The sequence below is a fragment of the Ruegeria sediminis genome, from assembly GCF_005938215.1.
Lineage (GTDB): Bacteria > Pseudomonadota > Alphaproteobacteria > Rhodobacterales > Rhodobacteraceae > Ruegeria > Ruegeria sediminis.
In genome coordinates, this window is the sequence record NZ_VCPD01000009.1 from 1 (window position 1) to 53,775 (window position 53,775).

A 53,775-nucleotide genomic window follows, 5' to 3' on the forward strand; every position below is an offset into this window, starting at 1 on the left:
CCAGCACCTGGCCGGCATGAAGGACAGCAAGGTCATCGTCGCCATCAACAAGGACGAAGAGGCGCCGATCTTCCAGGTCGCCGATTTCGGCCTCGTCGCAGACCTGTTCCAGGCCGTGCCGGAACTGACCGAGAAGCTGGGATGACAGCGGCGGGGTGAAGCCCCGCCCGACTGCAAGACCGCGAAGGCCCGCCCGAAACGGCGGGCCTTTCTCATGCAAGGTCCATCAAGACCCGGTGCAGGCGGTCGGCGATCACACGATGCGTCGCGGGGCCGATCAGGTGCTCGGCCAGTGGCTGCTGCAGCACCCCGAACAGCATGTCCTCCAGCTCGTCCGATTCGGCCGACGCGCGCACCGGAACCTCGACCAGCGCGTCGCAGAGGCCCGTCACCTGCGCGACCAGATCGGCGTCGAGCAGCAACGGCTCGGCCGCCAACTGCTCGCCGGCGTCCTCCTCGGGCCCGCTTTCGTAGCGCAGCCACAACAACACGACCGGAGGCGCGATCACCGCCAGAAATTCCCGCATCCGTTCCGCCCAGGCGCGACGCAGTTCCTGCCTGACGCTGTCGAACCGCGCCGCGTCCTGGTCGCGCAGCCGGGTCAGCAGGTGGCGCGAGAAATGGATCTCGGTGAAATCGACCTTGGGGAACAGTTTCTTCAGGGCTTCGCTGGGCTCAAGAACCCGGTCGTTGCGGCGCGGGTGCACGCGGTAGAACGGGTTCGACAGGGTCTGGGCGCCGGGCAACTGGATCACGCAGCAGTCGGCGCCGTTCGCCAGCTTCGCAAGCGCCGCATCCCGCGCCATCGCCTCGAGCCCGTAGGAGACGCTGCCCAGGTTTACGCATGTCCGGCCGCTCCGCTGCTCGAGGATGGCGGGAAACGGGGTTTCCACGAAACGGCCGAAGGTTTCAGTGCCGCCCAGACAGGCCAGGTAGGGCCGGTCGAAAGACCGCGCGGGACCACGGAACAGCAGCCGCGAGGCGCCGTATGTGCAAGTCGGGTCCGAAGGCGTATCGACGCCCAGTCGATCATAGCTCATGCCAGTCCCCGGGAAACGCTACCTGTCGAAACGCTAAACCCCGGACCGTTGCGAATTCCCTAATGCGCGCATTTGAAGCAAATCCGGGATGCCGCGGCCCCTTGCCGCCGCCCCCGCCCTGCCAGTAAGGTCGCGGCAACCCGCGAGAAAAGGCACCAGTGGAATGGAAATCAAATCGGTCGGAGTGATTGGCGCAGGCCAGATGGGCAACGGTATCGCCCATGTCCTGGCGCTGGCGGAATATGACGTGTTGCTGACCGATGTCAGCAAGGACGCATTGGACCAGGCCATCGAGACGATCGAGGCGAACATGGCCCGGCAAGCCTCGCGCGGCAAGATCACCGATGACGAGATGCAGGCGGCCCTGAAACGCATCCAGACCACGCTGAACCTGCCTGACATCGGCAAGACCGATCTGGTGATCGAGGCCGCGACCGAGCGCGAGACGATCAAGCAGGCGATCTTCGAAGACTTGCAGCCGCATCTTCAGCCGCACACGATTCTGACTTCGAACACTTCGTCGATCTCGATCACGCGCCTGGCCAGCCGCACGGACCGGCCCGAACGTTTCATGGGGTTCCACTTCATGAACCCGGTGCCGGTGATGCAACTGGTCGAATTGATCCGCGGCATCGCGACGGATGAGGCGACCTTCAAGGCCTGCAAGGCCGTCGTGGACCGGCTGAACAAGACCGCCGCCAGCGCCGAGGATTTCCCGGCCTTCATCGTGAACCGCATCCTGATGCCGATGATCAACGAGGCGGTCTATACGCTGTACGAGGGCGTGGGCAACGTCCAGTCCATCGACCAGTCGATGAAGCTGGGGGCCAATCACCCGATGGGGCCGCTGGAACTGGCGGACTTCATCGGCCTCGACACCTGCCTCGCGATCATGAACGTGCTGCATGACGGGCTGGCCGACACCAAGTACCGCCCCTGCCCGCTGCTGACGAAATATGTCGAGGCCGGTTGGCTGGGGCGCAAGACCGACCGCGGCTTCTACGACTATCGGGGCGAAGTGCCGGTCCCGACCCGCTAGGGCGAGGCGACGGATTTCCCGGCCGTCACGGCGGCGGATCAGGAGGTCTTGCCGCCGCCCAACGCCATGGTGCGCGCCCGCAGCCAGGTCATGAAGCCGCGCGGATCACGCTCGAGCAACTCCATGTCCGCGTCCGGAATGGGCTCTCCGATGACCGGCGCCTGCGGTTTGTTGCAGGAGCGGACGATTTCATGCAGCAGCAGCCCCTGCCGCAGGATGCCCGACACGCGGTTGGCGATCTGGTACCAGCGCGAGTTCGATCCCGGAAAGAAGATCGGCACCACCCGCGCGCCCGACCGCCGGATCATCTTGGCGGTGAAGACGTTCCATTCCCGTTCGAGCGCCGGTCCGAACCATGTGTCCGAGGACATCACCACGCCCGACGGGAACAGGGCGACGACGCCGCCCTCGGCCAGGTGCGCCATGGCCTTGCCGCGCATCTCGAGCATCTTGGTCTGGGCCTCGGGGTCGTGCGGGAACGGCACCGGGATCATGAACGAGGTCGCCGCCTCGTCCAGCCCGGTGAGAACCGAGCGCGTGAGGATCCTGTAGTCGCTGCGCACCCGGCCGATCAGTTCGGCCAGGATCATCCCGTCCACCATTCCGTGCGGGTGGTTGGCCACCACCACGACCGGGCCTTCCTTGGGGATGCGCGCGATCTGTTCCGGCGGCGTCAGCAGGTCGATTCCCATGACCTCCAGCGCGCCGCCCCAGAATTTCTGCCCGCGGTAATGTTCGTTCTTCTTCTCGAACTTGTTCACCATCCGCAGGATGGTCAGCTTGCCGGTGCACCATTCGATCGCGCGGATCGCGGTCGCGGTCCACGCGTCGTCGAAGGAGTTCGCATAGGTCAGGGTACGGCGATCATAGATCTCGCCCTGCTGCGCGGTCCCATCCACCACCGGGCCAGTCTTGCTATCGTGCGCGGTCTCCGCCACTTCTTGGTCTTCCCGTTCTTCGCGTCGCACAGGCGGCCCGCTCAGAACCCTTCTCCGAACTTCTCGTTCACCAGAGTCTCAAGCGCATCCGCCAACGCCTCAGCATCCGGGCCGTGCGTCTCGACGTCAATAGTGGTTCCGCGCGACGCTGCCAACATCAAAAGGCCCATGATGCTGTCGCCCGAGGCAGAAAGTCCGTCCTTCGACACCTCTGCCGTGGCGTCAAATCCCTCGACGACCTCGACCAGCTTGGCCGAAGCGCGGGCGTGCAGCCCTTTTTCGTTCACAATCTTCAGTCGGCGGTTGGCCATATTCAATAAATCCGGTTTCAATCGAGCGTTACGTTCTTGGTGTTGATGTACTTCCGCCCGGCTTCCATCGCGTGCCGGACGGCCTCCCCTACCGGAAGGTCGCGGCTCTTGGCCAGCTTGATCAGCATGGGCAGGTTTGCGCCGTACAGGATGCGGCGGTCCTGCGGAGTGCAGGCGCGCAGGCTCAGGTTCGAGGGGCTGCCGCCGTAGAGATCCGTCACCACCACGACGCCGTCGCCGGTATCCACCTGATCCGCCGCCACGCAGATCTCGCGCTGCTTGGCTTCGCGGTCGTGATCGGCCTCGATTGACACTGCCACCAGGCCGGGTTGCTGGCCGACGACATGCTGCATGGCGGCCAGATACTCCTTGGCCAGCCCCCCATGCGCTACGATCACGATCCCGATCAATCCGGCCTCACATTCGCCAAGCGGCGCTCAATTTCGCGGTGCCTTATTGACACCTGCTGACCCTCTTCCGCAAGGGCCTTTGCGACGGTTTCGGTCAGCGCGACCGAACGGTGCTGCCCGCCGGTGCAACCGAACGCCACCGAAAGATGCGCCTTGCCCTCGGCCCGGAACGCCGGCAGCAGCAGCCGCAGCAGGTCCACGACCCTGTCGACGAAGGGCGCAAAGTTCGGATCTGTCCGGATATAGTCCGCCACGTCGGGATTGCGACCGTCGGCGGCGCGCAATTCCGGTTTCCAGTAGGGATTGGCGAGGAACCGGCAATCGAAAACCATGTCGAGCCCGCGCGGCAGGCCGCGCTTGTAGGAAAAGGATTCGACCGACACCGCAAGGTGACGCCCGCCTTCGGGCGCGAACCAGCGCTCCACCTCCTCGCGCAGCTGATGCACGTTCAGCGTGGTCGTGTCGATCAGCGTGTCCGCGATCTCGCGGATGGGTTGCAGCAGTTCCATCTCCTGCCGGATGCCGGCCTGCGGGCTGGCGCCGGGCGCCATCGGATGGCGGCGGCGGGTTTCCGAGAAGCGGCGCAGCAACACCTCTTCGCTGCAGTCCAGGTACAGCGTCGTCAGGTCGATCCGCTCCATCCGGCCCAGCTTGACGATCAGTTCGAGAAACCCGATCGTCGAAAAATCCCGGTTCCGCGCATCGATCCCCAGCGCCATCGGACGCTGCGGATCGGAGCCTTCGAGCACGCGGGTCAACAGCCCCATCGGCAGGTTGTCGATCGCTTCGAAGCCCAGGTCCTCGAGTACGTGAATGGCCGTGGACCGTCCGGCGCCGGACGGGCCGGTGACCAGCACGATACGTCTCTGTGTGCTCATGTGCCGGGCCATTCGGGATCGACGCGCCCCATCTTGAGGATTTGAACCAAGGCTGCCGCGAAATGTGGCGTATCGACGGCGTGAAGCAAGGGAACAGATTGCCTCAGCACCTTTTTCCTGCGCGGCGCGGGAAGGCGCGCGGTTTCCGTTTCGTCAAGATCCAGCACCAAGGCCAGCGGAACCGGGCCCGCGGGTTGCGCGCGCAGCAGGCCGAGGCCGCGCGCTTCGATCAGGCCGGCAATGGCCTTTGGAGCGCGGGCCATGACCTGCTCGCCTTCCGTGCTGAGTTCGACGCGGTCATCGGCCACCAGCTCGGCGCCAAGCGCCATCATCTGCAGCGCCAGCGACGATTTCCCCGACCCCGACCGGCCCACGATCAACAACCCCTTGCCGGCCACCGCCACGCAGCTTGCATGAACGATGGCGGTGTCGAGATCCTCCGCTTCGGACAGCGCGCCTGCGCCCATGGCTCAGACCGGCAGACCGACGACGAAACGCGCACCCAGCGGATCCGACGTGATGTCCGCCTTGGTCGGGCGGATGTTTTCGGCCCAGATCACGCCGCCATGCGCTTCGACGATCTGCTTCGAGATCGCCAGCCCCAGCCCGGAATTGTTGCCGAAATGCTCGGGCGGGCGCTGCGAATAGAACCGTTTGAAGATCTTGGTCAGCGCCTGGTCCGGGATGCCGGGGCCGGTATCCTCGACCACGACCAGCACCCGGTTCGCGCGCCGCCGGGCCCAGACCCGGATGGCGTCGCCCTCGTCGCAGAAGGAAATCGCGTTGGTGATCAGGTTCACGAAAACCTGCGCCAGGCGCGCCTCGAGACCGTTGATGACGATCGGATCGGACGGCAGGTCGGTGATGTAGTCGATGCCTTTCGACCTTGCATCCTCGCCCAGGTACTGGCCCAGATTCCTGAGCAGCTTCATCAGGTCGAACGCCTGCTCGTCTTCCTTGACCAGTTCCGCGTCCAGCCGCGAGGCGTTCGAGATGTCGCTGACCAGGCGGTCGAGCCGGCGCACGTCGTGTTCGATCACGTCCAGCAGCTTGTCGCGCTGGTCGTCGCGCTTGACCATGCGCAGCGTACCGACGGCGGATTGCAGGCTGGCCAGCGGATTCTTGATCTCGTGCGCCACGTCCGCGGCGAACTGCTCGTTCGCGTCGATCCGGTTGTAAAGCGCCGAAACCATGCCCCGCAGCGCCTTGCTCAGGCGGCCGATCTCGTCCGGCCGCGCGCTGAGATCCGGGATCCGGATGCGGCCCGGGTTGAACTGCCGCGCGCCGCGGTCCTTGCCCATTTCGGCGGCCGCGGCCAGATCGGCCAGCGGGTTGGCGATGGTCGAGGCCAGAACCAGACTGAGGCCGACAGACACCAGCAGGGCCACGACGAACATCTGCAGCACCCGCTCCTGCTCGCGGCGCGAGAGCGCGTCGATTTCGCCGGCCGGTCCGGCAATCGCCACAACGCCGATGGGAACGTCGCCTTGCAGGATCGGGGTCGCCGCCACGATGACGGTTTCGCCCTCCACATCCGACAGCGCCTGAACCTGGGCTTCGCCCTTGACCGCGCCAGGAACCATGGACTTCATCTGGTCGGCCAGCGGCGGCGACAGGTTCTGCGACGGCCCGCTGAAGACCGAGGACACCCCGGTCCACACGACGTTCAGCCCGTCGCTGATGATTGTCCGGCCGTCATCGGGCCGTTTCAGCGACTTGATCGCGGGCACGTGCCCCGCCCCGCGTGTCCAGCCGACGAGGTTGCCGGCAAGATCGAAGACAAAGATCTCGACCCCGTCCCGCAGCGCCAGCCCGGCAAGTGTATCCTGAACGTCCAGGCCGTCTCCGGTGGTCAGGTTGGTGGGGGCGCCGTCGCGGATCTGCGCCTCGAACACGTTGCTGACCAGCTCCACCTCGCCGGCCAGGGCATGTGCGCGCTGCAGCACCTGCCCCTTGCGCGAGTCGTCGAGATAGAGAAGACCGGCGACAAGGATGACCAGCGCGATCAGGTTGAAGGTGATGATCTTCCGCGCCAGCGGCGAACTGCGGAGCAGAAAGATGCTGAGCCGCGCCCGCTTGGTGCGCAACTCGGGCGCTTCCGGGTCATGCGGCACCACCCAGTCATCACCCAGAACGACGTCACCGTCGCGTGGTCGGTTCACTGATCCGGTGTCGCGCAAGAGGACCCTTTCGCCCGCCCCCAGAGAAGGGCGATTACTCTTCGTTGTACCTATAGCCGATTCCGTAGAGAGTCTCGATAGCCGAGAATTCCGGATCGGCGCTGCGCATTTTCTTGCGGAGCCGCTTGATGTGGCTGTCGATGGTCCGGTCGTCCACGTAGACCTGGTCGTCATAGGCCACGTCCATCAGCTGATCGCGGCTCTTGACGAAGCCCGGGCGCTGCGCGAGGGCCTGCAGCAGCAGGAACTCGGTGACCGTCAGCGACACGTCGGCGCCTTTCCAGCTGACGGCGTGGCGCAGCGGATCCATGCGCAGATGGCCGCGCTCCATCACCTTGGCCTCGCCGCCGCCGGTGCTGGGCGCATCGGTCGCGATCGCCTCCTGCCGGCGCAGCAGCGCGCGGATCCGTTCGACCAGCAGGCGCTGCGAGAAGGGTTTCTTGACGTAGTCGTCGGCCCCCATGCGCAGGCCGAGAACCTCGTCGATCTCGTCATCCTTGGACGTCAGGAAGATCACCGGCATCTGCGTCTTCTGCCGCAGGCGCTGCAGCAGATCCATGCCGTCCATCCTGGGCATCTTGATGTCCAGAACCGCCATGTCGGGAAGCTTCTTGTTGAAGGCGTCCAATGCGGCCTGACCGTCGTTGTAGGTTTCGACCTCGAACCCCTCGGCCTCGAGTGTCATGGAAACCGACGTCAGGATGTTCCTGTCGTCATCCACCAATGCAATTTTTGACATCTGGACTGCCCCTATTCCTGCTCTGTACTGCGTTGTTATCCCAATTTTCAGCCATTCTTCCCCGGTTTACGACCGCGAATCAATCCATAACTGCGATTCGCGGCGAAAGTGGGACGCCGATTGAGGCAAAAAAACATTACCCGTGAATCCGTCCCTGCCCGGCAAACGGGCACGGTTTTCATGGTTGCGCTAAACTTTTCCTTGGTTGCGCTAACTGTGCCAAACCGTCCTGTTCACGCCCCGAAGGACCGTGATAAGACCCCGCTATCGGCTGGATTTTCGGCTGGACAATCGCCCCAAGAGCGCAAGCAGCTTACCGACGGTTGCAGCGCCGCCATAGGAGAAATATCGCATGACATCTGGACGGGTTAACCCGCAATTCCGCCTCGAAGATCAGGGCATCGAGGGTCTGGGCAATGTCTATTACAACTTCATGGAACCGGCGCTGATCGAAGAGGCGCTCAGGCGCGGCGAAGGCACGCTGGGCAAGGGCGGCGCATTCCTGGTGACGACCGGCAAATTCACCGGCCGGTCTCCCAAGGACAAGCACGTCGTCAGGACCGACAGCGTCGCCGACACGATCTGGTGGGAAAACAACGCGGCGATGAGCCCGGATGGGTTCGACGCCCTCTATGCCGACATGGTCGAGCATATGAAGGGCAAGGACTATTTCGTGCAGGATCTCGTCGGCGGGGCCGATCCGGCCTATTCGATCAACGTGCGCATGGTCACCGAAATGGCCTGGCACAACCTGTTCATCCGCCACCTGCTGCGCCGTCCCGAGCGCGAGGACCTGGACGAATTCGTGGCGGATTTCACTATCATCAACTGCCCCAGCTTCCAGGCGGATCCCAAAAAGCACGATTGCCGCAGCGAAACGGTGATCGCGCTGAACTTCGACCGCAAGCTGATCCTGATCGGCGGCACCGAATATGCGGGCGAGAACAAGAAATCGGTCTTTACCCTGCTGAACTACATGCTGCCGGAAAAGGGCGTAATGCCGATGCACTGCTCGGCCAACCACGCCACCGGCAACCCGGTGGACACCGCCGTCTTCTTCGGCCTCAGCGGCACCGGCAAGACCACCCTGTCCGCCGACCCGGCGCGGACGCTGATCGGCGATGACGAGCACGGCTGGTCGGATCGCGGCACCTTCAACTTCGAAGGCGGCTGCTATGCCAAGACGATCAACCTCAACCCCGAGGCCGAGCCCGAGATCTACGCGACCACCTCGAAATTCGCCACGGTGATCGAGAACATGGTGTTCGATCCCGACACCAAGGAACTGGATTTCGACGACGACAGCCTGACCGCCAACATGCGCTGCGCCTATCCGCTGAACTACATCTCGAACGCGTCCAAGTCGGCGCTTGGCGGGCATCCCAAGAACATCATCATGCTGACCTGCGACGCGTTCGGCGTGCTGCCTCCGATCGCGCGGCTGACGCCGGCGCAGGCGATGTATCACTTCCTGTCGGGATTCACCTCCAAGGTGGCCGGCACCGAGCGCGGCGTGACCGAGCCGCAGCCGACCTTCTCGACCTGCTTCGGCGCCCCCTTCATGCCGCGCCGCCCCGAGGTCTACGGCAACCTGCTGCGGGAAAAGATCGCCCAGCACGGGGCGACCTGCTGGCTGGTCAACACCGGCTGGACCGGCGGCGCCTATGGCGTCGGATCGCGGATGCCGATCAAGGCCACCCGCGCCCTGCTGACCGCGGCGCTGGACGGATCGCTGGCCGAGGCGGATTTCCGCAAGGATCCCAACTTCGGCTTCGAGGTGCCTGTGTCGGTGCCCGGCGTGGCCGAGGTCCTGCTGGACCCGCGCCGCACCTGGGACGACAAGGCCGCCTTCGACAAGCAGGCCGCCAAGCTGGTGCAGATGTTCGCCGCCAATTTCGAGCAGTACCTGCCGTTCATCGACGAGGACGTCAAAGCGGTCGCGATCGGCTGACCCGGAGAGGCCGAAAGGCCCCTTCCGCCGGCGCATGTCGGCATTGGGCCCACCGGGGAAGCCTGACCTGCCCTGGTCAAAATGTGTTTTATGTACGCACAAAAACCGTTGCCAGACGGGCGGTCCTCCGGTAATTCCACCGACCATCGAAACGAAAGAACCCGGCGCATCCGCGCCGGGTTGAAGCTGAATAAAAACCTTTGGACCGCAGATGCGCACTCACTCCCGCATCCACAACTCATATCGCCTGATCAGGAATCCAGTTTATGACTTGGCGAATGTCTGTCAATATGAGACTTGCAGGGCCGAGACGGTTTTCCGGGGCGAATTCGGAGACTCATGCCGGTGAGAGCGTGCGCAATGAAAAGGCAATGGTGACGGTATGATCGAAATTTCGAAACTCGCGGAACTGCGCAAGCTGATGCAAAGCATGGAACAGACCCTGGGCCTTGAGGAACTGACGCCGGTCGAGCGCGACATCTACTACGCGGCGGGCGAGTTGTCGGAAACGGGGAACGAGGTTCGCACCTACGGTCTGATCGAGCACACGCTGGTCAAGAGCGTCTCGCGGCCGACCTTCTTCCGCGCCCTGAAATCGCTGGTCGAAAAAGGCTACCTGTCGCAATGCGACAGCGCCAACCGGGGCAAGTACATCGTCAAGGGTCCCAATCACTAGGAACATGACGCCCCATTCAGGCTGATCCGTTGCGCGCCCTGGATTCAGATACGGTTCTGGCCTCTGCGGCCTATGTTCTGGCGTCCCTGCTGACGTTCGAAGTCCTCTCGCCGCTGCAGAACGTCTTTTTCCCCGAATATTCGAGCAAGGCCAGCCTGCTGTTCCTGCCGCATGGCGTCCGGGTCCTTGCGGCCTGGCTGCTGGGTTGGCGCGCCGTTCCCGCCCTGCTGCCCGGCGTGTTCATCGTCTTTGCCTACATGGGCGGCGCCGACGTCTTCCTGCCCAGCCGCCTGTGGGCCATATTCGTCGCCGTCATCTCGGCGCCGGCGGTGTTTCACGGGCTGAAGCTGCTGGGCTGGGACCTGTTCCCGCAACCGGGCCGCAAGCCGTGCTGGGCCTGCGTCATGGTCGCGGGCACATTGGCCTCGGTCCTGCTGTCGGTCCTGACCAACGCGGCCTTCGGCAGCCCGACCGAAGAATACGTCGCCTACCTGATCGGCGACATCTCGGGACTGTTCTTCCTGATGCTCGGGCTTCTGTTCGCGTTCCGCTACACTCGCGCCGCCGGCTGAGGCGTCATCCCGTCAGCGCCCGGCGCACCAGGTTCAGCCCGGCGATCAGCAGAACCAGCAGGGTCGCCTTGCGAAACGTCGCCTGGTCGATCCGGTCATGGAACTTGAGGCCGATCCACATGCCCGCGACGGCGGGCAGGATCAGCAGCGCCGAGAACGGCAGCGTTTCCGCCCGCAGGATGCCCGAGCCGAAATGCGCGAAGGTCAGCGCGACCGCCCCCAATCCGTAGATCACGCCCTGAATTCTCAGTTGGTCCCGTTTCGGCGTGTCCAGGGCGGTCAGATAGGCGACGGTCGGCGGCCCCCAGACGCCGGACATGCCGCCGATGAAGCCCGCGACCGCCCCCGCGCCCGCCTCGACGCGGAGCGATCCCTTCTGCACGGAAAACCTGACCCCGATCAGCTGGATCACGGCGAACACCATCACGGGCAGCCCGATCATCAGCAGGAAGGCCGAGGTCGGCACGCGCGTCACCAGCTGGGCGCTGGCCAGCAGGAACACCAGCCCCACCAGCAGGAAAACCCGGAACTGGCGGATCGACTCCGCGGCCGCCTGCGGCCCCTCGCGCAGGGCCTGCACCGCGTTCGAGACCAGCGTCGGCAGGATCAGCCCCGCCAGCGCCAGGTCGGGCGGCAATATGATGCTCAGCCCCGAAACGAGGACCATGGGCATGGCAAACCCCACCAGCCCCTTGACGCAACCGGCCAGAAGGGCGACCGCGCAGGCCAGAACCAGGTCCTGCGGAGAGAGAAGGCCGAACATCATCATGGCCTTTCATATCACCGGGAAAATTCTCTGCACTGCAAAAAGGTTGGGTAATTTTTGAACCTTTTCGGTGATCGTGGCGTATTTTTGTTGCGCTGCACGTGCAGCATGATATGACCGGACGACCCAAGAGAGGACGTGATTCATGGCCCATGACGGACAGGATGTGACGACGATGACAAACCCCGTGATTTTACCCGACCTGCTCAGACTCACCGGCGCGGCGATTGCCCCGGTGGAAACCGTGTTCACCCGTGCGCGCGACTCGGTCCGGGCCATGGTCACCGACGAGGGGCGGATCTCGGGCGCGTTGATCGAAGCCAACCAGACCGCCGCGCATGGCCTGTCCTGGCTCGCCACCTATCACCAGTCGCTGAAACAGATGCAGCGTTGGGCCGAGGCGCTGGAAGCCCAGGGCAAATTCGGCGAGATGGAGCAGTTGCTGCATCAGATCGCCTTCGGTGAATATCTGCACCAGATCGCCGGCGGCATCCCGATGAACCAGGGCGAGGTGGTGCGCCTGCAGGATCTTGGCCTGGGCTGGGACGCGCTGTCCGGCTTCCAGTGCGACGAGGTGCAGACCCTCATGAGCGCGGCCAACACGCAAGGAGCCCGCACCCGCCTGGTCGAACTGATGGAGGCGCAGTCCGGCGCCACCATGTTCGGCGCTTCGGGTCTGGACGAAGAGCTTGAGATGATCCGCGACCAGTTCCGCCGCTACGCGCAGGAAAAGGTCGAGCCCAACGCCCATGACTGGCACCTGAAGGACGAACTGATTCCGATCGAGATCATCGAGGAACTGGCCGAGATGGGCGTGTTCGGCCTGACCATCCCCGAGGAATTCGGCGGCTTCGGCCTGTCCAAGGCGTCGATGTGCGTGGTTTCCGAGGAGTTGTCGCGCGGCTATATCGGCGTCGGCTCGCTGGGCACCCGCTCGGAAATCGCGGCCGAACTCATCATCGCCGGCGGCACCGACGCGCAAAAGGCCCAATGGCTGCCCAAGATCGCCAGCGCCGAAATCCTGCCGACCGCCGTCTTCACCGAACCCAACACCGGCTCGGACCTGGGGTCCCTGCGCACCCGCGCCATCAAGGACGAGAACGGCGACTACAGGATCACCGGCAACAAGACCTGGATCACCCATGCGGCGCGCACCCATGTGATGACCCTGCTGGCGCGCACCGATCCCGAGACCACCGATCACCGCGGTCTCAGCATGTTCCTGGCGGAAAAGACGCCGGGCACCGACGCGGACCCCTTCCCGACGCCCGGCATGACCGGCGGCGAGATCGAGGTGCTGGGTTACCGCGGCATGAAGGAATACGAGCTTGGCTTCGATGGCTTCCGCGTCAAGGGCGAGAACCTGCTGGGCGGCGAGGAAGGCAAGGGCTTCAAGCAGCTCATGGAAACCTTCGAATCCGCCCGCATCCAGACCGCCGCCCGCGCCATCGGCGTGGCGCAATGCGCGCTGGACATCGCCATGCAATACGCGCAGGAGCGCAAGCAGTTCGGCAAGGCGCTGATCAACTTCCCGCGCGTGTCGGGCAAGCTGGCGATGATGGCGGTCGAGATCATGATCGCGCGTCAGCTCACCTATTTCTCGGCCTGGGAAAAGGACCACGGCCAGCGTTGCGACCTCGAGGCCGGGATGGCCAAGCTGCTGGGCGCGCGCGTCGCGTGGGCCGCGGCCGACAACGGGCTGCAGATCCACGGCGGCAACGGCTTTGCGCTGGAATACAAGATCAGCCGCGTGCTGTGCGACGCGCGCATCCTCAACATCTTCGAGGGCGCGGCCGAGATCCAGGCGCAGGTCATCGCCCGACGCCTGCTCGGGTGACGCCGCCCGGCGATTTCTTCATTCCCCAACTTCGCCCGGTGTCGCCACCGGGCTTTTTTCTTTCGACCGCGAACCGTCCGGGCGCGGCGCATGTTGCGTCCCCTGCCGCAAATTCGCTAGGACCGGACCGATGAAGGGAGATCGGAATGCTGCGCGCGACACTGCTCTTGCCACTGATGGCGCTGTTCCAATGCGACAGGGACGAAACCGTCGCCGCCTACGGCGCGGGCGGCGTCACCTGGGCGCTGCACCAGATCGACGGACAGCCCTTTCCCGCCACCGCCACCCTCAGCTTTCCGGAACAGGGCAGGATCGCCGGCCGGGCCCCCTGCAACGGCTTTTCGGGCACCCAAAGCGCCCCCTATCCGTGGTTCGAGGTCAAGGATCTTGCCGCCACCCGCGCCGCCTGTCCCGAGCTTGAGGCCGAGGGCACGTTTTTCGCCGCGCTGATGGCGATGACCCAGTCCGAGGTGTCCGGCGGCGTGCTGATCCTGCGCAACGACGCGGGCCACGAGATGGTGTTCAAAGCCGCCGAGTGAACAGGTCCAGAAACCGCGCCCGCGCCTCCGGCAGGGGGCGGTTGCCCAGCGCGGGCGCGACCCGGTGCTGCAGGAAATAGCCGGTGGTCTTCAGCCCCGCCGCGACTTCCTCGTCGGGGGCCGTACCCTCGCCGCGCAGGCAGGGCGGCAGCGGCAGCATCCGGCCGGCCCATTCCCCCGCCCCTTCGGCGGTGACCGCCCGGCCCGATTTCGGCGACACGTGGACCAACCCCTCGGTCGCCCCGGTCACCGCGCAGCGGGACAGGTCCAGGCCGAACCCCAGCTCTTCCAGCAAGGCCAGTTCCCAGCGCAGATAGGCAAGCGGCCAGATCTCGTCCTGTCCCAGCAGGTCCATCAGCTGTTCGGTCTGCCGGTAGATGCCGGGATGCGGTTCGCGTTCGGGCAGGGCAAAGGACAGGAGCGCCGCAACCGAGTTCAGCCCGGCCAGCGCCAGCCGCCCGGAAAAAGCCGCCGCCGCGCGCGACCGCAGGGGTTCGACCTGGAACGTCCCGATATGCTCCTCGAGCCGCGCCCGCCAGGTCACGTCCAGTTGCGCGCCGGGCTGCAGGATCGGCGCGATCTTGCGGCTGGTGCCGCCGCGCACCACGCCGGCGTGACGGCCGTGGCCTTCGGTGAAAACCTCGATGATCGCCGCGGTTTCGCCGTGGCGGCGCGTGCTCAGCAATATGCCGTGGTCCCGCCAGTCCAAATCATGCCCTCGTCAGGAATTGCAGGCCCAACAAGACCGCAACGCGGGCGCGCCCGCAAGGCCGCCGAGTTGACAATTGGCACCGGGGGTTATTTCTTAACATAAATGTTAAACAGGAGGACGCCATGCGCGGCATCACGATCACCTACACCTACGATGGCGACGAAGCGGAATGGACGGCGGCCACCGGGGCCTTCATCGACGCGATCGACAACGACCCGCAAGCCGCGGGCAAGTTCACCTACCAGGTCGCGGTCGCCGACGATGGCGTGACCCGGTTCCACTGGGGCCGCTGGGACGGTGCCGAGACTTTGGCCCATGTCCAGTCGCAGCCCTACTTCAAGGACTTCGCCGCCAAGGTGCGCGAGTTCGCGGGCGGTGCGCCCAATGCGACGGGGCACGACATCGCCGCCAAGACCGGTGGGTGGTGATCTGCCGACAGGAAGGACACGGGCGCGTCAGAGGGCGGTCACTTGCACCTGGCATTGATCGCGGCAATGCGTTCCTCAAGCTTTTTCTGATATTCACCGGTCAGCATTTCGAGCCGCTTCTTCTCGGTTCCCGTGGCAAGGCCGATCAGCGCGCCGGCGGGCGTTATGGCCGCCACATCCAGCGCCTGTTGCTTTTTCGCATGTTCGAGTTCCGAGTTGAGGGCGCGGATATCGCCTTCGGCCGTGGCGCAGTGGATCGGATAGCCGGACTGCTGGGACTGGGCGACCGCGGCAACCGGAGCCGCAAGCGTGACAATGCCGCAGACGGCAAGCGACGGCAGGTTTCCGGCAATCTTCTGATCTCTGGCGGTCATCGCCTCCTCCTCGGCAAGGGGTCCAGAAAGAAGGTTAAGGATCGAGCCGGTGACTTGGCAATGTTTCAGGCCCGAATTCCGCGCGCCGGGTGCCCTGTCCCAACGGCGGCCGGCCTAGTCCAGCCCCTCTTCCCCCAACAGGTGACGGCCCTGCCGGTCCTCGACCTCGATCACCCACAGATCGGGATCGAAGCTGCGCTGGCGGGCGACGGCGGCATCGACATCCGTCTCGGAGCCCGAGGAAAGCTCCACCCACTTCCGCTCGCCGGTCATCAAGTCAAAACTACGCTGGAACGCAACCGCCTGCCCGTCCAGCGTGTTGAGCTTGACCAGCACCGCGCCCGCCGTGTCGTCGCCATGGGCGACGACGAAGGCCGGGATTTCCTGAAACCGCAGCCGCGCCAGATAGGCCTGAACCCAGAATTCCGCCGTCAGCCGCGTCATGCGTTTCCGTCTTTGAAGTCCAGCCCCATCTCGGAATAGCGTTCCGCCTCTTCCAGCCAGTTCGGCCGCACCTTGACCTGCAGGAACAGATGGACCTTGCGGCCGAGGAATTCCTCAAGCTCGGCGCGGGCGGCCTGGCTGACGGCCTTGATGGTCTCGCCGCGCTTGCCCAGCACGATCCCCTTGTGCCCGTCGCGCACCACGTAGATCACCTGGTCGACGCGGGCCGAGCCGTCCTTGCGCTCGTCCCACTTCTCGGTCTCGACGGTCAGCTGATAGGGCAGTTCCTGATGCAGCCGCAGGGTCAGCTTTTCGCGGGTCATCTCGGCGGCGATCATCCGCATGGGCAGATCGGCGATCTGATCCTCGGGGTACAGCCACGGCCCCTCGGGCAGTTGTCCTGCCAGCCAGCGGCGCAGGTCCTCGACGCCATATCCGCGCTCGGCCGAGATCATGAAGGTTTCGGCAAAGCCGTAGCGGTCGTTCAGATCCTTGGCGAGGCCAAGCAGCGCCTCGGACTGCACCCGGTCGATCTTGTTGATGGCCAGCGCCACCTTGCGGCCCAGCCCGATCTCGGCCAGCCCATCGAGGATGCGTTCGACCCCTTCCGTGATGCCGCGATGCGCCTCGACCAGCAGCACGATGACGTCGGCATCCGACGCCCCGCCCCAGGCCGCCGCCACCATGGCGCGGTCCAGACGGCGGCGCGGCTTGAACAAGCCGGGCGTATCGACGAAAACCAGTTGCGCGTCGCCCTCCATCGCCACGCCGCGGATGCGGGCGCGGGTGGTCTGCACCTTGTGCGTCACGATCGAGACCTTGGCCCCGACCATGCGGTTCAGAAGGGTGGACTTGCCCGCGTTGGGCTCTCCGATCAGGGCGACGAATCCGGCGCGTGTGGTCATGGCATGTGGTCCTGTTTGCAGGCCAGCACCCCTACAGCAGATCGCCGCCCCGGACCAGAGGGATTTGGCGGCGGGCGGCGCCTCGGTTTCCGGCAAAACCTTCTTCTTTACCTAAATCCTTCTGTGACTTAGACTCGGAGGCCCGGAAATTCGGGCCGATCCCATGTTTGAGAACGACTTTCCACTTCTGAGCACGCCAAGCCTCAGCGCGCTGATCCTGCACAAGGCCGAGGCCGGTCCCGTCACGCTTGAAAGCTGCGAAGCGGCCCTTGCGGCGCTGTTCCGGCAGGCCAACGAAACCCCGGGCCTGCCGCCCGAAACGCTGCGCCGCAGGCTGGCCGCCCAGCTGTCGGATCTGGAAATCGCCCGTATTCTCGAACCCGACGCCGGCGGCGGATGGCGCCTGACCGAACGCGGGCTTGCGGCGCTGAGACAGCATCCCGACGGGCTCGACCGGTCCGATCTGGTCCAATACCCGGAATTCGCCGCGCATATCCGCGAAACGGCGCACCATTCCAGCGGCATGGACCCGCGGGAAAACAGCTTTGGCGAAGGCTTTCAGGCGCGGCGCGAGGGGCTGCCGCTGACCGCCAATCCCTATGCCTTCGACAGCGTCGATCACCAAAGCTGGGAAAACGGCTGGATGAAGGCGGCGGACGAAGAGCCGCAGGTGTGACGCGCCTTGCGCGGATCTCAGGACAACCGCGACAGCAGCGCCTGGGCGGCGGCCTGTTCGGCCTGGCGCTTCGATCCGGCGGTCGCCTGCGCCTCGGTCCCGTCCTGCAGCCGAACGGCGATGGTGAAGACCGGCGCATGGTCCGGACCGCTGCGTGAAACCTCGACATAGGTGGGGGGTTTCTGCTTGCGCGCCTGCGCCCATTCCTGCAGCGCGGTCTTGGCGTCGCGGGCGTCGTCCTCGACCGCATGAATCCGGTCGCCCCAAAGCCGCAGGATCATGTCCCGGGCCACTTCGAACCCGGCATCGCGGTAGACGGCGGCGATGACCGCCTCCATCGCGTCGCCCAGCAGCGCCTGCTTGCGCCGGCCGCCGGACAGCATCTCGGACCGCCCCAGCTTGAGGACCGCGCCCAGATCCACCTGCTGCGCCACGGCGGCGCAGGTCTCCTTGCGCACCAGCGCGTTGAAGCGCGGCGCCAGCTGCCCTTCGCTGGCGTCCTTGTCCGCTTCCAGCAGCGCGGTGGCCATCACCAGCCCCAGCACCCGGTCGCCCAGGAATTCGAGCCGCTGGTTGTCGGGGCGGGTCGGGGACGAGACCGAGCCATGCGTCAGCGCCCGCAGCAGCAGCTCGGGACGCGCGAATTCGTGACCAATGCGCTTCTGAAACGCCTTTATGTCCGCTGCAAGCTTCAATCGACCGCCTTGAAGAACCGGTCGCCGCGCCAGGTCCAGAAGAACAGCATCGACCGGCCCGCGGACGAGAACATGATCCGGTCCGCGCGGCCGATCAGGTTCTCGTAGGGAACGAAACCGACCCCGCCGGCGGCCTGCGGCAGGCGGCTGTCGCTGGAATTGTCGCGGTTGTCACCCATGAAGAAATAGTGCTTCTCCGGAACGACATAGATGCCGGTGTTGTCGGACGCCTGATCGCCGATGTTCAGGATCGCGTGCGACACGCCGTTGGGCAGCGTTTCGATATACTCGGATTTCTTGCAGATGCCGCCGGCCCCCACGGGTCCGTTCTCGCAGCGCGGGCGCAGGCGCTGCGGGCCCTGCGGTTCGGCGATCTCTTCGAATACCCCGTCCGCTTCCAGCTTCACCGGGGTTCCGTTGATGTTCAGCACGCCGTCCTTGATCTGGATCTTGTCGCCGGGCAGGCCGATCAGCCGCTTGATGTAGTCGCGACCGGTCGCCGGATGGCGAAAGACGACCACGTCGCCGCGCTCGGGCTCGCCACCCAGAATGCGGGTGTTGTCACGGCCCATCCAGCCGCAGATGTCCTCGGCATCGATGTCCAGGCCGATGCTGGCGATCTTCACGCTGGGGCACGAGGCGTAGGAATAGCCGTAGACCATCTTGTTGACGAACAGGAAATCCCCGATCAGCAGGGTCGGTTTCATCGACCCCGACGGGATCCAGAAGGGCTGGAAGAACAGCGTGCGGAAAACGCCCGCGATCAGCAGGGCGTAGACGATGGTCTTGATCGTCTCCCAAAAGGCGCTTCCGGATTTGGCTTTCTCGGCCATGCAGGTCTCCAGTCCTTGTCAGATTGGCCGCTACATGCGGGGCTGTTCCGGGCAAGTCAAGGCCGCGCGGGCGGTTCCGCGACGGGACGCGCCTCGATCACCACAAAGGCCTGCGCCCAGGGGTGATCGTCGGTCAGCGTGACGTGGATGATGGCTTCATGGCCCTCGGGCGTCATTTCCTTCAGCCGGTCCGCCGCCCAGCCGGTGACGTGCATGACCGGCTGGCCGGTGCGCAGGTTTGACACGGCCATGTCCTTCCAGGCGATGCCCATGCGCAGGCCCGTGCCCAGCGCCTTGGAGCAGGCTTCCTTTGCCGCCCAGCGCTTGGCATAGGTGCCCGCGGTGTCGGCGCGGCGTTCGGCCTTGCGCTGCTCGGTCTCGGTGAAGACCCGGTTGCGGAACCGGTCGCCAAAGCGGTCGAGCGTCCCTTGAATGCGGTCAATGTTGGCAAGGTCGGTCCCGATGCCCAGTATCATGCGGCCCCCGCTGGTTCCCGTGCGCACACTCAACGCCAAACCGCTCGATATGGCAAGCGAACGGCGGGCGCAAGCGGCGCGCAGGAGCGGGCCCGGCGCGGGCCGGGATCAGTTGGCGATCCCCGCGCTGGTGAGATAGCTGGCCATGCCTTCGATGTTCAGCGCGCGCCAGTCCTCGTATTGCAGCCAGTCCTTGTAGTCGTCGAGGGTCAGCTCGGCCTGGATCTCCTCCACCGACTTGCCGGCCTCGAGACCTTCCAGAACACCGGCGCGCAGGGCTTCGAAATAGCCCAGATGCTCGGCCAGGTCGTCATGGGTGCCGATCGGGCCGTGGCCGGGGGCGAAGACCTCGAAATCCAGCGCCATCGCGTTCTTGATCTGGCCGATCCAGTCATCCAGGTTGGCGCCGCCCATGTTGCGATAAGGCAGCCGCTTGGGCGCTGCCACATCGACGATGAACCCCACGTTCTCGGGGCGCACGACGACGGCCAGCATGTCCTCGCCGTGGCCCGGCCCCAGGTAGGTCAGTTCGATGGTCTTGCCGCCAAGCTCCAGCATATGGCTGTCCCCGACCCGCAGGTCCGGGGCGACGCCGTCGATGGCCTCGGGCGCGTTCTGATGGGCGATCACCTGGGCGCCCTCATGGGCGCTGCCGCCCGAGGCGTGATCCAGATGGCTGTGCGAATAGATCAGATGCGTCACCGGCTGATCGGTGATTTCGCCCAGATTTTCATTGAGCCAGGCCGACGCCTCGGCGTTGATCGGATCGACGCGAACGGTGCCCACCGGGGTGGCGACGATCAGCGATTGGTGGAAATTGTTCCGGAACAGGTAAACGTCCCCCTTGACCGGTATGATCTCGCGCTGCGCGTCCTGAGCGACCGCCGCAGTCCCGGCGGCAATGAGAAACAGCGAAACAAGCGTACGTAAAATCATCGAAAAATCCTCCATCTGCTGAATGGCGCCGAGCATGACACCCTCGTTGCCGCAACGGCAACGCGGCAGTTCTCACATCGTCGTGAGGATTACGCCCGCGCCTCGTCCATCAGGCGGCGCATCTCGCGGATGGCCGGAGTCAGGCCGCGGAAGATGGCCTCGCCGATCAGGAAGTGGCCGATGTTCAGTTCGCGCACTTCGGGAAAGGCCGCAACCGGCTGCACGGTGTCATAGGTCAGGCCGTGGCCCGCGTGAACCTCCAGACCCAGCGAATGGGCATAGGCGGACATCTCGCGCAGCGCCTCCAACTCGCGGTCGCGTTCCTCGACATGGCCTTCGGCATGCGCGTCGCAATAGGCGCCGGTGTGCAGTTCGATCACCTGCGCCCCGATCCGGTGCGCGGCCTCGATCTGCTTCATGTCCGCGGCGATGAAGATCGACACCCGGCACCCCGCTTCGCGAAGGGGCGCGATGAAATGGGCCAGCCGGTTTTCCTCGCGCGCCACTTCCAGTCCGCCCTCGGTGGTGCGCTCCTCACGCTTTTCCGGCACGATGCAGACGGCGTGCGGCTTGTGGCGCAGGGCGATCTTCTGCATCTCGTCGGTCGCCGCCATCTCGAAGTTGAGCGGCACGTTCAGGACCGCCATCAGACCCTCGATATCCGCGTCCGAGATATGCCGCCGGTCCTCGCGCAGATGCGCGGTGATGCCGTCGGCCCCGGCCTCCTCGGCCAGTTTCGCCGCGCGCAGCGGATCGGGATAGGCGCCGCCGCGGGCATTGCGCACGGTCGCCACGTGATCGATGTTCACGCCGAGACGCAGTTGGGTGTCAGACATCGCTCGAATCCTTCTTCAGCTTTCGCCGCGACCCTAATGGCTTTGCTGGCGGAGTTGCAGCCCTGCCTTCGGCCAACCGCTTGATTTCCTCGAATTTCGCCTTGATCTTGGCCCGCCGCCGCTGCTGGTAGGTACGCGTGACCGGCAGGCTCAGGTAATAGCAGACCACCCCGGCGATGACCCCCGGGATGACGCAACCGACCATGTAGGGAAAGAACACCTCGTCATAGAACAGGGACAGCCTGCTCCAATCGGCGTCGCGGTCGGTGAACAGCGCCACCACGTTGTCGCGAAGGTCGCGCAGGGCATTGGCGAATTTGCCCATCAGCCCCTGGGTCTGCCCTTCCTCGAAATGGGTTCCCAGCAGGTAATGGCCGGTCTGCAGGCTCACGACCCCGATCGGCACATAGGTCAGCGGATTGCCGAAGAACGTGCCGCTGAGGGCGGCCAGGATATTGCCGTTGATCAGCCGCGCCAGAACCGCCGCGACGAGGAAGTGCAACCCGTAGAACGGTGTGAACGAGGCAAAGACCCCGGCGCCGATGCCGCGGGCGATGCGTTCGGGCGAATCCGGCAGCCGGCGAACCCGGTGCTTGATGTAGTGAAAGGCGCGCGTCCAGCCGCCACGCGGATAGACGAATTCCGAAGCGATCTGGACAGGCGAGCGTCGGTCTCGGCGCTTGAATACCACTCCTGATCGTCCTTTCTCAGCCTGCCGCGGCTACAGTCTCGGCCTTTATCCGATAGCGTTCGACCGCCGCCACGTCGCTTTCCGCCTCCAATGACAACATTAGCGAGTGCAGCTGTTCGATGTCACGCAATTCGACATCGATGAGAAGGCGATAGAAGTCCGGCTTGCGATCCACGAATTCCAGATTCGAGATATTGGCCTTTTTCTCGCCGATCAATGTGCAAATACGCCCCAGCACCCCGGCGTCGTTGCCGATCGTCATGTCCAGCGTCGCCCCGTAGACGGCCTGGTGCCGCCCGGAATGCCAATGCAGGTCCACCCAGCGCTCGGGCTGGTTCTCGTAGTCGCTCAGCCTCTCGCAGTCGATGGCGTGAACGACCACGCCCTTGCCGCGATAGGTGATCCCGACGATCCGCTCGCCCGGCAGGGGCTGGCAGCAGGTTGCGCGCTCGAAGCTCTGGCCTGGTTCCAGGCCGATCACCGCGCGGCGCATCGGGACCGCCTCGCCGTCGTCCTTGGCCAGTTCCGGGTAGATCGCCTCGATCACGTCATGCGCCGTAAGCTCCGCGCTGCCCAGACGCGCCAGCAGCTCCTCGCGGTTCTTGAGCCGCAGGTTCCTGGCGGCGGTGTCCAGCGCCTTGTCGGTCGCCTTGCGGCCCACGTGCTCGAACGCGGCGCGGGCCAGTTCCTGGCCAAGCTTGATGAAACGCTCGCGGTCCACCTCGCGCAGGGCGCGGCGGATCGAGGTGCGCGCCTTGCCGGTCACCGCGATCTCGAGCCAGGTCACCTGCGGCGTCTGGCCATCCGCCGTGATGATGTCCACCGATTGCCCGTTCTTGAGCCGGGTCCACAGCGGCACCCGGATCCCGTCGACCTTGGCCCCCACGCAGGCATGGCCGATCCGGGTGTGGATGGCATAGGCGAAATCGATCGGCGTCGCGCCGCGCGGCAGCTTGACCACATCCCCCTTGGGCGTGAAGCAGAAGACCTGGTCCGAATACATCTCGAGCTTCACCGCCTCGAGGAAATCCTCGTGATCCTCCTCGTTGTCGAACTGCTCGGTCAGGCCGGCGATCCACTTGGCCGGATCGACCGCAAAGGGGTTGTGGCTGCGCACGCCGTCGCGATAGGACCAGTGCGCCGCGACGCCGGTCTCGGCCACGTCGTGCATCTGGCGGGTGCGGATCTGCACCTCGACGCGCTTGCCGTCGCGCCCCGACACCGTGGTGTGGATCGACCGGTAGCCGTTCGATTTCGGCTGGCTGATGTAATCCTTGAACCGGCCCGGCACCGCGCGCCACCGTTGATGGATGGCGCCCAGGGTGCGGTAACAGTCCTCTTCGGAATGGGTGATGATGCGGAACCCGTAGATGTCGGACAGGCGCGAAAAGCCCTGGTCCTTTTCCTGCATCTTGCGCCAGATCGAATAGGGCTTCTTGGCGCGGCCGAACACCTCGGCCTCGATCCCGGCCTTCTCAAGCTCGCGCCGCATGTCGCCGGTGATGCGGTGGATCACGTCGCCGGTCTCGCGCTGCAGCGTGATGAAGCGGCGGATGATCGACTGGCGGCCTTCGGGGTTGAGGACGCGGAACGCCAGGTCCTCAAGCTCCTCGCGCATCCACTGCATACCCATGCGGCCGGCGAGCGGCGCATAGATGTCCATGGTCTCGCGCGCCTTGGTCACCTGCTTTTCGGGGCGCATCGCCTTGATCGTGCGCATGTTGTGCAGACGGTCGGCCAGCTTGACCAGGATAACCCGCAGATCCTTGGACATGGCCATGAACAGCTTGCGGAAATTCTCGGCCTGCTTGGTCTCGCGGCTGGACAGCTGCAGGTTGGTCAGCTTGGTGACGCCATCGACCAGCATCGCCACCTCGTCGCCGAACATCTCGGCCACCTGGCCGTAATTCGCCTTGGTGTCCTCGATCGTGTCGTGCAGCAGCGCGGTGATGATGGTGGCGTCGTCCAGCCGCTGCTCGGTCAGGATGGCGGCGACGGCGACGGGATGGCTGAAATAGGGCTCGCCCGAATGCCGGAACTGCCCCTCATGCATCTTCTCCCCGAACTCGTAGGCCCGGGCGAGGCGATCGGCATTCGTTTTCGGATTGTAATTGCGGACCAGCGCAATCAGGTCTTCAGCAGAAATCATCCGGTCCGCACCTTCCCGTGTCGGGTCTACCCCTGGCCCTGAGCCTCCATGAGGGCGCGCAGGAGCTTCTCTTCGGACATGTCATCCTCGGCGGGCTTGTCCGATTCAGCGCCCATCAGCAGCGCCATCTGATCCTCTTCGGGCTCGTCGACCTCGATCTGGGTCTGGTTGGCCTCGATCAGACGCTCGCGCAGGTCGTCGGCGCTTTGGGTCTCGTCGGCGATCTCGCGCAGGGAGACGACCGGGTTCTTGTCGTTGTCGCGGTCCACGGTGATCGCAGCGCCAGCCGAAATCTCGCGTGCGCGGTGCGCCGCCAGCATCACCAGCTCGAAGCGGTTCGGAACCTTGTCTACGCAGTCTTCTACCGTCACGCGGGCCATGAGCCACTCTCCAATATGAAACAGTGTCAGGAAGAAGCCTATCTAAGCGCGATTCCCCGCCTTGACAAGCGCGAAATGCCCGCGTTTGCGGCAATCACAGGGGTTTGACGGCGGCCACCTCGCCGACGGGCAGCTCGGCCAGCATTTGACGCACCGTCCGGCCCAGCACCGGATGCCGCCAGTCCGGCGCGACATCGGCCATCGGCACCAGCACGAAGGCGCGGTCCTGCAGCCGCGGATGCGGCAGGATCAGCTGCTCCGGAGTGGCCCGGATCTGCTCTGCGGGCGGCAAGTTCCGCCAGCGGTCATGTTCCGCCCGGTCGGGCAGCACCAGGTCCTCCCAGCAGACCACGTCGAGGTCCAGTGTCCGCATCCCCCAGCGTTGAACCCGCGCGCGGCCGAACTGATGCTCGACACGGTGCAGAAGATCCAATAACGTGTGCGGCGTCAGGTCCGTTTCAACCAGAGCGGCAGCATTCACGTAATCCGGACCCGCGCCCGCAGGAAAGCAGGGCGTGGCAAAGAATCGGCTGACCTTGCGAATCACCACCCCCTCGTCCGCCAGCGCATCCAGCGATTGCCGTAGCGCAAGCTCGGGCCCGCCCTCCCCGAAATCCAGATTTGCCCCGAGGGCAAGCACCGCTTTCGACGGTTTTTCCGTCATTTTTCACTCCATATTCGACCCAGAGAATACTTGCGATAGGCGACAAATCCCCTAGATTAGGTGTACCCTTTCGTCGTTTTAAGCGCACTCACTCACGGTAAAGCGCGACGGACGGGTCATACCGGAAGGAACAATTTATGTTTTACAAGGACGAACGGCTAGCGCTGTTCATCGACGGCTCGAATCTATATGCCGCGGCAAAGGCTCTTGGCTTCGACATTGACTACAAGCTTCTGCGTCAGGAATTCATGCGCAGGGGCAAACTTCTTCGGGCCTTCTATTACACGGCGCTGCTTGAAAACGACGAATACTCGCCAATCCGCCCCCTGGTCGACTGGCTGCACTACAACGGCTTCACCATGGTGACGAAACCGGCCAAGGAATACACCGACAGCATGGGCCGGCGTAAGGTCAAGGGGAACATGGACATCGAACTCACCGTTGACGCCATGGAACTGGCGCCGCGCGTGGATCATATCGTCCTGTTCTCGGGCGACGGGGATTTCCGCCCGCTGGTTGCCAGCCTGCAACGCCAGGGCGTCCGCGTCTCGGTGGTTTCGACCATCCGCAGCCAACCGCCGATGATCTCGGACGATCTGCGCCGCCAGGCCGACAATTTCATCGAACTCGAGGAATTGCGCGACGTGATCGGACGGCCTCCACGCGAGGTTCCGGCCGAAAACCGCAACCTTGCCGCCGCCGGCGGCAACTAGGACGGATCGGCACAAGCCCCGGCCAAGACCGGGCATTTCCGCCAGAAAATCGAGCGGTCAGGATCATTACGTCCTGACCGCTCTTCTTTAACTATGACTTGTGCTGAAACGACCTCTGGGTAGCAGCCAATCGTGTCAAAGGAATGACATCACCGTGGTCACTGGACCAGGCCGGTGAAAACCCTTACCTGTCCCCGGTAAGGAGATGCCCAAGATGACCAAACCGCCACTGACCCTTTATCTGGCCGCCCCGCGCGGGTTCTGCGCAGGCGTGGACCGGGCCATCAAGATCGTCGAGATGGCGCTCGAGAAATGGGGCGCGCCGGTCTATGTGCGGCACGAGATCGTGCACAACAAGTTCGTCGTGGACGGGCTGCGCGACAAGGGCGCCGTGTTCGTCGAGGAACTGGAAGACTGTCCCGACGACCGGCCCGTGATCTTTTCGGCGCATGGCGTCCCGAAATCGGTGCCCGCCGAGGCAAGCCGCCGCGACATGATCTTCGTGGACGCCACCTGCCCGCTGGTCTCGAAGGTCCATATCGAGGCGCAGCGCCACGCCGAGGCCGGGCTGCAGATGATCATGATCGGGCACAAGGGGCACCCGGAAACCATCGGCACCATGGGCCAGTTGCCTGCGGGCGAGGTCCTGCTAGTGGAAACCGTGGCCGACGTGGCGACGGTCGAGGTGCGCGACCCCGAGCGGCTGGCCTTCGTCACCCAGACCACCCTGTCCGTCGACGACACCAAGGACATCGTTGCGGCGCTGCAGGCCCGGTTTCCCAGGATCATTGGCCCGCACAAGGAAGACATCTGCTACGCCACCACCAATCGGCAGGAGGCGGTCAAGACCGTGGCGCCGAAATCCGACGCGCTGCTGGTGGTGGGCGCGCCTAACTCGTCCAACTCCCGCCGCCTGGTCGAGGTCGCGTCCAAGGCCGGCTGCAAATACGCGCAACTGGTCCAGCGCGCCGACGGCATCGACTGGCGCGCGCTCGACGGCATCTCCAGCGTCGCCGTCACCGCCGGGGCCTCCGCCCCCGAAGTGCTGGTGAACGAGGTGATCGACGCCTTCCGCGACCACTATGACGTCACCGTCGAAGTGGTCGAGACGGCGACCGAGAACGTCGAATTCAAGGTGCCGCGCGTACTGCGAGAACCCGCCTGATGCCCGATCAGAAAACGATCGACGCCTATTCGACGCGCCTGGACGACTACCTCAGGATACCGCTCCCGGCCGAGCAGATCGAGTCGCGCCAGGCGTTCGCGGATGCTGTCGGGGCGGGCGGCTATGTCCTTGATCTGGGCGCCGGGCCGGGATCGGACAGCGCCTTCTTCATGCGCCGGGGCCTGCGGGTCAGGGCGCTGGATGCGACTGCCGAATTCGTGCGAAACGCGCGCGAAAACGGCGTGGATGCGCATCTGGGCAGCTTCGACGACGTCACCGAAACCGCCGAATACGACGGCGTCTACGCGAGCTTCTCCCTGCTGCATGCCCCGCGCGCGGATTTCCCGAGGCACCTGAAATCCATACACCAGGCGCTGAAGCCCGAAGGCGTGCTGTTCCTGGGCATGAAGCTGGGAACGGGCGAGCACCGGGACGAACTGGACCGCTACTACACCTACTACTCCCAACCCGAGATCGAGACCGCGCTGGCGAAAGCCGGCTTCAGGATCGACCGGGTCACGACAGGGATGGGCAAGGGGCTGGCCGGATCCTATGACGGCTTCATCCTCGTGATGGCCCATGCCTGAGCTTTTCGCCTATACCGACGGCGCCTGTTCGGGCAATCCCGGCCCCGGCGGCTGGGGCGTCCTGCTGCGCGCGATGGATGGCGAGCGGATCGTCAAGGAGCGCGAGCTGAGCGGCGGCGAGGCCGAGACCACCAACAACCGGATGGAACTGCTGGCCGCGATCAACGCGCTGGAAACGCTGGAACGCCCGTCGAAGATCACCGTCGTCACCGACAGCGCCTACGTCAAGAACGGCGTCACCGGCTGGATCTTCGGGTGGAAGAAGAACGGCTGGAAGACCTCGAACAAGAAACCCGTCAAGAACGTGGAACTCTGGCAGCGTCTGGACGAGGCGCAGCGCCGCCATGACGTGACCTGGAAATGGGTCAAGGGACACGCCGGACATCCCGAAAACGAAAAGGCCGACGAACTTGCCCGCGCGGGCATGGCCCCCTTCAAGCCGGGCAAGGGCACGCCGTGACCGTACTGGCGCTGCTCGACTATGCCTCGGTGCTGGTCTTCGCGCTGACCGGCGCGCTGGTGGCCAGCCGCGCGCAGCTCGATCCGGTGGGCTTTGCCTTCGTCGCCTGCCTCACCGCGGTCGGCGGCGGCACGGTGCGCGACCTGCTGCTGGACCGGCACCCGGTGTTCTGGGTCGGCCAGCCCGCCTACATCCTGATCGCCACCGCGGCGGCGCTGCTGGTGTTCTTCACCGCGCACCTGGTCGAAAGCCGGTACCGCTGGCTGGTCTGGCTCGACAGCTTCGCCCTGTCGATCGCCGTCGCCGCCGGAACCGGCGCGGCGCTGGCGCTGGACAAGCCCACCGTGATCGTGGTGCTGATGGGCATGGCCACCGGTTGTCTCGGCGGGCTGATGCGGGACGTGGTCTGCAACGAAGTGCCGCTGGTGCTGAAACAGGGCGAACTTTACGTCTCCTGCGCGCTCTTCGGGGCCGCGACCGCCGTCGCAACCACCGCCTTGGGCCTGCCGGGATTGCCGGCCCTGGGGCTATGCGCCCTGGTGTGCTGGTCGCTGCGGGCGGGGTCCCTGCTGTTCGGCTGGCGCCTGCCCGTCTACAAGAGCCGCCCGCCGCGGCAGTGACGCAACCGCCGCCGGCCTATCGCCGCCGGATGTAGGTCTGCCACAGCCACAGCACCAGCAGCGCCCCCAGCACCGCGCCGACGAAACCCGACAGCCAGCCCATCACGGTCAGCAGCGCCCGCAGGATCAGGCCGCCGACCAGCGCGCCCACGATGCCGACGAGCATGGTGGTCGGAATGTCCGCCTCGATCCGCATGAGGCGTGTCGCCAGGAACCCGGCTGCGGCACCGATGACGATCAGGGCGACCACGGACATGTCATTTCCTCCAATGGGTCGGCACGATGATGAGCGCGCCGATGGACGAGATCACCGCGTCCAGCCCGGGCGACCCGAACCCGATGCCGAACATGATCCGGACGAAGTAGAACAGGAACGCGCCACCGACGCAGATGATGATGGACTGCAGGTAGCCGTTATGGGTGAAGCCGGTCGTTTCCGACAGGTACCCCACGATCCCCGCGATGACGACGGTGCCCATCAGGACCATGAACATTCAGCCAACTCCAACTAGAGGCGCGTCCCTGCGGCGACGGGCCGGCCGCGCAGGAACGCATCCCTATCCTGCGCGCCTTTGCCCGCCCGTTGCAAGCGCAGCAGTTCCACCGCGCCCTCGCCGCAGGCGACTCGCAGCGCATCGTCCAGAACCTCGCCGGGCTCGCCCCGCCCCTCGGCCGGGCGCGACGCCAGCAGCTTGACCCGCTCGCCGCCGATCTCGGTCCAGGCGCCGGGAAAGGGCGACAGGCCGCGGATCTGACGGTCGATCTCGGCCGCCGGGCGCGTCCAGTCCACCCGCGCCTCGGCCTTGTCGATCTTGGCGGCATAGGTGACGCCGTCCTCGGGTTGCGGTTCGGGCGCCAGGTCCGGCAGCCGGCGCAGCGCCTCGACGATCAGATCCGCACCCATCGCGGACAGCCGGTCGTGCAGCTGGTCGGTCGTCTCTTCGGCCCCGATCGGCGTCGATTGCCGCAGCAATACGGGGCCGGTATCCAGACCCGCCTCCATCTGCATGATGCAGACGCCGGTTTCCGCGTCGCCCGCCATGATTGCCCGGTGAATCGGCGCCGCGCCGCGCCAGCGGGGCAGCAGGCTTGCGTGGATGTTCAGGCACCCGTGCCGCGGCGCATCCAGAATGGCCTGCGGCAGGATCAGCCCATAGGCGACCACCACCGTGACATCGGCGTCGAGCGCGGCAAAACGCGCCTGTTCCTCGGCGGATTTCAGGGACACAGGATGGCGGATTTCCAGCCCCAGTTCGGCGGCGCGGGCATGAACCGGCGTCGGGCGGTCCTTCTTGCCCCGGCCCGCCGGACGCGGCGGCTGGCAGTAGACGGCGGCGATCTCGTGCCCCGCCCCGGCCAGCGCATCCAGAACCGGAACCGAAAACTCGGGCGTTCCCATGAAGATGATGCGCATGTTGCCGTTACTCCGTGCGGCGGGGCGACCCCCGCCCTATCCCAGTTTCCGCGCCTTGCGCAGCAGCATGTCCCGCTTCACCTTCGAGAGGTTGTCGAAATACATGCGCCCGTTCAGATGGTCGATCTGGTGCTGCACGCTGGTCGCCTCGATGCCGACGAAATCGCGGCGGTCCATCATGCCGTGCTCGTTGAGAAACCGCACCGTCACCGCGCGGGGGCGTTTGACCTTGGCGGACACCCCCGGCAGGTTCGGGCTGGCCTCTTCGTGCTCGCGCAGCTCGATCGAGGCGTGCAGGATCTCGGGGTTGGCCAGCCGCAGCGCCTTGCCCCGTTCCGCCGAGCCATCGACCACTGCCAGGCGCAGCATCACCCCGATCTGCGGCGCGGCCAGGCCGACGCCGGGCATCGCCTCCATCGTGTCGATCATGTCCTGCCAGATCGCGCGGATCTCGTCGGTGACCTCCGCCACCTCCTCGGCCCGCATCCGCAGCCGCTTGTCCGGCCAGGACAGGCAGGGCCGCACCGTCATTTCAGCTTCTCCAGATAATCGGCCTCGGCGGTGCTTCGCGCCTCCGGCCCGAGGTGATCCAGCGTCACGACCCCGTTCAGGTGATCGAATTCGTGCTGGATGCAGCGCGCCTCGAACCCGTCGAAATCGGCCATGTGGATGTCGCCCTCGGCGGCGGTCCATTGCACCGTCACCGCCTTGGGACGCTCCACCGCGACGGTGATGCCGGGGATCGACAGGCAGCCTTCCTCCATCACCTCGGGGATGCGTTCGGCCGCCATGATGACGGGGTTGATCATCACCATCGGCGCGGACTCGCCCTCTTTCCAGCCGCAATCCATCACGAAGAACCGCTGCATCACGCCCACCTGCGGCGCGGCAAGCCCCCGGCCCTGCGCCGCATACATGGTGTCGAACATGTCCCGGATCAGATCCGCGGGCACCACGCCCTCGACCGGCGCGCATTTCTGCGACAGCCGCGGGTCGGGCCATCTGACGATCGGCCGCACCGTCACAGGCGCGCCCGCTCGCGTTTCAGCTTCTGCATCTTGCGGGTGATCATCTGGCGCTTGAGCGGCTTGAGATAGTCGATGAAGAGCTTGCCGTTCAGATGGTCGATCTCGTGCTGCACGCAGGTGGACCACAGCCCGTCGAAGGTCTCGCGCCGGGCGTTGCCGTCACGGTCCATCCAGGCCACCTCGACCACTTTCGGGCGGGTCACCTCGGCATAGTGCTCGGGGATGGACAGGCAGCCCTCCTCATAGACGTTGGTTTCGTCCGAGGCCGCGACCACCTCGGGGTTGAACATGACCAGCGGGCGCGGCGCCTCGCCCTCTTCCTTGACGCAGTCCAGCACGATCAGCCGGTCCAGCACCCCGACCTGCGGCGCGGCCAGGCCGATGCCGGGCGCGTCATACATCGTCTCCAGCATGTCATCGGCCAGCTTGCGCAGGTCGTCGGTGATGTCGGCCACCGGCGCGCAGACCTTTTTCAGGCGGGGATCGGGATGGATCAGAATTGTACGTTTCATGAGGCTGATTTAGGTCATTGCAGCGGCCACCGCAACGCCCCCCTTGCGCCCGCGCGAATAGCGGTTAGCTTTCAGCCGCAACAACGGAGCGACCATGACTTTCAACGACCTCATCGACCGCCGGGGAACCCACAGTTCGAAATGGGACAAGATGGAGGCGCTGTTCGGCGTGCCGGCCAAGGACGGGCTGGCCATGTGGACGGCGGATTCCGACTATCCCACCGCCCCCTGCGTGATCGAGGCGGTCAGGAAGGCGGCCGAACACGGCGTTTTCGGGTACTCCTGGGAATACCCGGAATACCGCCAGGCCGTTCAATGGTGGATGCGAAACCGCCACGGCTGGGAGATCGACCAGGATTGGGTGCTGACGGCGCAGGGGCTGGGCAACGCCATCGCGCTCTGCCTCGATGTCTGGAGCGAACCGGGCGACGGCGTGGTGATCTTTTCGCCGGTCTACCACGAGTTCGCGCACAAGGTGAACAAGGCCGGGCGCAAGGTGGTGGAATGCCCGCTGGTGCGCGACGGCGACAGCTACGCGGTCGATCTGGACGACGCGCAGTCCCGGCTCGACGGGTCGGAAAAGCTGCTGCTGTGGTGCTCGCCCCAGAACCCGTCGGGACGCGTCTGGACGCCTGACGAGCTGCGCGCCGTGGCCGCATTCGCCGAGCGCAACAACCTGATCCTCGTGTCGGACGAGATTCACCACGATCTGGTCTATCCCGGCAGCCGCTTCGTGCCGATGGACGCAGCCGCCCCCGAAGCGCGCGCATGGACCGTCACGCTGACCGCCCCGTCAAAGACCTTCAACATCGCCGGGCAGCGCACCGGCAACATGATCATTCCCGACCCCGCGTTGCGCGCGGCCATGCGGCACCGGCTGAACACGCTGGACTACGCGCCCAGCGCGCTGGGGGTCAGCATGATCACCGCCGCCTACACGCCCGAAGGGGCCGCCTGGGTCGACGAGCAGATCGCGCATCTGGACGGCAACCGGCGCCTCTTCGACCAGACCATCGACGCGATCCCCGGCCTGTGGTCGATGCCGCTGCAGGCGACCTATCTGGCCTGGGTGGATTTTTCGGGCACCGGCATGACGCGGGACGAGTTCATCCGGCGGTTGCGCGGCGACGCAAAAATCGCCACCTCGCCGGGCGCCGGTTTCGGCACCGGCGGCGAGTTGTTCGAACGCTTCAACCTGGCGACGCAGCGCAGCCGCGTCGAAGACGCCTGCGAACGGCTGAAACGCGCCTTCGGCGATCTGCAATGACCTTGTTGCGCCGGCCCGCGAAAGGGCCGCGCAATTTCAGTCGCGCTTGCCCAGCAGCGCGATCGGCGCATCCGGCGACCGGTAGAAATCCAGCGGCGCCTTGTCCGCGGCCATCGTGTTGCGCTTGAAATCATAGCGCATCTCGCCGGCCTCTTCCTCGGCGGCAACAATCAGGCATTGGTACAGGTGATTGGCGCCGTCATAGAGATCGACCAGCCCCCGCAACGGCGGCGTGCTTTCGGATTCGACCGTAAAGCCATCCTTCCACATGCGCAGAACGCGGTAATGCGTTCCGTCCGCTTCCACCCGCAGGCGGCTTGCTTTCTTCAGCGTGGCAATTCGCGCGGCGTTCAATTCGGCGCGCATTTCCTTTGAAACATATGTACTCATCAAACACATTCCCCCTAAAGTCTCTCCATGATTACAGAGGGTTTGTAAAAAACCAATGAAAGAATCCGGGCTTTGCGTTTTGCGCCTGGCCGTTGTTGCAGCGACATCCCATCGTCCTGTGCGCAGGCGCAGGGCCCTTGCGCACCGCAACCGGTAGGCAGGCGCGCCGGCCGGGCCTATGTCAGAGGCAAGCAACGATGGAGGAAATGGCATGGGCTTGCTCGTCGACGGCCAGTGGCACGACACCTGGTACGACACCGAATCCACCGGCGGCGCGTTCAAACGCTCGGCCGCCCAGTTCCGCAACTGGATCACGCCCGGCGGCGACGCGGGCCCGTCCGGCGACGCGGGCTTTGCCGCGGCCTCCGGCCGGTACCACCTCTATGTCAGCCAGGCCTGCCCCTGGGCGCACCGGACGCTGATCTTCCGCGAACTCAAGGGGCTGGGCGAACACATCTCGGTCTCGGTCGTGCATCCCGACATGATGGATCAAGGCTGGACCTTCGAGACGAACGGACATGGCGCCACCGGCGACACCCTTTACGGGTTCAGCCACGCCAGCCAGATCTACACCAAGGCCGATCCGCACTACTCGGGCCGCGTGACGGTGCCGATCCTTTGGGACAAGGAACGCGAGACGATCGTTTCGAACGAAAGCTCCGAGATCATCCGCATGTTCAACTCGGCCTTCGACGACATCACCGGCAACGCCGAGGATTTCTGGCCGGAACCGATGCGCGACGCCATCGAAGAGGTGAACGCCCGGATCTACTCGACGCTGAACAACGGCGTCTACAAATGCGGCTTCGCCACCTCGCAAGAGGCTTACGACGCGGCCGTCCTGCCGCTGTTCGAAACCCTGGACTGGCTGGAAGAGCGGCTGTCATCCCGGCGCTACCTGATGGGCGACCGCGTCACCGAGGCCGACTGGCGCCTGTTCACAACGCTGATCCGGTTCGACCCGGTCTACCACCTGCATTTCAAGTGCAACCGCAAGCGGCTGACCGACTATCCGAACCTCTGGGCCTACACGCGCGAGTTGTACCAGTGGCCCGGCGTGGCGCGGACGGTGAACATGGAGCACATCGTGCGCCACTATCACTACAGCCACGACAGCATCAATCCGCACCGCATCATCCCGATCAACCCACAGCTGGACTATTGGGAGCCGCACCGCCGCGATCAGCGCACCGCGGCGTAATGTTCGACCATCGCCGCCAGGTCCTCTGGCGGCGTCCCGCTCTGCACATAGGCGCAGGCGTTGGAGCTGTGGGCGAAGATGGATCCGTCCGAGAAGAAGGTCGTGTTGGTGACGAAGATCACCCGCGCGTCGGGGCGACGGTAGCTGGCGAAATCCGCGACCGCCAGCGCGCTGCCGGCCTCCAGCACCAGATCCAGCACGATGATGTCGAAATCGGTCCCGTAGAGCGCCAGGATCGCCGCCGCCTGCGTCGCGACCAGCGCGACCTCGGCGCCCTGCCGCTGCAGGTGCCGCTGCCAGACCCGGCCCAGGTCCGGGTTACTTTCGACGATCAGAACTTTCATGCGCGACAACCTTGGCACTTGATAAATGACTTGGTGCCGTCCCCGCCTTCAGTGTTCGACCGATTTGCTTAACAAACCGTTAACGCGGCTCGGGACCGGCGCGCATAAGCCGGATTTGCTTGTACCAAATGGAAGAATCAGCTTGAAGCGGTTGTACCAACCGGCACTTTTTTAGCAGAGACCGCAGATGGCCGACATGACCGACACCGATCAGGCCTGGATCGACCCCCGCGCCCGGCGCGATCACGGCGGCGGTCTGGATGGCGCGATGAGGCTATATGGCGGCGCGCGGTCGGACTGGATCGACCTGTCCACCGGCATCAACCCGCACCCCTATCCGGTCGCCGGTCTCACCGCTGCCGACTGGGCCGAATTGCCCGATCACGGCGCTTTTGAAACCCTCGTCGCGGCGGCCTGCCGGTTCTGGTCCGTCCCCGAGGGCGCCGCGATCCTGCCCGCACCCGGCGCTTCGGCGGTGATCGCCCGGATTCCGGCACTGGCCGCGCCCGGATCTGTCGAGATCACGCCACCCACCTACAACGAACACGCCGCCGCGTTTTCCGCCCAGGGCTGGCAGGTGCGCGACAGCGCCCCGGCGCAGGCCCGCGTTCTGGTTCACCCCAACAACCCCGATGGCAGGCTCTGGAGCGCATCGGACGCCTCAGCCCGCCTGACCGTGATCGACGAAAGCTTCTGCGACGTGACGCCCGAGGCATCGCTGATTCATCTGGCCGAACGCCAAGACACCATCATATTGAAAAGTTTCGGGAAATTCTGGGGCCTGGCCGGGCTTAGGCTGGGTTTCGCCATTGCCCGCCCCGACATCATCGCGCGGCTGAACGATCTGACCGGCCCTTGGGCTGTGTCGGGTCCCGCCCTGCGGATCGGGGCGCAGGCGCTGGGCGACGCCGCCTGGGCCGAAGCCGCCCGCACCAGACTCGCCGACGAGGCCCGGCGGCTGGACGCCCTGCTGACGTCCAAGGGCGCAAGGCTGGTCGGGGGCACCTCGCTGTTCCGGCTCTATGATGTGGACGACGCCGCCAAATGGCAGCAGCATCTGGCCCGGGCACATATCTGGAGCCGCATCTTTCCCTATTCCGCAACCTACCTGCGGCTCGGCCTGCCGCCCTCCCATGGCTGGGACCGGCTGGAGGCGGCGCTGTGACCACCGCTTTTCTGCTGGCCTGCGCCATGCTGCTCGACGCGGCCTTGGGTGAGCCCGAGTGGCTATGGTCGCGCGTCCGGCATCCCGCCATCCTGATCGGCAACCTGATCGGCGCGCTCGACAAGGGCCTGAACCACGGACCGAACCGGCGCGGCAAGGGCGTCGCCGTCGCTCTGTTTCTGGTGCTGGGCGGTCTGGCGATCGGATCGTTGCTGCAACTCCTTGGCCCCGTTGCGGAAATCGTTGTCTGCGCGATGCTGCTGGCGCAGAAATCGCTGGTGGCGCATGTCCGCGACGTGGCCAACGCCCTGCGCGTGTCGCTGCCCGATGCGCGCAGCATGGTGGCGCGGATCGTTTCGCGCGACACCTCCGGCATGAGCCCGTCGCAGGTCGCCCGCTCGGCCATCGAAAGCGCCGCCGAGAACCTGAGCGATGGTGTCATCGCCCCCGCCTTCTGGTTTCTCGTGGGCGGGCTGCCCGGATTGCTGGTCTACAAGTTCGTCAACACGGCGGACAGCATGATCGGATACCGCAACGAAACCTACGCCGATTTCGGCTGGGCGTCGGCGCGGTTGGACGATCTGCTGAACCTGGTCCCCGCCCGCCTGACCTTTACCATGATCGTCCTGCTGTCCGGCTGCCACCGCCAATGGCGCGCCATGATTGCCGATGCCCGGCGTCACATCTCGCCCAATGCCGGCTGGCCCGAGGCCGCGATGGCCCGCGCGCTGAACGTCGCGCTTGCCGGCCCGCGCAGCTATCACGGTCAGATCCGGGATCTGGCCTGGGTCAATGGCGATGCGCGGCGGGACATCGGCGCGTTCGAGGTCGAGCAGGCCGTAGACATGCTCTGGCGCGTCTGGGCCCTTGCCTTTGGCGCCATGGTGCTGTGGTCTGTACTTGCCTTCGTTTTCTGATCCCAAAATTCGGACGTCACCGTCATGCGTATCCTCCCCGGCCTGCTTTCCGCTCTGTTTCTAGCCTCGCCCGCCTATTCCCGATGCGGGGGCAGTTTCGATGGCTTCGTTCAGGATCTGAAATCCGAGGCCGCAGGGCGGGGACATGACACCGAGGCGGTCGATGCCTTTTTCCAAGGCGTTCGGCAGGACGCGCAAGTGCTCAAGGCGGACCGGGCGCAGGGCGTGTTCCAGAAACCCTTCATCGAGTTCTCGCGGCATCTGATCTCGCAGAACCGGATCGATCGCGGCCGCGCCATGGCCAGCAGACATGCTGCGGTCTTTGACCGGATCGAGGCCGAATACGGGGTGTCGCGGGGCGTATTGCTGGCCTTCTGGGCTTTCGAGACCGATTACGGCGGCTACCAGGGCGACTTCAACACCCGCAACGCTTTGGTGACGCTGGCGCACGACTGCCGCCGGCCCGAGTTGTTCCGGCCGCAGATCTTTGCCGCGATCGAGCTGTACGAGCGGGGCGGTTTCGATCCCCAACGCACGACAGGCGCATGGGCGGGCGAGATCGGCATGGTCCAGATGCTGCCGCGGGACATCCTTGAAAACGGCGTCGACGCGGATGGCGACGGGCAGGTGTCGCTCAGGACCTCGGCCCCCGATGCTCTGGTTTCCGGCGCCAAGATGCTGTCCGGGCTGGGGTGGCAGCCGGGCCAGCCCTGGTTGCAGGAGGTCAAAGTGCCCGGGCAAATGGACTGGTCGCTGTCGGGTCCGGGCCGCCACCGGCCGGTATCCGAATGGCAGACGATGGGCGTCAAGGCGCGCAGCGGAAACCTGCCCGGCGGGAACATGCCCGCGTCGCTGATCCTGCCGCAGGGGCACGAGGGGCCGGCCTTCCTGGCCTTTCCCAATTTCGACGTCTATTTCGAATGGAACCAGAGCTTTGTCTATGTCCTGACCGCCGCCTATTTCGCGACACGGCTGGAAGGCGCAGCCATCTATGACGCAGGGAATCCGCAACCCGGTTTGTCCGGCCCGCAGATGAAGCAATTGCAGTCGTTGTTGCAGGCGCGAGGCCATGATGTCGGCGAAATCGACGGCATTCTGGGCGCCGGCACCCGCGCCGCCGTGCAGGCGGAACAGGCGCGGCTTAGCTTGGCGGCGGATGCCTGGCCGACGGTGGAATTGTTGAACCGGTTGTGAATTCTACTGGGGCCGCACCGGATACCGTTCGCCCTTTTCGTTGATCAGGATCAGACGGCCGCCGCTGCGCACGAAGAGATCGCAGCGGGTGAACCCATTGCGAAACTCGGTGCAAACGCTGCCGTCCTCGGCGATATGGTAGGTGCCAAAGGCCGTTCCGCCCCCGTTGGCGGCGGAATAGGTATAGGAATAGCCGCCGCCCGCCGAATACCTGGACTGCCCGTCGTCGTAAAAGGTCAGCGTCTGCCCCGCCAAAGCGTCCAGTTCGGCCTTGTCGAGCGGAACGTCGCCCGGGCGCGTCTCCCATTCGGCGGCGGCCAGCGGCGCGGCAAAACAAGCGGCCGCGATAATCAGGGTCGGTTTCTTCATGGCCACAGCCTACCCCAGCTGGCGCCGCACGCGGTGTCACGTTGCGGTGACCGGTCAGGCGACCAGCGCCTCGGCCTTCTTGAGGTCCACCGACACGAGCTGGCTGACGCCCTGCTCCTGCATGGTCACGCCGAACAGCCGGTCCATCCGGGCCATCGTCACTGCGTGGTGGGTGATGATCAGGAACCGGGTGTCGGTCTGGCGGCACATCTCGTCCAGCAGGTCGCAGAACCGGGTCACGTTGGCATCGTCGAGCGGCGCGTCGACCTCGTCCAGAACGCAGATCGGCGCCGGGTTGGCCAGGAACACCGCAAAGATCAGCGCCATCGCCGTCAGCGTCTGTTCGCCACCCGACAGCAGGCTGAGGGTCGACAGCTTCTTGCCCGGCGGCTGGCACATGATTTCCAGCCCCGCATCCAGCGGATCGTCGCTTTCGACCATGACTAGGTTGGCCTCGCCGCCGCCGAACAGGTGCTTGAACAGCATGGCGAAGTTTGAGTTCACCTGTTCAAACGCGGTCAGCAGGCGTTCGCGTCCCTCGCGGTTGAGGCTGGCGATGCCGCTGCGCAGGGCCTTCACCGCCTCTTCTAGATCTGATTTCTCGGACTTGAGAGAGTCGTACTCTTCCTGAACCTCGCGCGAATCCTCCTCGGCGCGCAGGTTCACCGCCCCCATCGCGTCCCGCAGGCGCTTGTGGCGGTTGACCTCGGCCTCCAGCGCGTCCGCCGCAGGCATCCTGTCGGGGTCGACATCCAGCCGGTTCAACAACTGGTTCGGCGTTAGCTGCTCGTCCTCGGCGATCCGCTCGGCCGCGGCCAGAACACTTTCACGCGCCGCTTCGCAGCGGGCCTCGGCGGCTGCGCGCGCCTCGCGGGCTTCGGAGGCGAGACGCTCGGCCTCACGCTCTGCCAGGATCGCCTCGCGCTGACGGGTCTCGGCTTCGGCCAAGCGGTCGGCGGCCTCGGCGCGCCGGGTTTCGGCGGCTTCGATCTGCTCGTTCAACTCTTCCCGGGCCTCGGCGATCTCGCCGGGCACCGCCATCGCCTCGGCCAGTTCCTCTTCGGATGTCGCCTTGCGCTCGGCCAGTTCGGTGATCCGCTTTCCCGCCGTTTCCAGCCGGTGCCGCCAGCCGCTCAGATCCTTTTTCACCTCTTGGGTGCGGCGCGTCCGCGCCTCGCCCTCGCGCCGCAACTCGTCATGCGACGAGCGGTGGGTCAGCATGGTGATCCGGGCCGCCTCTACGGTCTGCTTGATGTCCTCGACCTGCGCCCGGGCGCTGTCGAGATCGCCCAACCCCGCCAGCGCGCCTTCGGCTTCGCGCAGCTGGATACGCGCGGACATCGCGTCTTCCTTGTGCCGGTCGACCGCCAGGGACAGCGTCTCGAGTTTGCCCTGCGCCAGGTTGCGCTCGGCCTCGGCACGGCTCAGCGCGCGGGCGGTTTCGGCGACACGCTGGTCGGCTGCGCGGCGGGCCTCGCGGGCGCGGCGGTCGGCCTCGGTCACCTCGGCCAGTTGCCGCGACAGCGCCTCATGCGCGGCGCGCGCGCCTTCGGCCTGCGCTTCGGTCCGGGCCAGTTCCTGCTTGAGCGACTCGAGCCGGTTCAACTGCTCCAGCCGCATCGCGGCGGCGCTTGGCGCATCCTCGGCCCAGGCGCGGAATCCGTCCCAGCGCCACAGATCGCCCGAGCGTGAAACCAGCCGCTGCCCGGGCTGAAGCTGGGCCTGCAGCTGCGCGCCCTGATCCGCGTCGACCAGACCGATCTGCGCAATGCGGCGGCCCAACCGGTCGGGGCCGGACACATGGAGCGCCAAGGGCTGCGCGCCCTCGGGCAGAGGCTGATCCTTATCATAGCCTGGCACATCGACCCATCCCGAAGGCCCATCGCCCTCGACGATGGGCGCACGCAGGTCGTCCGCCAGCGCCGCGCCCAGCGCCTTTTCAAAGCCGGGCTCGACCCGCAACAGGTCCAGCACCTGACCGCCTTCGGCAGTGTCGCGTTCGACCAGCTTGGCCAGCGCCTGCGTCTCGGCCCGGATCGCGCCAAGTTCGCCTTCGGCCTCCGAGCGCTTCGCCCGTGCCTCGGCCTCACGCGCCTGAGTATCGGTGCGCAACTCGTCGGCGGCGGCCAGCGCCTCTTCGGCGGCTTCGGCGGCTTCGCGGGCCTCTTCTTCAGACTCCTGTGCAGCCTCGAACGCTTCTCCGGCCCGGGTGAGCGCGGCGCGGGCTTCGTCCACGGCAGTGCGGGCCTTGACCTCTTCGGCTTCGGACCGCGCCAGCGTCTTGCGGCTGTCCTCGACCAGGCGTTGCGCCGACTGGTGCCGGGCGACAAGGCGCGCCACGTCCTCAGTTTCCTGCGAGAGGTGATCCTCGCGCTCCTGCAGAACCGCCGCCGCTTCGCGCGCGATCTCGGCCGCTTCGGCCAGACGGTCCCCATGACCTTCGGCGGCCTTGGCAAGCTCGCGCTCTTCCCATTCCAGCCGTTCGATCGTTTCGCCCGCATCGCGGTTCAGGCCGGTTTCGCGTTCTATGTCGCGGCCAAGCTGCTGAATGCGCGCGGTCAGGGTTTCGATCGTCTGCCGGGCGCGGGTTTCCTGATCGGTCAGCGCGTCGCGCTGAACCTGTTGGCGCTGCAGCACCGCCGCGGCGATGGCTTCTTCCTCGCGCAGGGGCGGCAGAACCTCGTCGGCCTTGATGCGGGCGGCTTCGGCCTGCCGCGCCGCCGACTCGGCCTTGGACGCCTCGGTGATGCGTTCGCGCAGCTTGTCCTCGGCCAATTGCCGGGCCATGTCGGCTTCTTTCCAGCGGCGGTAAAGCAGCATGCCCTCGGCCTGGCGCAGTTGTTCGCCGATTTCGCGGTAGCGCGCAGCCTGCCGGGCCTGACGCGCCAGTTGCGCCAGCTGGGCGCCCAGCTGTTCCAGCACGTCGTCAACGCGGGTCAGGTTGGTTTCGGTGCCCTTGAGTTTCAGTTCGGCCTCATGCCGCCGCTGATAGAGGCCCGAGATCCCCGCCGCCTCTTCCAGGATCCTCCGGCGCGACGTGGGTTTGGCGTTGATCAGTTCCGCGATCTGTCCCTGACGCACCAGCGCCGGGGAATGTGCGCCGGTGGAAGCGTCGGCAAACAGCATCTGCACGTCGCGCGCCCGCACGTCCTTGCTGTTGGCCTTGTAGGCGCTGCCCACGTCGCGGGTGATCCTGCGGATGATTTCCAGCTGGTCGCTGTCGTTGAAGCCCGAGGGCGCGAGGCGTTCGGAATTGTCGATGGTCAGCGCCACTTCGGCAAAGTTCCGGGCGGGCCGAGTGGCGGCGCCGGCAAAGATCACGTCCTCCATCCCGCCGCCGCGCATCGCCTTGGGGCGGTTTTCGCCCATGACCCAGCGCAACGCCTCGAGCAGGTTGGACTTGCCGCAGCCGTTCGGACCCACCACGCCCGTCAGCCCCTCCGCGATGATCAGATCGGTCGGGTCAACGAAGCTTTTGAAGCCGGTCAGTCTGAGCCTGTTGAAACGCAAGGGCCGTCATCCATGATTCCCGTGGTCTCCGAGTCTGCGCAACACAGGGGCCATGAGTCAACGGTGATGCGCAGGATATGGAGGATTTCGCGCGGTTATCCACAATATCTTGCATGACCCACAATATCTGCAAGCGTTTCAGCGGGGATGCCGTTCGAATACTGCAAGGCCCGATTGCCGTCCTTTTGCGTCCCCTCAGAAGGGTCGATGCGGTCCAGTCCGCCGGCCAATACGGCCCGCAAGGGAAGTAGCCGCGACATCGGCGGAATCGGATCAATCGTTTCTTGCCAAGGCTCAGCCCGTCCGCACGATTTCGCCCAAACGCCGAATGCCCTCGTTGATCGTGGGTTCGTCGGAACAGGAAAAGCTAAGCCGGATGGTGTTGGCGCCGGACCCGTCGGCAAAGAACGCCTGACCGGGCACGAATGCCACCTTTTCCGTGTCAAGCGACCGCGCCAGCAAGGCTGCCCCATCCATGCCGGCGGGCAAGGTTACCCAGATGAACATGCCGCCCTCGGGTTTTGTCCACTGAACACCGTTGGGCATGTGCCGGCTCAACGCGTCTAGCATCGCGTCGCGGCGGCGCTGGTAGACCGCGCGGAGTTTCGGGATATGGGTGTCGAAATGCTCTTCTGCGACGCGCGTGATCGCCATCTGGTTGATGGTCGAGGAATGCAGGTCGGCGGCTTGCTTCAGCAACACCATCTGCGCGATTACCGGCTTTGCCGCCACCGCCCAGCCCACCCGTAGCCCTGGCGCCAGCGTTTTCGAGAAGCTGCCGCAATAGACCGTCCGGCACTCTTCGATCGAGCCCTTGCGCGCGATCTCCAGCGCCAGGATCGGCGGCACCGCCTCGCCGTCGTAGCGCAGCGACTGGTAGGCCGCATCTTCGATCACCGCGCAGTCCAGTTCGTCCGCCAGATCGATCAGCGCCTCGCGCCCGCGCCGGTCGACCGTCTCGCCGGTCGGGTTGGCGAAATCCGCCGAGAGATAGGCGAACTTCACCTGCCCGCCCGCCTGTTGCGCCGCCGCCTGGTAGTCTGACGCGGGGCGGTTGGCGTTGATGCTGAGTTGGTCGTAGCGCGGCTCATAGGCGTTGAACGCCGCCAGCGCGCCCAGATAGGTCGGCCACCCGATCAGGGCCGTGTCCCCGGGCGACAGGAACAGCTTGCCGAGGTAATCCAGCGCCTGCTGCGATCCCGAAGTGATCAGCACGTTGTCGATGTCGCAATCGACGCCGATCCGGGCCATCTCGGCGACGATCCAGCGGCGCAAGGGATGGTAGCCTTCGCTCACGGAATACTGCAGCGCCTGTGCCTGATGGGCCGGGTCCAGAACGTTTGCGAAGGCTTCGGCAAAGGCTTCGGCAGGAAACAGCGCCGGATCCGGTATGCCCCCGGCAAACGAGATGATGCCGGGCTGATCCAGCAGTTTCAGCAACTCGCGAATTTCCGACGCTTTCATCCGGGACGCGCGCGTCGCAAATTTCCGATCCAGCGGCATGGCTTTCCTCCGACATTCCGATTGCGGAGCCTATGAGACCGCGGGTTAAAGTCAACAAGCCTGACCTAATGTTTCAATTCTCGTGAAGGCGGCGGCACGATCTTGCGCAGCCCTTGACGACGTGGTCATATGTTTTGACCAATCCGATCGAGCCCGAGATGCCCTTTCAGAAAGTCCAATCCGAGAAACTGTCGACCGCCGTCGTCCGCCAGATCGAGCTGCTGATCTTGCGGGGCATCCTGCGCCCCGGCGAACGGCTGCCGTCCGAACGGGAACTGGCGGAGCGACTGGGCGTGTCGCGCCCGTCGCTCAGGGATGCCATCGCCGAGTTGCAGGAACAGGGCCTTCTGGCCGCCAAGGCCGGGTCGGGCATCTATGTGGCCGAGGTGCTGGGATCGGCCTTTTCACCCGCACTGATCCGGCTTTTCGGAACACATGACGAGGCGGTGTTCGATTACCTCTCGTTCCGGCGCGATATGGAAGGGCTGGCCGCCGAGCGCGCGGCGCGGCTGGGATCCGACAGCGACCTGAAGGTGATCCAGACCATCTACGACAAGATGCGGACCGCCCATGCGCGCCGTGCCACCGAGGACGAGGCGCAGCTAGATGCCCAGTTCCACATGGCGATCATCGAAGCCAGCCACAACGTGGTTATGCTGCACATGATGCGCTCGATGTTCGACCTGCTGCGGCAGGGCGTCTTCTACAACAGGCGGATCATGTTCCACCAGCGCACCACGCGCGCGGCGATCCTGGACCAGCACCGCGCGATCAACGAAGCACTGCAGGCCCGTGACCCGGTGGGCGCCCGCGCCGCAGTCGAGTCGCATCTGAGCTATGTCGAGCAATGCCTGGCGGATCAGCAGAAGGCGGAACAGAACGAAGCCATCGCCCGGCAAAGGCTGGAGCATGAGACCGAGCGGTCATGAGTTTCAATCGCGGCGCTCCGCCCCGGACACGCGCCGTTTCATCGCTTGATAGTCCTGCTCTGCAAGACTGGCCTTGCGAAACTTGCGATCCAGTTTCCAACGCTCCCAGCCATTGGGCCAGACCAGATCCTTGCGCGTGGTGAAGGCATAGACATCGGCCCTGAGGGCGACCATGCGCATGCCCAGTTGCGCCGCGATGAAGTCAAGGCACTGCTGCGAGAAGAACCCGATGTGCTGACCGGTTTCGAACGCCCAATACCACCAGTCAGTGCCGGGGATGTCTTCTGGATCGAAACAGGTCGCGGAAAAGAAGATCGTTTCGAAACCGAAACGGTCACGCGCCTCCTTCAGATGGGCAAGCGGATCGGGCAGGTGTTCTAGCACCTCGAAGGCCGCCGCAACCCGGTATTTGCCGCCGTCGGCCTCGAACCCGCGCGCGAACAGGTTCTCGGCATAAGGGTCCGACCAGTGAAAGTCGATGCCCAGATCCCTGAGCCCGCGCACCAGCAGACCGTATCCAGCCCCGATGTCTATTCCCCGGGCCTTCTCCATGCCGTTTGCGCGCATCGCCGTCGACACGATGCCGATATTGGCAAAGTTCCTTGCAAGGATGCCTGTGTCGGTCATTGCGATGGCGTCGCTGTAAGCCTCGTCCAGCCAGTGCGGCGCGTCCACCCAGATATAGCCGCAACTCTCGTCGAGATAGTAACGCGCCAGGTGACGGTTCATGACCTTGTGCTCGAACAGGAACCTGCCTGATTTGCCGGTCAGTGGGGATTGGGGCATAGTCCTACCCTGCTTTTGTCTCGTCACGGTAGAGGCGCTGTGGGAATGGCGCGCCGCTGGCCTCTCCCAGATGCTCAGAGGGCGCAATCGTCGTCAATCCCGGATCAATGTAGAGACGGCCGCCGCGCGCCCGGATCTGGCGGTGCAACTGCACATGCTCGCAGACCAGGCCACCCTTTTCATCCCGGCAGGAATAGTGCAGACCCTTCAGCGATCCGGTCCGATACAGCCCCAGCCCCGCAAAGGCGCTGTCGACCGGGATCAAAGGCGCGTCCGCAGGTATGTGATACTGGCGACTGTAGATCACGTTCCTCAGCAGATCCTGCCGCCATCTGCGCCGGAAGAACCAAGGCTTGCGGGCGGTGTGTATCTGTTGCCATACGTCTTCGTCACACCATCCTTCGCAACGCAGGGCGTAAAGATCGTAATAGGCAGGCTGCGCGTTTGCGAACACGGCATCCCAGGCAGGCGCCTGTCGGCGCAGTGCGCGAAGGACGGCGTCGGCCTCCAGCGCAGCGTTCGGCCCGTCAAGATCCAGCACCAGGGTCGCGGGGTGGGCGGATGAACTGGCAAACAGCCTCTGCAAGACTTGGTTCCGGGCATGTGTGATCCGCTCGACCCTGTCCGGGATGGTGACGGTCAGACCGTCCAGATCGAGGATCTCGGTCGCTGGGGACCGGGCGGCGTAGTCGGCGAGAACCCGGTCCGTGCCATCGGAATTGTCATTCGTGGCGATTATGACGCGGCTTTCGGCCAGATTGGCGCGCAGCACATCTACGCGTTGCAGCGTTTGGATCAGGTCTTGTCCGCCGTCGCGTGCCAGACCCAGGATGTTCAGGGAGTCGATTGACATTGGCTTTGCCTATCTGGGGCCGGCGCCCGAAGCGCGGCATAGGCAGAAGGAAACGGCCCTTGGGCCGTTTCCAGTCAGTGCAACTTGGCGTCCACGTCCGCGATTGCGGCGTCGATCAGCTTGTTGGCCTGGGCTGCGGTCATCTGCTTGGCCAGAACCTCGTTCGCGGCGGCAACGGCCACGGAGATCGCCTGATCGCGCACTTCCTTGATGGCCGAAGCCTCTGCCGAAGCGATCTGGTCCTGCGCGGCGGCCAGACGGCGGGTGATCGACGTCTCGAGGTCGGCTTTCGCCTGCTTTGCGGCCAGCACGGCATCTTCCTTGGCGGCGGCGACGATGGCGTCCGCCTGCGCCTGCACTTCCCGGTGCTTGCGCTCGTAGGAAGCCAGGAGGGTCTGCGCCTCTTCCCGCAGTGCGCGGGCTTCGTCGAGTTCCGACTTGATGCCTTCGGCGCGCTTGTCCAGGGCGCCGCCGATCATGCCGGGCACCTTGAAGTAGAACAGCACCCCGACGAACACGATGAACGCGATGAGCACGACGAAGTCGGTATTGCCCAGCGAGAAGAACGGGCCGCTTGCGGCGAAGGCCGGGCTGGCGGCGCCAGCGGTCAGGACAAGAGCGAGAATGTTGCGCATGTCGCTTATCCTTTCATCCGGGCGTCGACCGCGCCCTCGATGGCGGTCGCATCGGCCTGCCCACCCAGGGTGGTGACGAGTTCGGCGGCCGTGTCCTTGGCAACCAGTTGAATGCTTTCCAGTGCGCCGGCACGGATTTCGGCGATCGCCTTTTCCGATTCAGCGGCCTTGGCGGCGATTTCCGCGTCCGCCTTGGCAATGGCATCGTCCAGTTCGGACTGGATTTCGGCACGCGTTTCGGCCGCGATGCGCTGCGCCTCGGCACGGGCATCAGCCAGCGCCTTGTTGTAGGCTTCCTCGGCCTCGACCGCTTTCGCCTTCAGGTCTTCGGCTGCGGAGAGGTCGTTGGTGATGGTCCCCTGCCGTTCAGCCAAGATCGCCGCGATACGAGGCAGAGCCACGCGGGACAGGACCAGAAAGACGACGACCAGCGTAACGACGAGCCAGAAGATCTGGTTCGGGAACCAGTCGAAACAAAGCTGCGGCATCCCGATGGCACTGCCGTGGGAATCGACGCACTTGCCGACAACCTCTTCGGCTATGGGTTCTGTCGCCATGATGTCCTCCGTCGGAACGTTGTCTTTACAACGGGCGGGCCGCTATGGCCTGGGCCCACCCGCGCGTAAGGATCAGGTTCCGCAGATCAGACGGCGAACATCAGCAGCAGCGACACGAGGAATGCGAAGATCCCCAGGGCTTCTGCGAATGCGATACCGATGAACAGGGTTGCGGTCTGGGAAGCGGCGGCCGAAGGGTTGCGCAGGGCGCCGGCCAGGAAGTTGCCGGCCACGTTGCCCACCCCGATTGCGGCTGCGCCGGAACCGATTGCTGCCAGGCCTGCGCCGATGTGTGCGAGATCGCCTTCCATGATGATGTCTCCTTACGATTTGGAAGTTTCGATGTTTGGATGATGCGGTAGGGCGGAGGTCGCTCCGCCGCCGACCTTAGTGATGCGGATGCAATGCGTCCTTCAGGTACACGCAGGTCAGAATGGTAAAGACGTAGGCCTGGATGAAGGCCACCAGGACCTCGAGGCCGTACATGGCAGTGATCGCCAGAACCGAAACCGGCGAGATCACGGCGACGGCGGCGAAGCCGGCGAACACCTTGATCACGGCGTGGCCCGCCATCACGTTGCCTGCAAGACGAATGGAGTGGCTGACCGGGCGCACGAAATACGAGATCAGTTCGATGATCGCCAGGATCGGACGCAGTGCCAGCGGCGCGCTCGACACCCAGAACAGGCTCAGGAAACCGGCACCGTTCTTGACGAAGCCGAGGACGGTCACCGTCAGGAACACGGCCAGCGCCAGCACCACGGTCACGGCGAAATGCGAGGTCGTCGTGAAGGACATGGGCAGCAGGCCCAGGAAGTTCGCGGTGACGATAAACATGAACAGCGTCATGACATAGGGGAAGTACTTGACGCCTTCCTTACCGCAGATGTCCTCGAGCATCTTGTAGATGAAGCCGTAGGCCAGTTCCGCGATGGACTGCATGCGGGTCGGGACGATGGCGCGCTTCGACGTGCTCAGCACCAGCAGACCAATGATCGCGAGGATACCCAGCGCCATCCAGAGGGTCACGTTGGTGGGCGTGTACCAGGCGATCGTGTCGCCGCCGAACAGCGGTTTGACGATGAACTGGTCCATCGGGTGGAATACCAGGCTGCTGCCCTCTGCTGCGGTGGTCTCGGTCGCCACGTCTAGTCCCTCTCGTCCTTCTCGGCCCCGTTTTCAGCGTCGGCGGCCAATTTCTTCGTCTGGATCTCTTGCGCGCTGCGGAGCATGACCTTCACCCCGGCGGCAAAACCCAGCAATGTGAACAGCACCAGAAAGATCGGGATCGTCCCGAACAGGCTGTCCAGCCCGTATCCGATGCCAAACCCGATCCCCAGACCGGATACCATTTCGATCACCATCCGCCAGGCCAGCTCGCCCTGGGAATAGTTCGCGTCGGCGCGGGCTTCGGGCTTTTTCGCCTTCTTCACCGCCGCGATCCGCTCCTCAAGCTGCGACAGGCGCTGCTTTTGGTCGTCATCCGTCAACGGCGTAACCCTCACGCTTTCTTGCGCATGGTGCTAAGGGGGAGCGAGCCCGGAGTCAACGGCGCAAATGGCGCACCCGCACTGGCTATAACTTACTGTAAACAATAGATTTTCTAAAAGCTGTCTGCGATTCCGGCGCGGCGCCGAAAACGCTGTTAGCGCGAAAGCGGCGGATTCCGCATATTCAACCAAATGGTTGACGATACCCGCGCCTTGTGGTTCTGCCGAAGGATGTCCGACGATCTCGACATCATCTTCGCCGCCCTGGCAGATCCCACCCGGCGCGCCATTCTGGCGATGCTGCTTGAGGACGACATGGCGGTGACGGACGTGGCCGACCCGTTCGAGATGTCGCTGGCGGCGATTTCGAAACACCTGACCATCCTGACCCGGGCCGGGTTGATCTCGCAGGAAAAGCGCGGACGGGTCAAATGGTGCAAGCTCGAGCCGGACGCGATGCGGGCCGCGTCGGTCTGGATGCAGGGGTTCGGTCAGTTCGACCCGGTGAACCTGGACGCGTTCGAACGGTTTCTGGAAGCGGAACTGCCGAAGGGCGATGGGGCCTGAGAGCCTGCCTGACATTCCACCTCGGCCCTATCTGGTCTGACGCAGCGCCGCCGGGCGGTCTTCGCGCTTGAGCAGCATCGCCAAGGCCAGACAGGTCAGCGTCACCCCGACCAGGACAAGGCCGGTCGGCGCGCCGTTGCCCAGCGCGATTTCCCACAGGATCACCCAACTTGGCGTGAGATAGGTATAGGCCATGACCTTTGCCGAGGGCAGGCGAAGCGTCGCGTATTGCAGTAGAACGAAGGTCGCCGCGCTGGCGAAGATCGCCACATAGACCAGCCCGATCCAGACGATCGAAGACAGGTTCGCCCAATCGGTCGCACGGATGTCCGACCAGCCGTAGACCGTCAGGATCAGGCATCCGGCAACCAGCATCCCGAAGGTGAACACCACCGCCGGTTCGCCCCGGTTCAGCTTGCGCACCATCGGGGTGTAGATGGCGTGCGCGGCGCAGCCCCAGAAATAGATGATCTCGCCTTCCCCGATCTCGAAGGCGCGAAAGGCCTGCCAGTCGGCGCGGAAGATGACCCAAAGCGCGCCGACGGCCCCGACGACAAGCGCGACGGCCATGTACGGCGTCGTGATCTGCCTCAGCAGAACCCACCCGGCAAAGGCCGACATGACCGGGGTCAGCGTGAACACCGCCGCGGCGCTGACCGGCGGCGCGGTCTTGAGCCCTTCGAACATCAGGACGAAATAGGTGGCGAACAACCCGCCCAGAACGAAGTACCGCCAGGGCGCGCGGGCGGCGCTGCGCGGCAGGCCGGTCGTGGCGGCAGCGACTGCCCCGATCACCGCGGCGGCGATCGCGAACCGCGCGGCGTTCAGCGCCGCCGGCGCAATCTCGTTGGCGACAAGCGAGCCCAGCGAAAAGCTGCCCGCCACCAGCGCGGAAAACGTCAGCATGGCCAGATGGCCGCGGGCTTCGGGGGTCAAGGCAGCCAAGTCTTCGACTGCTCCTTGAGAAAGGTCAGAAAGGTCTGAACCTTGGTGGTGCGATGCAGGTCGACATGCGTCACCAGCCAGAGGTTGCCGGACCATTCCGGCAGTTGGTCCATCACTTCCTCAAGTTCGGGGTGCCGCGCCGCGTCCCACCGGGTCATGAAACCGATGCCGGCGCCGGACAGAACCGCCTCGCGCATGGCGACGCTTTCGGTGCAGCGAAAGGTGATCGCCTCGGCAGGCGCGTTGGCGCGCAGCCAGCGCGAGAAAGGCGCGCGGCTGTTTTCGTCGTCGTTGCCCACGAAGGTATGGTTGGCGAAATCGCCGACATCCTTCGGCCGGTCGTTGCGCGACAGGTAGGACTTGCTGGCGAACAATCCGACCTCCTGCAGCACGAAGGGCTGCACCACGTTGTCGGGTTGATCCGGAGCGGCGCCGGCGCGGATCGCCACATGCGCTTCGCCATATTCCAGGCGGAACAGGCGTTCGCCGGTCAGATAGCGCACGATCAGCCCCGGATGCATCCGCTGAAACTCGCTCAGCGCCGGAACGACGAGCGGCGCCAGCGAGGCCAGCGAGGTCACGACCAGTTCCCCGGAGACGTCATCGCCGCGTCCCTTCATACGCCCGACAAGCTGGTTGAACTGGTCCTCGGTCGCCTGCCCCACGCGCAGCAGATCCTGCCCGGCCTCGGTCGGCGTGTAGCCGCGCGCGTGGCGCTGGAACAGCTTTACCCCCAGCCGAGCCTCGATGGCGTCAATGTGGCGGATGACCGTGGCGTGATGTACGCCCAGCACCTCGGCGGCTCCGCTGACCGTACCCATCCGGGCGACCTGATAGGCGGTGCGCACCTCATCCCAATTGTCCATTGCGCTTGAAACCCTGTGTGCAAATTCCAACAGTCGTTGTTGATTTTTCCATGTTTTGTTCGCGAGTGCAATAATCATATTGGCGGCATCGAATGACTCTCCCGTATGGAAAGGACCCCCGAAATGCCCCGCACCATCCTGCATATCGATGCTTCGGCCCGCCGCACCGCTTCGACTACCCGCGAACTGTCCGGGCAGATCGTCCGGCACCTTGGCGCCGACCGCGTCATCCGCCGCGATCTGGCGTCGCCGCTGCCGCTGCTGACCGAAGACTGGATCAACGCGAACTTCACCCCCGCCGACCAGCGCGACGCAGTGCAGCGCGACCTGCTGGCCCTGTCGGACAAGTTGGTCGACGAATTGCGCGACGCCGACACCATCGTGATCGGCCTGCCCATCTACAACTTCTCGGTCCCCGCGGCCTTCAAGGCATGGATCGACCTCGTCGCCCGCGCCGGCGTCACCTTCGCCTATTCCGAGAACGGCCCCAAGGGCCTGCTGGAAGGCAAGCGCGCCATCCTCGCCATCGCTTCGGGCGGCACGGCGGTCGACTCGGAAATCGACTTCGCAACCGGTTATGCCCGCCACGTTCTGGGCTTCATCGGCATTCACGATGTCGAAGTCATCGCGGCGGACCGCATGGCGCTGGACCCCGAGGCCGCGCTGAAGAACGCACGGGACGCCGTTACCCAACTGGCGGCCTGAGCCACAGAGAACAAGCCGGGCGCCTTCCCGATGCGCCCGGCACGCACTTTCTCGGAGGCCCCCCGCCGCAGAGGTGCATTACAAGGCGTCTTTGCTTACGGCAGCCAGGTGACCTCGCAGCCGATCCGGTCGAGAAATGCCATAACGTCGGTCCGGGACATGGCCACGGTCCGGTCGTTGACCAGCGGGTGCATGTAGATGACGTCCGCCTGTTGCGCGGCAGCGTCCATGAAGAACCGGACGCCATTCTCGACCCCGTTGATCATCGCCAGCGGGCTGACCGCTCCGGGCCGGATGCCCAGGTTCTCCATCAACCGGTCGGCGGATCCGAAGGACAGGTTTCCTACACCCAACTCGGCGCCCAGCGCCTTGAGGTCGATCTCGCGGCTCTGCTCGAGCGTCACCAGGTAGTTCCGTTTCTTCTTGTCGCGCAGATAGAGGTTCTTGATCCGCAGCGCGTTCTCGCCGGGCACCATGAACTGGCCCTCGGCAGCCTTCGAATCTTCCACGGTCCGCAGGGGCACGTGTTCGTGCAACCGATACTCGAGCCCCCATTCGGCAAGCCGCGCCAGCAGGGCATCGGAACTGAGCGGCAGACTGTCCTGATAGACCGAAGACGCGTCCATGAGATCCTTCTCCTTGGTTGTTCGGGGCTCATGGACCAATCGCCGCCGTGTTTCAAGCGCCCATGGGTTTCAAGCGCCCATGGCAGGTTGACTCGGGCGGGTAATCCTCATGGGCACACGCCGCCGCGACCCGCGTGGGGGCATCTTCACGCAAGCGAAACGCGAAATCAGCAAGCGGTACCGGAAGGACACGAATGCTCGGACTCAAGTGGCCCGTGCATTTTCAATGAAAATTTGCGTTATTGCGGAACTTAATATATATTCACATTTGTTTATATTTTGGAGTGCGTTTTCCCCTAATGACTCGGCCAGGGATCGCGAAGATGTGTTCATTCCCGGCCGCTATTTGTGCGATAAACTACCACCGGGTGAGGGCACTCGGAAACGTTCCGGACAAGGATTGCTTGACCACTGGGCACAAGACCGACACGTGCTTTCAGGTTCTTGCAAACTCTGTCCCGCCCTCAGCCTGAACGCACCCCGCTTCGCAGGAGGTGGCGGATCATGACGAGTATTGCGACCAGAATTGCCAAACACGCGAGATTGAACTGGAAAGCGCTGGGGTTGACCGCGACCGATAGCCCTCCGTTTCTCATCTTCTTCATCAATTCGCGCTGCAACATGAAGTGCGATCATTGTTTTTACTGGCGAGAACTGAACGGCCGCGACGATCTGAGCTTTGAAGAGATCGTTGCCCTGTCCGAGGACATCGGGCCGGTGGAAATCCTCAATCTCTCTGGCGGCGAACCATTTCTGCGCCGCGAGTTCGCGGAGATCTGCCTGCAATTCGTGCGCCGGAACGGGGTCAGGGAAATCTACGTTCCCTCGAACGGCTACTATACGGCCAAGACAGTTTCGGCTGTCCGGGACATCCTCGAGAACACGAGTGACTTGCGGACCTTCTGTGTCGAGTTGTCGCTCGACGGTATGCCAGAGTTTCACGACGCCTTCCGCTATGCGCCGAACTCGTTCCGCAAGGCGATGGAAACCTACGATGCATTGGCGGAAATTCAGGCAGAGGACGACCGCCTGCAAATCCACGCCATTTCGACGGCTACCGATATCAACATGGACGAGATCAGAATGCTGACGACGTTCCTGTATGACCGGTGCCCTAAGATGACGCATCACAACCTGGCAATACTTCGCGGCGACCGGAAGGACCCCACTCTGCAAGGACCGGCACTGCTGCAATACCGCGCGCTTTATGATTACATCCGCCGCCTTTGGGCAGACCGAGAACAAAGCCGGGTCGGCGCGATCGTGGAGCCGCTCTTGCAGAGTGTGAAACTGCGCGCCATCGAAACCGAACAGCAGGTCGCCCCGTGCCGGGCCGGTATTCTGACGGGCGTGGTCTATGCCAACGGCGACGTTGGCATCTG

The 53,775-nt window shown here is 64.8% G+C and carries 65 protein-coding genes and 1 pseudogene (1 of these 66 only partly in view); 23 read left to right on the forward strand and 43 right to left on the reverse strand.

What is annotated here, in order from left to right; translation table 11 throughout:
• A pseudogene (locus tag FGK63_RS18635) lies at positions 1-145 on the forward strand (electron transfer flavoprotein subunit alpha/FixB family protein); the annotation flags it as partial.
• Between the two features lie 67 nt (positions 146-212).
• Here FGK63_RS18635 and FGK63_RS18640 read toward each other — a convergent pair.
• Positions 213-1,040 (reverse strand): DUF6473 family protein, encoded by an 828-nt coding sequence (locus FGK63_RS18640; RefSeq protein WP_138845125.1) that lies wholly within the window; start codon positions 1,038-1,040, stop codon positions 213-215.
• Positions 1,041-1,203: 163 nt separating this feature from the next.
• Here FGK63_RS18640 and FGK63_RS18645 point away from each other — a divergent pair, with 163 nt between their 5' ends.
• Complete coding sequence (locus FGK63_RS18645; protein ID WP_138845127.1) at positions 1,204-2,079, forward strand: 3-hydroxybutyryl-CoA dehydrogenase; 876 nt, start codon at positions 1,204-1,206, stop codon at positions 2,077-2,079.
• A gap of 38 nt (positions 2,080-2,117) precedes the next feature.
• Here the strand turns inward: FGK63_RS18645 and FGK63_RS18650 are convergent, their stop codons facing one another.
• The 7 genes from FGK63_RS18650 to FGK63_RS18680 are packed head-to-tail and all read right to left on the reverse strand — an operon-like array spanning position 2,118 to position 7,535.
• The gene (locus FGK63_RS18650) at positions 2,118-3,017 is read right to left on the reverse strand and encodes a lysophospholipid acyltransferase family protein (protein WP_138845128.1); all 900 of its coding nucleotides are present in this window, start codon (positions 3,015-3,017) and stop codon (positions 2,118-2,120) included.
• A gap of 41 nt (positions 3,018-3,058) precedes the next feature.
• Positions 3,059-3,328, reverse strand: coding sequence for an HPr family phosphocarrier protein (locus FGK63_RS18655; RefSeq protein WP_138845130.1), 270 nt, complete (start codon positions 3,326-3,328; stop codon positions 3,059-3,061).
• A 17-nt stretch (positions 3,329-3,345) separates the two neighbouring features.
• Positions 3,346-3,738, reverse strand: coding sequence for a PTS sugar transporter subunit IIA (locus FGK63_RS18660; protein ID WP_138845132.1), 393 nt, complete (start codon positions 3,736-3,738; stop codon positions 3,346-3,348).
• The gene (gene rapZ, locus FGK63_RS18665; RefSeq protein ID WP_246044086.1) at positions 3,735-4,616 is read right to left on the reverse strand and encodes an RNase adapter RapZ; all 882 of its coding nucleotides are present in this window, start codon (positions 4,614-4,616) and stop codon (positions 3,735-3,737) included. The genes FGK63_RS18660 and rapZ overlap by 4 nt, the downstream gene beginning before the upstream one ends.
• The gene (locus tag FGK63_RS18670; RefSeq protein ID WP_138845136.1) at positions 4,613-5,083 is read right to left on the reverse strand and encodes an HPr kinase/phosphorylase; all 471 of its coding nucleotides are present in this window, start codon (positions 5,081-5,083) and stop codon (positions 4,613-4,615) included. Before FGK63_RS18670 ends, rapZ begins: the two co-directional genes overlap by 4 nt.
• Before the next feature lie 3 nt (positions 5,084-5,086).
• Positions 5,087-6,796 (reverse strand): sensor histidine kinase, encoded by a 1,710-nt coding sequence (locus FGK63_RS18675; RefSeq protein ID WP_138845138.1) that lies wholly within the window; start codon positions 6,794-6,796, stop codon positions 5,087-5,089.
• 34 nt (positions 6,797-6,830) lie between these two features.
• A complete protein-coding gene (locus FGK63_RS18680; protein WP_138845140.1) occupies positions 6,831-7,535 on the reverse strand; it encodes a response regulator transcription factor in 705 nt (234 codons plus the stop codon).
• A 352-nt stretch (positions 7,536-7,887) separates the two neighbouring features.
• Between FGK63_RS18680 and FGK63_RS18685 the strand changes: the two genes are divergently transcribed.
• The 3 genes from FGK63_RS18685 to FGK63_RS18695 all read left to right on the forward strand — a co-directional run bounded on the left by FGK63_RS18685 (position 7,888) and on the right by FGK63_RS18695 (position 10,734).
• Positions 7,888-9,486, forward strand: coding sequence for a phosphoenolpyruvate carboxykinase (locus FGK63_RS18685; RefSeq protein WP_138845142.1), 1,599 nt, complete (start codon positions 7,888-7,890; stop codon positions 9,484-9,486).
• Between the two features lie 382 nt (positions 9,487-9,868).
• Positions 9,869-10,162 (forward strand): hypothetical protein, encoded by a 294-nt coding sequence (locus tag FGK63_RS18690; RefSeq protein ID WP_138845144.1) that lies wholly within the window; start codon positions 9,869-9,871, stop codon positions 10,160-10,162.
• A gap of 29 nt (positions 10,163-10,191) precedes the next feature.
• Positions 10,192-10,734: a hypothetical protein gene (locus tag FGK63_RS18695; RefSeq protein ID WP_246044087.1), complete on the forward strand. Its 543-nt coding sequence runs from the start codon at positions 10,192-10,194 to the stop codon at positions 10,732-10,734.
• A gap of 4 nt (positions 10,735-10,738) precedes the next feature.
• Here the strand turns inward: FGK63_RS18695 and FGK63_RS18700 are convergent, their stop codons facing one another.
• Complete coding sequence (locus FGK63_RS18700) at positions 10,739-11,503, reverse strand: sulfite exporter TauE/SafE family protein (protein WP_138845146.1); 765 nt, start codon at positions 11,501-11,503, stop codon at positions 10,739-10,741.
• A 142-nt stretch (positions 11,504-11,645) separates the two neighbouring features.
• Here FGK63_RS18700 and FGK63_RS18705 point away from each other — a divergent pair, with 142 nt between their 5' ends.
• On the forward strand, positions 11,646-13,337 hold the full coding sequence (locus tag FGK63_RS18705) for an acyl-CoA dehydrogenase family protein (protein ID WP_138845148.1): 1,692 nt from the start codon (positions 11,646-11,648) through the stop codon (positions 13,335-13,337).
• A 146-nt stretch (positions 13,338-13,483) separates the two neighbouring features.
• Entirely contained in the window at positions 13,484-13,876 is a 393-nt protein-coding gene (locus FGK63_RS18710) for an META domain-containing protein (RefSeq protein WP_138845150.1), read from the forward strand.
• Here FGK63_RS18710 and recO read toward each other — a convergent pair.
• A complete protein-coding gene (gene recO, locus FGK63_RS18715) occupies positions 13,860-14,585 on the reverse strand; it encodes a DNA repair protein RecO (protein WP_138845152.1) in 726 nt (241 codons plus the stop codon). The genes FGK63_RS18710 and recO overlap by 17 nt on opposite strands.
• Before the next feature lie 125 nt (positions 14,586-14,710).
• Between recO and FGK63_RS18720 the strand changes: the two genes are divergently transcribed.
• Positions 14,711-15,016, forward strand: a complete 306-nt coding sequence (locus tag FGK63_RS18720; protein ID WP_138845154.1) for a hypothetical protein — start codon at positions 14,711-14,713, stop codon at positions 15,014-15,016.
• A gap of 38 nt (positions 15,017-15,054) precedes the next feature.
• On the opposite strand, the gene FGK63_RS18725 is transcribed toward FGK63_RS18720, so the two are convergent.
• The 3 genes from FGK63_RS18725 to era form a co-directional block, all read right to left on the reverse strand.
• Complete coding sequence (locus FGK63_RS18725) at positions 15,055-15,390, reverse strand: hypothetical protein (RefSeq protein ID WP_138845156.1); 336 nt, start codon at positions 15,388-15,390, stop codon at positions 15,055-15,057.
• Positions 15,391-15,504: 114 nt separating this feature from the next.
• Positions 15,505-15,834 (reverse strand): DUF1491 family protein, encoded by a 330-nt coding sequence (locus FGK63_RS18730; RefSeq protein ID WP_138845158.1) that lies wholly within the window; start codon positions 15,832-15,834, stop codon positions 15,505-15,507.
• Positions 15,831-16,739 carry a GTPase Era gene (gene era, locus FGK63_RS18735; protein ID WP_138845159.1) on the reverse strand — a complete coding sequence of 303 codons (909 nt, stop codon included), beginning with the start codon at positions 16,737-16,739 and terminating at the stop codon, positions 15,831-15,833. The genes FGK63_RS18730 and era overlap by 4 nt, the downstream gene beginning before the upstream one ends.
• Positions 16,740-16,902: 163 nt before the next feature.
• Between era and FGK63_RS18740 the strand changes: the two genes are divergently transcribed.
• Entirely contained in the window at positions 16,903-17,415 is a 513-nt protein-coding gene (locus FGK63_RS18740; protein WP_138845161.1) for a ribosome modulation factor, read from the forward strand.
• 17 nt (positions 17,416-17,432) lie between these two features.
• On the opposite strand, the gene rnc is transcribed toward FGK63_RS18740, so the two are convergent.
• The 9 genes from rnc to folK form a co-directional block, all read right to left on the reverse strand.
• Positions 17,433-18,110: a ribonuclease III gene (rnc, locus tag FGK63_RS18745; RefSeq protein ID WP_138845163.1), complete on the reverse strand. Its 678-nt coding sequence runs from the start codon at positions 18,108-18,110 to the stop codon at positions 17,433-17,435.
• A complete protein-coding gene (gene lepB, locus FGK63_RS18750; RefSeq protein ID WP_138845165.1) occupies positions 18,107-18,943 on the reverse strand; it encodes a signal peptidase I in 837 nt (278 codons plus the stop codon). The genes rnc and lepB overlap by 4 nt, the downstream gene beginning before the upstream one ends.
• Before the next feature lie 56 nt (positions 18,944-18,999).
• Positions 19,000-19,419, reverse strand: coding sequence for a holo-ACP synthase (gene acpS, locus FGK63_RS18755; RefSeq protein ID WP_138845167.1), 420 nt, complete (start codon positions 19,417-19,419; stop codon positions 19,000-19,002).
• 108 nt (positions 19,420-19,527) lie between these two features.
• Positions 19,528-20,391, reverse strand: a complete 864-nt coding sequence (locus FGK63_RS18760) for an MBL fold metallo-hydrolase (RefSeq protein WP_138845169.1) — start codon at positions 20,389-20,391, stop codon at positions 19,528-19,530.
• 53 nt (positions 20,392-20,444) lie between these two features.
• Positions 20,445-21,191, reverse strand: a complete 747-nt coding sequence (locus tag FGK63_RS18765) for a pyridoxine 5'-phosphate synthase (RefSeq protein WP_138845171.1) — start codon at positions 21,189-21,191, stop codon at positions 20,445-20,447.
• Positions 21,184-21,882 carry a DUF2062 domain-containing protein gene (locus tag FGK63_RS18770; RefSeq protein WP_138845173.1) on the reverse strand — a complete coding sequence of 233 codons (699 nt, stop codon included), beginning with the start codon at positions 21,880-21,882 and terminating at the stop codon, positions 21,184-21,186. Before FGK63_RS18770 ends, FGK63_RS18765 begins: the two co-directional genes overlap by 8 nt.
• A gap of 16 nt (positions 21,883-21,898) precedes the next feature.
• Entirely contained in the window at positions 21,899-24,031 is a 2,133-nt protein-coding gene (locus FGK63_RS18775; RefSeq protein ID WP_138845175.1) for a RelA/SpoT family protein, read from the reverse strand.
• Between the two features lie 26 nt (positions 24,032-24,057).
• Positions 24,058-24,411 (reverse strand): DNA-directed RNA polymerase subunit omega, encoded by a 354-nt coding sequence (rpoZ, locus tag FGK63_RS18780; RefSeq protein ID WP_138845177.1) that lies wholly within the window; start codon positions 24,409-24,411, stop codon positions 24,058-24,060.
• 94 nt (positions 24,412-24,505) lie between these two features.
• Complete coding sequence (gene folK, locus FGK63_RS18785) at positions 24,506-25,075, reverse strand: 2-amino-4-hydroxy-6-hydroxymethyldihydropteridine diphosphokinase (RefSeq protein WP_138845179.1); 570 nt, start codon at positions 25,073-25,075, stop codon at positions 24,506-24,508.
• Positions 25,076-25,212: 137 nt separating this feature from the next.
• Between folK and FGK63_RS18790 the strand changes: the two genes are divergently transcribed.
• The 5 genes from FGK63_RS18790 (at position 25,213) to FGK63_RS18810 (ending at position 28,620) form a co-directional block, all read left to right on the forward strand.
• Positions 25,213-25,788, forward strand: a complete 576-nt coding sequence (locus tag FGK63_RS18790; RefSeq protein ID WP_138845181.1) for a LabA-like NYN domain-containing protein — start codon at positions 25,213-25,215, stop codon at positions 25,786-25,788.
• Between the two features lie 214 nt (positions 25,789-26,002).
• Positions 26,003-26,953, forward strand: coding sequence for a 4-hydroxy-3-methylbut-2-enyl diphosphate reductase (ispH, locus tag FGK63_RS18795; protein ID WP_138845183.1), 951 nt, complete (start codon positions 26,003-26,005; stop codon positions 26,951-26,953).
• Positions 26,953-27,540 (forward strand): class I SAM-dependent methyltransferase, encoded by a 588-nt coding sequence (locus FGK63_RS18800; protein ID WP_138845185.1) that lies wholly within the window; start codon positions 26,953-26,955, stop codon positions 27,538-27,540. The genes ispH and FGK63_RS18800 overlap by 1 nt, the downstream gene beginning before the upstream one ends.
• Positions 27,533-28,000, forward strand: coding sequence for a ribonuclease HI (gene rnhA / locus FGK63_RS18805; RefSeq protein WP_138845187.1), 468 nt, complete (start codon positions 27,533-27,535; stop codon positions 27,998-28,000). The genes FGK63_RS18800 and rnhA overlap by 8 nt, the downstream gene beginning before the upstream one ends.
• Positions 27,997-28,620 (forward strand): trimeric intracellular cation channel family protein, encoded by a 624-nt coding sequence (locus FGK63_RS18810; protein ID WP_138845189.1) that lies wholly within the window; start codon positions 27,997-27,999, stop codon positions 28,618-28,620. Before rnhA ends, FGK63_RS18810 begins: the two co-directional genes overlap by 4 nt.
• Before the next feature lie 16 nt (positions 28,621-28,636).
• On the opposite strand, the gene FGK63_RS18815 is transcribed toward FGK63_RS18810, so the two are convergent.
• The 6 genes from FGK63_RS18815 to def (FGK63_RS18840) are packed head-to-tail and all read right to left on the reverse strand — an operon-like array spanning position 28,637 to position 31,574.
• Positions 28,637-28,876 carry a GlsB/YeaQ/YmgE family stress response membrane protein gene (locus tag FGK63_RS18815; protein ID WP_138845191.1) on the reverse strand — a complete coding sequence of 80 codons (240 nt, stop codon included), beginning with the start codon at positions 28,874-28,876 and terminating at the stop codon, positions 28,637-28,639.
• A gap of 1 nt (position 28,877) precedes the next feature.
• Positions 28,878-29,114 (reverse strand): hypothetical protein, encoded by a 237-nt coding sequence (locus FGK63_RS18820; protein WP_138845194.1) that lies wholly within the window; start codon positions 29,112-29,114, stop codon positions 28,878-28,880.
• Positions 29,115-29,128: 14 nt separating this feature from the next.
• Positions 29,129-30,034, reverse strand: a complete 906-nt coding sequence (fmt, locus tag FGK63_RS18825) for a methionyl-tRNA formyltransferase (RefSeq protein WP_138845196.1) — start codon at positions 30,032-30,034, stop codon at positions 29,129-29,131.
• Positions 30,035-30,070: 36 nt separating this feature from the next.
• On the reverse strand, positions 30,071-30,565 hold the full coding sequence (gene def / locus FGK63_RS18830) for a peptide deformylase (protein WP_138845198.1): 495 nt from the start codon (positions 30,563-30,565) through the stop codon (positions 30,071-30,073).
• Positions 30,562-31,059 (reverse strand): peptide deformylase, encoded by a 498-nt coding sequence (def, locus tag FGK63_RS18835; protein ID WP_138845200.1) that lies wholly within the window; start codon positions 31,057-31,059, stop codon positions 30,562-30,564. Before def (FGK63_RS18835) ends, def (FGK63_RS18830) begins: the two co-directional genes overlap by 4 nt.
• Positions 31,056-31,574 carry a peptide deformylase gene (gene def, locus FGK63_RS18840; protein ID WP_138845202.1) on the reverse strand — a complete coding sequence of 173 codons (519 nt, stop codon included), beginning with the start codon at positions 31,572-31,574 and terminating at the stop codon, positions 31,056-31,058. Before def (FGK63_RS18840) ends, def (FGK63_RS18835) begins: the two co-directional genes overlap by 4 nt.
• Positions 31,575-31,668: 94 nt before the next feature.
• Here def (FGK63_RS18840) and FGK63_RS18845 point away from each other — a divergent pair, with 94 nt between their 5' ends.
• Positions 31,669-32,841 carry a MalY/PatB family protein gene (locus FGK63_RS18845; protein WP_138845203.1) on the forward strand — a complete coding sequence of 391 codons (1,173 nt, stop codon included), beginning with the start codon at positions 31,669-31,671 and terminating at the stop codon, positions 32,839-32,841.
• Between the two features lie 36 nt (positions 32,842-32,877).
• On the opposite strand, the gene FGK63_RS18850 is transcribed toward FGK63_RS18845, so the two are convergent.
• Complete coding sequence (locus FGK63_RS18850) at positions 32,878-33,231, reverse strand: hypothetical protein (RefSeq protein ID WP_138845206.1); 354 nt, start codon at positions 33,229-33,231, stop codon at positions 32,878-32,880.
• A 211-nt stretch (positions 33,232-33,442) separates the two neighbouring features.
• Here FGK63_RS18850 and FGK63_RS18855 point away from each other — a divergent pair, with 211 nt between their 5' ends.
• The gene (locus FGK63_RS18855) at positions 33,443-34,432 is read left to right on the forward strand and encodes a glutathione S-transferase family protein (protein ID WP_138845208.1); all 990 of its coding nucleotides are present in this window, start codon (positions 33,443-33,445) and stop codon (positions 34,430-34,432) included.
• Here FGK63_RS18855 and FGK63_RS18860 read toward each other — a convergent pair.
• The gene (locus FGK63_RS18860; RefSeq protein WP_138845210.1) at positions 34,414-34,776 is read right to left on the reverse strand and encodes a response regulator transcription factor; all 363 of its coding nucleotides are present in this window, start codon (positions 34,774-34,776) and stop codon (positions 34,414-34,416) included. The two genes, FGK63_RS18855 and FGK63_RS18860, sit on opposite strands and share 19 nt — an antisense overlap.
• A 196-nt stretch (positions 34,777-34,972) precedes the next feature.
• Here FGK63_RS18860 and cobD point away from each other — a divergent pair, with 196 nt between their 5' ends.
• Genes cobD through FGK63_RS18875 form a run of 3 tightly spaced genes read left to right on the forward strand, consistent with a single transcriptional unit; the run spans position 34,973 to position 38,052 of the window.
• Positions 34,973-35,941 (forward strand): threonine-phosphate decarboxylase CobD, encoded by a 969-nt coding sequence (gene cobD / locus FGK63_RS18865; protein ID WP_246044088.1) that lies wholly within the window; start codon positions 34,973-34,975, stop codon positions 35,939-35,941.
• Positions 35,938-36,858 (forward strand): adenosylcobinamide-phosphate synthase CbiB, encoded by a 921-nt coding sequence (cbiB, locus tag FGK63_RS18870; protein ID WP_138845214.1) that lies wholly within the window; start codon positions 35,938-35,940, stop codon positions 36,856-36,858. The genes cobD and cbiB overlap by 4 nt, the downstream gene beginning before the upstream one ends.
• A 24-nt stretch (positions 36,859-36,882) precedes the next feature.
• Complete coding sequence (locus FGK63_RS18875; protein WP_138845216.1) at positions 36,883-38,052, forward strand: lytic murein transglycosylase; 1,170 nt, start codon at positions 36,883-36,885, stop codon at positions 38,050-38,052.
• 3 nt (positions 38,053-38,055) lie between these two features.
• Here FGK63_RS18875 and FGK63_RS18880 read toward each other — a convergent pair whose 3' ends face one another.
• The 3 genes from FGK63_RS18880 to FGK63_RS18890 all read right to left on the reverse strand — a co-directional run bounded on the left by FGK63_RS18880 (position 38,056) and on the right by FGK63_RS18890 (position 43,434).
• Entirely contained in the window at positions 38,056-38,421 is a 366-nt protein-coding gene (locus FGK63_RS18880) for a hypothetical protein (protein ID WP_138845218.1), read from the reverse strand.
• A gap of 54 nt (positions 38,422-38,475) precedes the next feature.
• Positions 38,476-41,931, reverse strand: coding sequence for an AAA family ATPase (locus FGK63_RS18885; protein WP_138845220.1), 3,456 nt, complete (start codon positions 41,929-41,931; stop codon positions 38,476-38,478).
• 294 nt (positions 41,932-42,225) lie between these two features.
• Positions 42,226-43,434, reverse strand: coding sequence for an aminotransferase-like domain-containing protein (locus FGK63_RS18890; protein WP_138845222.1), 1,209 nt, complete (start codon positions 43,432-43,434; stop codon positions 42,226-42,228).
• Between the two features lie 158 nt (positions 43,435-43,592).
• Here FGK63_RS18890 and FGK63_RS18895 point away from each other — a divergent pair, with 158 nt between their 5' ends.
• Positions 43,593-44,363, forward strand: a complete 771-nt coding sequence (locus FGK63_RS18895; RefSeq protein WP_138845225.1) for a FadR/GntR family transcriptional regulator — start codon at positions 43,593-43,595, stop codon at positions 44,361-44,363.
• Between the two features lie 3 nt (positions 44,364-44,366).
• Here the strand turns inward: FGK63_RS18895 and FGK63_RS18900 are convergent, their stop codons facing one another.
• The 7 genes from FGK63_RS18900 to FGK63_RS18930 form a co-directional block, all read right to left on the reverse strand.
• Entirely contained in the window at positions 44,367-45,149 is a 783-nt protein-coding gene (locus FGK63_RS18900) for a class I SAM-dependent methyltransferase (protein WP_138845227.1), read from the reverse strand.
• A gap of 4 nt (positions 45,150-45,153) precedes the next feature.
• Positions 45,154-46,002 carry a hypothetical protein gene (locus FGK63_RS18905; RefSeq protein ID WP_138845229.1) on the reverse strand — a complete coding sequence of 283 codons (849 nt, stop codon included), beginning with the start codon at positions 46,000-46,002 and terminating at the stop codon, positions 45,154-45,156.
• Positions 46,003-46,076: 74 nt separating this feature from the next.
• Complete coding sequence (locus FGK63_RS18910) at positions 46,077-46,637, reverse strand: F0F1 ATP synthase subunit B (protein ID WP_138845231.1); 561 nt, start codon at positions 46,635-46,637, stop codon at positions 46,077-46,079.
• A 5-nt stretch (positions 46,638-46,642) separates the two neighbouring features.
• Positions 46,643-47,194 (reverse strand): F0F1 ATP synthase subunit B', encoded by a 552-nt coding sequence (locus FGK63_RS18915; RefSeq protein WP_138845233.1) that lies wholly within the window; start codon positions 47,192-47,194, stop codon positions 46,643-46,645.
• Between the two features lie 86 nt (positions 47,195-47,280).
• Positions 47,281-47,505 (reverse strand): F0F1 ATP synthase subunit C, encoded by a 225-nt coding sequence (locus FGK63_RS18920; RefSeq protein WP_005981269.1) that lies wholly within the window; start codon positions 47,503-47,505, stop codon positions 47,281-47,283.
• 76 nt (positions 47,506-47,581) lie between these two features.
• Positions 47,582-48,340 (reverse strand): F0F1 ATP synthase subunit A, encoded by a 759-nt coding sequence (locus tag FGK63_RS18925; RefSeq protein WP_138845235.1) that lies wholly within the window; start codon positions 48,338-48,340, stop codon positions 47,582-47,584.
• Between the two features lie 2 nt (positions 48,341-48,342).
• Entirely contained in the window at positions 48,343-48,684 is a 342-nt protein-coding gene (locus tag FGK63_RS18930) for an AtpZ/AtpI family protein (protein WP_138845237.1), read from the reverse strand.
• A gap of 231 nt (positions 48,685-48,915) precedes the next feature.
• Between FGK63_RS18930 and FGK63_RS18935 the strand changes: the two genes are divergently transcribed.
• A complete protein-coding gene (locus FGK63_RS18935) occupies positions 48,916-49,251 on the forward strand; it encodes an ArsR/SmtB family transcription factor (RefSeq protein ID WP_138845361.1) in 336 nt (111 codons plus the stop codon).
• Between the two features lie 27 nt (positions 49,252-49,278).
• Here FGK63_RS18935 and FGK63_RS18940 read toward each other — a convergent pair whose 3' ends face one another.
• Positions 49,279-50,187 (reverse strand): DMT family transporter, encoded by a 909-nt coding sequence (locus FGK63_RS18940; protein ID WP_138845363.1) that lies wholly within the window; start codon positions 50,185-50,187, stop codon positions 49,279-49,281.
• Positions 50,184-51,062 carry a LysR family transcriptional regulator gene (locus tag FGK63_RS18945; RefSeq protein ID WP_138845239.1) on the reverse strand — a complete coding sequence of 293 codons (879 nt, stop codon included), beginning with the start codon at positions 51,060-51,062 and terminating at the stop codon, positions 50,184-50,186. Before FGK63_RS18945 ends, FGK63_RS18940 begins: the two co-directional genes overlap by 4 nt.
• A 123-nt stretch (positions 51,063-51,185) precedes the next feature.
• Here FGK63_RS18945 and FGK63_RS18950 point away from each other — a divergent pair, with 123 nt between their 5' ends.
• A complete protein-coding gene (locus FGK63_RS18950) occupies positions 51,186-51,767 on the forward strand; it encodes an FMN-dependent NADH-azoreductase (RefSeq protein ID WP_138845241.1) in 582 nt (193 codons plus the stop codon).
• Between the two features lie 95 nt (positions 51,768-51,862).
• On the opposite strand, the gene FGK63_RS18955 is transcribed toward FGK63_RS18950, so the two are convergent.
• Complete coding sequence (locus tag FGK63_RS18955) at positions 51,863-52,393, reverse strand: prolyl-tRNA synthetase associated domain-containing protein (RefSeq protein ID WP_138845243.1); 531 nt, start codon at positions 52,391-52,393, stop codon at positions 51,863-51,865.
• Between the two features lie 543 nt (positions 52,394-52,936).
• On the opposite strand from FGK63_RS18955, the gene FGK63_RS18960 reads away from it, so the two are divergent.
• Positions 52,937-53,775, forward strand: partial view of a radical SAM protein gene (locus FGK63_RS18960; RefSeq protein ID WP_218961168.1) — the 5' portion only. The gene runs 304 nt beyond the window's last position; the window shows 839 of its 1,143 coding nt (coding positions 1-839); the start codon lies at positions 52,937-52,939; its stop codon lies off the right edge, out of view.

Excerpts from the sequence above, each read along its gene's own strand:
- FGK63_RS18705 (WP_138845148.1), top strand. The coding sequence starts at position 11,646 with ATGGCCCATGACGGACAGGATGTGACGACGATGACAAACCCCGTGATT.
- rnhA (WP_138845187.1), top strand. The coding sequence starts at position 27,533 with ATGCCTGAGCTTTTCGCCTATACCGACGGCGCCTGTTCGGGCAATCCC.
- FGK63_RS18670 (WP_138845136.1), bottom strand. The coding sequence starts at position 5,083 with ATGGGCGCAGGCGCGCTGTCCGAAGCGGAGGATCTCGACACCGCCATC.
- FGK63_RS18760 (WP_138845169.1), bottom strand. The coding sequence starts at position 20,391 with ATGCTCGGCGCCATTCAGCAGATGGAGGATTTTTCGATGATTTTACGT.
- FGK63_RS18690 (WP_138845144.1), top strand. The coding sequence starts at position 9,869 with ATGATCGAAATTTCGAAACTCGCGGAACTGCGCAAGCTGATGCAAAGC.
- FGK63_RS18685 (WP_138845142.1), top strand. The coding sequence starts at position 7,888 with ATGACATCTGGACGGGTTAACCCGCAATTCCGCCTCGAAGATCAGGGC.
- FGK63_RS18790 (WP_138845181.1), top strand. The coding sequence starts at position 25,213 with ATGTTTTACAAGGACGAACGGCTAGCGCTGTTCATCGACGGCTCGAAT.
- FGK63_RS18800 (WP_138845185.1), top strand. The coding sequence starts at position 26,953 with ATGCCCGATCAGAAAACGATCGACGCCTATTCGACGCGCCTGGACGAC.
- FGK63_RS18890 (WP_138845222.1), bottom strand. The coding sequence starts at position 43,434 with ATGCCGCTGGATCGGAAATTTGCGACGCGCGCGTCCCGGATGAAAGCG.
- FGK63_RS18880 (WP_138845218.1), bottom strand. The coding sequence starts at position 38,421 with ATGAAGAAACCGACCCTGATTATCGCGGCCGCTTGTTTTGCCGCGCCG.
- FGK63_RS18935 (WP_138845361.1), top strand. The coding sequence starts at position 48,916 with ATGTCCGACGATCTCGACATCATCTTCGCCGCCCTGGCAGATCCCACC.
- folK (WP_138845179.1), bottom strand. The coding sequence starts at position 25,075 with ATGACGGAAAAACCGTCGAAAGCGGTGCTTGCCCTCGGGGCAAATCTG.
- FGK63_RS18640 (WP_138845125.1), bottom strand. The coding sequence starts at position 1,040 with ATGAGCTATGATCGACTGGGCGTCGATACGCCTTCGGACCCGACTTGC.
- FGK63_RS18740 (WP_138845161.1), top strand. The coding sequence starts at position 16,903 with ATGTTTGAGAACGACTTTCCACTTCTGAGCACGCCAAGCCTCAGCGCG.
- def (WP_138845202.1), bottom strand. The coding sequence starts at position 31,574 with ATGAAACGTACAATTCTGATCCATCCCGATCCCCGCCTGAAAAAGGTC.
- FGK63_RS18895 (WP_138845225.1), top strand. The coding sequence starts at position 43,593 with ATGCCCTTTCAGAAAGTCCAATCCGAGAAACTGTCGACCGCCGTCGTC.
- cobD (WP_246044088.1), top strand. The coding sequence starts at position 34,973 with ATGACCGACACCGATCAGGCCTGGATCGACCCCCGCGCCCGGCGCGAT.
- rapZ (WP_246044086.1), bottom strand. The coding sequence starts at position 4,616 with ATGAGCACACAGAGACGTATCGTGCTGGTCACCGGCCCGTCCGGCGCC.
- FGK63_RS18915 (WP_138845233.1), bottom strand. The coding sequence starts at position 47,194 with ATGGCGACAGAACCCATAGCCGAAGAGGTTGTCGGCAAGTGCGTCGAT.
- FGK63_RS18860 (WP_138845210.1), bottom strand. The coding sequence starts at position 34,776 with ATGAAAGTTCTGATCGTCGAAAGTAACCCGGACCTGGGCCGGGTCTGG.
- FGK63_RS18680 (WP_138845140.1), bottom strand. The coding sequence starts at position 7,535 with ATGTCAAAAATTGCATTGGTGGATGACGACAGGAACATCCTGACGTCG.
- ispH (WP_138845183.1), top strand. The coding sequence starts at position 26,003 with ATGACCAAACCGCCACTGACCCTTTATCTGGCCGCCCCGCGCGGGTTC.
- FGK63_RS18820 (WP_138845194.1), bottom strand. The coding sequence starts at position 29,114 with ATGTTCATGGTCCTGATGGGCACCGTCGTCATCGCGGGGATCGTGGGG.
- FGK63_RS18775 (WP_138845175.1), bottom strand. The coding sequence starts at position 24,031 with ATGATTTCTGCTGAAGACCTGATTGCGCTGGTCCGCAATTACAATCCG.
- FGK63_RS18945 (WP_138845239.1), bottom strand. The coding sequence starts at position 51,062 with ATGGACAATTGGGATGAGGTGCGCACCGCCTATCAGGTCGCCCGGATG.
- FGK63_RS18845 (WP_138845203.1), top strand. The coding sequence starts at position 31,669 with ATGACTTTCAACGACCTCATCGACCGCCGGGGAACCCACAGTTCGAAA.
- acpS (WP_138845167.1), bottom strand. The coding sequence starts at position 19,419 with ATGATACTGGGCATCGGGACCGACCTTGCCAACATTGACCGCATTCAA.
- FGK63_RS18900 (WP_138845227.1), bottom strand. The coding sequence starts at position 45,149 with ATGCCCCAATCCCCACTGACCGGCAAATCAGGCAGGTTCCTGTTCGAG.
- FGK63_RS18905 (WP_138845229.1), bottom strand. The coding sequence starts at position 46,002 with ATGTCAATCGACTCCCTGAACATCCTGGGTCTGGCACGCGACGGCGGA.
- lepB (WP_138845165.1), bottom strand. The coding sequence starts at position 18,943 with ATGGCCGAGAAAGCCAAATCCGGAAGCGCCTTTTGGGAGACGATCAAG.
- FGK63_RS18655 (WP_138845130.1), bottom strand. The coding sequence starts at position 3,328 with ATGGCCAACCGCCGACTGAAGATTGTGAACGAAAAAGGGCTGCACGCC.
- FGK63_RS18920 (WP_005981269.1), bottom strand. The coding sequence starts at position 47,505 with ATGGAAGGCGATCTCGCACACATCGGCGCAGGCCTGGCAGCAATCGGT.
- FGK63_RS18725 (WP_138845156.1), bottom strand. The coding sequence starts at position 15,390 with ATGACCGCCAGAGATCAGAAGATTGCCGGAAACCTGCCGTCGCTTGCC.
- rpoZ (WP_138845177.1), bottom strand. The coding sequence starts at position 24,411 with ATGGCCCGCGTGACGGTAGAAGACTGCGTAGACAAGGTTCCGAACCGC.
- FGK63_RS18875 (WP_138845216.1), top strand. The coding sequence starts at position 36,883 with ATGCGTATCCTCCCCGGCCTGCTTTCCGCTCTGTTTCTAGCCTCGCCC.
- FGK63_RS18710 (WP_138845150.1), top strand. The coding sequence starts at position 13,484 with ATGCTGCGCGCGACACTGCTCTTGCCACTGATGGCGCTGTTCCAATGC.
- FGK63_RS18765 (WP_138845171.1), bottom strand. The coding sequence starts at position 21,191 with ATGTCTGACACCCAACTGCGTCTCGGCGTGAACATCGATCACGTGGCG.
- FGK63_RS18855 (WP_138845208.1), top strand. The coding sequence starts at position 33,443 with ATGGGCTTGCTCGTCGACGGCCAGTGGCACGACACCTGGTACGACACC.
- FGK63_RS18730 (WP_138845158.1), bottom strand. The coding sequence starts at position 15,834 with ATGACGCGGCTGACGGCGGAATTCTGGGTTCAGGCCTATCTGGCGCGG.
- FGK63_RS18955 (WP_138845243.1), bottom strand. The coding sequence starts at position 52,393 with ATGGACGCGTCTTCGGTCTATCAGGACAGTCTGCCGCTCAGTTCCGAT.
- FGK63_RS18910 (WP_138845231.1), bottom strand. The coding sequence starts at position 46,637 with ATGCGCAACATTCTCGCTCTTGTCCTGACCGCTGGCGCCGCCAGCCCG.
- fmt (WP_138845196.1), bottom strand. The coding sequence starts at position 30,034 with ATGCGCATCATCTTCATGGGAACGCCCGAGTTTTCGGTTCCGGTTCTG.
- FGK63_RS18700 (WP_138845146.1), bottom strand. The coding sequence starts at position 11,503 with ATGATGATGTTCGGCCTTCTCTCTCCGCAGGACCTGGTTCTGGCCTGC.
- FGK63_RS18815 (WP_138845191.1), bottom strand. The coding sequence starts at position 28,876 with ATGTCCGTGGTCGCCCTGATCGTCATCGGTGCCGCAGCCGGGTTCCTG.
- FGK63_RS18720 (WP_138845154.1), top strand. The coding sequence starts at position 14,711 with ATGCGCGGCATCACGATCACCTACACCTACGATGGCGACGAAGCGGAA.
- def (WP_138845198.1), bottom strand. The coding sequence starts at position 30,565 with ATGACGGTGCGGCCCTGCCTGTCCTGGCCGGACAAGCGGCTGCGGATG.
- FGK63_RS18950 (WP_138845241.1), top strand. The coding sequence starts at position 51,186 with ATGCCCCGCACCATCCTGCATATCGATGCTTCGGCCCGCCGCACCGCT.
- FGK63_RS18645 (WP_138845127.1), top strand. The coding sequence starts at position 1,204 with ATGGAAATCAAATCGGTCGGAGTGATTGGCGCAGGCCAGATGGGCAAC.
- FGK63_RS18850 (WP_138845206.1), bottom strand. The coding sequence starts at position 33,231 with ATGAGTACATATGTTTCAAAGGAAATGCGCGCCGAATTGAACGCCGCG.
- era (WP_138845159.1), bottom strand. The coding sequence starts at position 16,739 with ATGACCACACGCGCCGGATTCGTCGCCCTGATCGGAGAGCCCAACGCG.